This is a genomic window from Microbacterium sp. SLBN-146, assembly GCF_006715145.1.
Lineage (GTDB): Bacteria > Actinomycetota > Actinomycetes > Actinomycetales > Microbacteriaceae > Microbacterium.
On record NZ_VFMR01000001.1, the window covers coordinates 402,705 to 459,913 of the forward strand.

Annotated in this window: 54 protein-coding genes (2 of these 54 cut by a window edge); 14 read left to right on the forward strand and 40 right to left on the reverse strand. The window is 68.9% G+C overall.

From position 1 onward, the window contains the following. From FBY39_RS01605 to FBY39_RS01615, 3 genes are all read right to left on the reverse strand, one after another. Positions 1-819 carry the 5' portion of a zinc-dependent alcohol dehydrogenase gene (locus FBY39_RS01605; RefSeq protein ID WP_141929929.1) on the reverse strand. The gene continues 357 nt to the left of window position 1, outside the view, so 819 of the gene's 1,176 nt are visible here — the first part of the coding sequence; its start codon is at positions 817-819; its stop codon lies off the left edge, out of view. After that, on the reverse strand, positions 816-1,037 hold the full coding sequence (locus tag FBY39_RS01610; protein WP_141929930.1) for a hypothetical protein: 222 nt from the start codon (positions 1,035-1,037) through the stop codon (positions 816-818). The genes FBY39_RS01605 and FBY39_RS01610 overlap by 4 nt, the downstream gene beginning before the upstream one ends. A gap of 192 nt (positions 1,038-1,229) precedes the next feature. Further along, complete coding sequence (locus tag FBY39_RS01615) at positions 1,230-1,883, reverse strand: hypothetical protein (RefSeq protein ID WP_141929931.1); 654 nt, start codon at positions 1,881-1,883, stop codon at positions 1,230-1,232. Positions 1,884-2,112: 229 nt separating this feature from the next. Between FBY39_RS01615 and FBY39_RS01620 the strand changes: the two genes are divergently transcribed. Beyond that, complete coding sequence (locus tag FBY39_RS01620; RefSeq protein WP_141929932.1) at positions 2,113-2,799, forward strand: hypothetical protein; 687 nt, start codon at positions 2,113-2,115, stop codon at positions 2,797-2,799. Between the two features lie 15 nt (positions 2,800-2,814). Here the strand turns inward: FBY39_RS01620 and FBY39_RS01625 are convergent, their stop codons facing one another. Then, a complete protein-coding gene (locus FBY39_RS01625) occupies positions 2,815-3,174 on the reverse strand; it encodes an SdpI family protein (RefSeq protein WP_141929933.1) in 360 nt (119 codons plus the stop codon). 50 nt (positions 3,175-3,224) lie between these two features. After that, positions 3,225-5,366 (reverse strand): MMPL family transporter, encoded by a 2,142-nt coding sequence (locus FBY39_RS01630; protein WP_141929934.1) that lies wholly within the window; start codon positions 5,364-5,366, stop codon positions 3,225-3,227. 82 nt (positions 5,367-5,448) lie between these two features. Between FBY39_RS01630 and FBY39_RS01635 the strand changes: the two genes are divergently transcribed. After that, a complete protein-coding gene (locus FBY39_RS01635) occupies positions 5,449-5,967 on the forward strand; it encodes a MarR family winged helix-turn-helix transcriptional regulator (protein WP_260837393.1) in 519 nt (172 codons plus the stop codon). Positions 5,968-5,997: 30 nt separating this feature from the next. On the opposite strand, the gene FBY39_RS01640 is transcribed toward FBY39_RS01635, so the two are convergent. The 27 genes from FBY39_RS01640 to FBY39_RS01770 form a co-directional block, all read right to left on the reverse strand. Then, positions 5,998-6,666: an HAD family phosphatase gene (locus tag FBY39_RS01640; protein WP_141929935.1), complete on the reverse strand. Its 669-nt coding sequence runs from the start codon at positions 6,664-6,666 to the stop codon at positions 5,998-6,000. Next, positions 6,663-7,244, reverse strand: a complete 582-nt coding sequence (locus FBY39_RS01645) for a TetR/AcrR family transcriptional regulator (RefSeq protein WP_141929936.1) — start codon at positions 7,242-7,244, stop codon at positions 6,663-6,665. Before FBY39_RS01645 ends, FBY39_RS01640 begins: the two co-directional genes overlap by 4 nt. Before the next feature lie 38 nt (positions 7,245-7,282). Beyond that, positions 7,283-8,590, reverse strand: coding sequence for a multidrug effflux MFS transporter (locus tag FBY39_RS01650; RefSeq protein WP_141929937.1), 1,308 nt, complete (start codon positions 8,588-8,590; stop codon positions 7,283-7,285). 37 nt (positions 8,591-8,627) lie between these two features. Then, the gene (locus FBY39_RS01655; protein ID WP_141929938.1) at positions 8,628-10,106 is read right to left on the reverse strand and encodes a M81 family metallopeptidase; all 1,479 of its coding nucleotides are present in this window, start codon (positions 10,104-10,106) and stop codon (positions 8,628-8,630) included. A 14-nt stretch (positions 10,107-10,120) separates the two neighbouring features. Beyond that, positions 10,121-11,614, reverse strand: a complete 1,494-nt coding sequence (locus FBY39_RS01660; RefSeq protein ID WP_141929939.1) for a M81 family metallopeptidase — start codon at positions 11,612-11,614, stop codon at positions 10,121-10,123. A 17-nt stretch (positions 11,615-11,631) separates the two neighbouring features. After that, the gene (locus tag FBY39_RS01665) at positions 11,632-12,612 is read right to left on the reverse strand and encodes a Gfo/Idh/MocA family protein (RefSeq protein ID WP_141929940.1); all 981 of its coding nucleotides are present in this window, start codon (positions 12,610-12,612) and stop codon (positions 11,632-11,634) included. Further along, the gene (locus tag FBY39_RS01670) at positions 12,609-13,595 is read right to left on the reverse strand and encodes an NAD-dependent epimerase/dehydratase family protein (RefSeq protein ID WP_141929941.1); all 987 of its coding nucleotides are present in this window, start codon (positions 13,593-13,595) and stop codon (positions 12,609-12,611) included. The genes FBY39_RS01665 and FBY39_RS01670 overlap by 4 nt, the downstream gene beginning before the upstream one ends. Before the next feature lie 18 nt (positions 13,596-13,613). Then, positions 13,614-14,792 carry a nitrate/nitrite transporter gene (locus FBY39_RS01675; protein ID WP_141929942.1) on the reverse strand — a complete coding sequence of 393 codons (1,179 nt, stop codon included), beginning with the start codon at positions 14,790-14,792 and terminating at the stop codon, positions 13,614-13,616. A gap of 3 nt (positions 14,793-14,795) precedes the next feature. Next, entirely contained in the window at positions 14,796-16,298 is a 1,503-nt protein-coding gene (locus FBY39_RS01680; protein ID WP_141929943.1) for a M81 family metallopeptidase, read from the reverse strand. Continuing rightward, positions 16,291-17,673, reverse strand: coding sequence for an aminopeptidase P family N-terminal domain-containing protein (locus tag FBY39_RS01685; RefSeq protein ID WP_141929944.1), 1,383 nt, complete (start codon positions 17,671-17,673; stop codon positions 16,291-16,293). The genes FBY39_RS01680 and FBY39_RS01685 overlap by 8 nt, the downstream gene beginning before the upstream one ends. A 118-nt stretch (positions 17,674-17,791) precedes the next feature. Next, positions 17,792-18,838 (reverse strand): LacI family DNA-binding transcriptional regulator, encoded by a 1,047-nt coding sequence (locus tag FBY39_RS01690; protein ID WP_141929945.1) that lies wholly within the window; start codon positions 18,836-18,838, stop codon positions 17,792-17,794. 109 nt (positions 18,839-18,947) lie between these two features. After that, positions 18,948-20,471 (reverse strand): M81 family metallopeptidase, encoded by a 1,524-nt coding sequence (locus FBY39_RS01695; RefSeq protein WP_141929946.1) that lies wholly within the window; start codon positions 20,469-20,471, stop codon positions 18,948-18,950. Continuing rightward, the gene (locus FBY39_RS01700) at positions 20,468-21,316 is read right to left on the reverse strand and encodes a sugar phosphate isomerase/epimerase (protein WP_141929947.1); all 849 of its coding nucleotides are present in this window, start codon (positions 21,314-21,316) and stop codon (positions 20,468-20,470) included. The genes FBY39_RS01695 and FBY39_RS01700 overlap by 4 nt, the downstream gene beginning before the upstream one ends. 82 nt (positions 21,317-21,398) lie before the next feature. Next, positions 21,399-23,000 carry an ABC transporter substrate-binding protein gene (locus FBY39_RS01705; protein WP_160132863.1) on the reverse strand — a complete coding sequence of 534 codons (1,602 nt, stop codon included), beginning with the start codon at positions 22,998-23,000 and terminating at the stop codon, positions 21,399-21,401. Between the two features lie 117 nt (positions 23,001-23,117). Beyond that, on the reverse strand, positions 23,118-23,951 hold the full coding sequence (locus tag FBY39_RS01710; protein WP_141929949.1) for an ABC transporter ATP-binding protein: 834 nt from the start codon (positions 23,949-23,951) through the stop codon (positions 23,118-23,120). Next, positions 23,948-25,777, reverse strand: coding sequence for a dipeptide/oligopeptide/nickel ABC transporter permease/ATP-binding protein (locus FBY39_RS01715; protein ID WP_141929950.1), 1,830 nt, complete (start codon positions 25,775-25,777; stop codon positions 23,948-23,950). The genes FBY39_RS01710 and FBY39_RS01715 overlap by 4 nt, the downstream gene beginning before the upstream one ends. Further along, complete coding sequence (locus FBY39_RS01720; protein WP_222115643.1) at positions 25,774-26,718, reverse strand: ABC transporter permease; 945 nt, start codon at positions 26,716-26,718, stop codon at positions 25,774-25,776. Before FBY39_RS01720 ends, FBY39_RS01715 begins: the two co-directional genes overlap by 4 nt. Before the next feature lie 241 nt (positions 26,719-26,959). Beyond that, a complete protein-coding gene (locus tag FBY39_RS01725) occupies positions 26,960-27,781 on the reverse strand; it encodes a hypothetical protein (protein WP_141929952.1) in 822 nt (273 codons plus the stop codon). Continuing rightward, entirely contained in the window at positions 27,778-28,842 is a 1,065-nt protein-coding gene (locus tag FBY39_RS01730) for a Gfo/Idh/MocA family protein (RefSeq protein WP_160132866.1), read from the reverse strand. Before FBY39_RS01730 ends, FBY39_RS01725 begins: the two co-directional genes overlap by 4 nt. A 68-nt stretch (positions 28,843-28,910) precedes the next feature. Next, on the reverse strand, positions 28,911-29,750 hold the full coding sequence (locus FBY39_RS01735; RefSeq protein ID WP_141929954.1) for a CoA ester lyase: 840 nt from the start codon (positions 29,748-29,750) through the stop codon (positions 28,911-28,913). 2 nt (positions 29,751-29,752) lie between these two features. After that, complete coding sequence (locus FBY39_RS01740) at positions 29,753-30,913, reverse strand: acyl-CoA dehydrogenase family protein (protein ID WP_141929955.1); 1,161 nt, start codon at positions 30,911-30,913, stop codon at positions 29,753-29,755. 3 nt (positions 30,914-30,916) lie between these two features. Further along, a complete protein-coding gene (locus FBY39_RS01745; RefSeq protein WP_141933797.1) occupies positions 30,917-32,131 on the reverse strand; it encodes a CaiB/BaiF CoA-transferase family protein in 1,215 nt (404 codons plus the stop codon). Next, positions 32,131-32,652, reverse strand: coding sequence for a MaoC family dehydratase (locus FBY39_RS01750; RefSeq protein WP_141929956.1), 522 nt, complete (start codon positions 32,650-32,652; stop codon positions 32,131-32,133). Before FBY39_RS01750 ends, FBY39_RS01745 begins: the two co-directional genes overlap by 1 nt. Positions 32,653-32,703: 51 nt before the next feature. After that, positions 32,704-34,194, reverse strand: coding sequence for a M81 family metallopeptidase (locus FBY39_RS01755; RefSeq protein ID WP_160132868.1), 1,491 nt, complete (start codon positions 34,192-34,194; stop codon positions 32,704-32,706). 22 nt (positions 34,195-34,216) lie between these two features. Beyond that, positions 34,217-34,960, reverse strand: a complete 744-nt coding sequence (locus FBY39_RS01760) for a FadR/GntR family transcriptional regulator (protein ID WP_141929958.1) — start codon at positions 34,958-34,960, stop codon at positions 34,217-34,219. Continuing rightward, entirely contained in the window at positions 34,957-36,345 is a 1,389-nt protein-coding gene (locus FBY39_RS01765) for an MmgE/PrpD family protein (RefSeq protein WP_141929959.1), read from the reverse strand. Before FBY39_RS01765 ends, FBY39_RS01760 begins: the two co-directional genes overlap by 4 nt. Before the next feature lie 69 nt (positions 36,346-36,414). Then, on the reverse strand, positions 36,415-37,281 hold the full coding sequence (locus FBY39_RS01770) for an oxaloacetate decarboxylase (RefSeq protein WP_141929960.1): 867 nt from the start codon (positions 37,279-37,281) through the stop codon (positions 36,415-36,417). A gap of 167 nt (positions 37,282-37,448) precedes the next feature. Between FBY39_RS01770 and FBY39_RS01775 the strand changes: the two genes are divergently transcribed. The 5 genes from FBY39_RS01775 (at position 37,449) to FBY39_RS01795 (ending at position 43,655) form a co-directional block, all read left to right on the forward strand. Continuing rightward, positions 37,449-38,117, forward strand: a complete 669-nt coding sequence (locus FBY39_RS01775; protein WP_141929961.1) for a GntR family transcriptional regulator — start codon at positions 37,449-37,451, stop codon at positions 38,115-38,117. A 117-nt stretch (positions 38,118-38,234) separates the two neighbouring features. Beyond that, positions 38,235-39,689 (forward strand): 3-isopropylmalate dehydratase large subunit, encoded by a 1,455-nt coding sequence (gene leuC, locus FBY39_RS01780; protein ID WP_141929962.1) that lies wholly within the window; start codon positions 38,235-38,237, stop codon positions 39,687-39,689. Beyond that, positions 39,689-40,276 carry a 3-isopropylmalate dehydratase small subunit gene (gene leuD / locus FBY39_RS01785; protein WP_141929963.1) on the forward strand — a complete coding sequence of 196 codons (588 nt, stop codon included), beginning with the start codon at positions 39,689-39,691 and terminating at the stop codon, positions 40,274-40,276. Before leuC ends, leuD begins: the two co-directional genes overlap by 1 nt. A gap of 15 nt (positions 40,277-40,291) precedes the next feature. Continuing rightward, positions 40,292-41,872, forward strand: coding sequence for an AMP-binding protein (locus FBY39_RS01790; RefSeq protein ID WP_141929964.1), 1,581 nt, complete (start codon positions 40,292-40,294; stop codon positions 41,870-41,872). Positions 41,873-41,930: 58 nt separating this feature from the next. Next, positions 41,931-43,655, forward strand: a complete 1,725-nt coding sequence (locus FBY39_RS01795; protein ID WP_141929965.1) for an acyl-CoA dehydrogenase — start codon at positions 41,931-41,933, stop codon at positions 43,653-43,655. Here FBY39_RS01795 and FBY39_RS01800 read toward each other — a convergent pair. The 4 genes from FBY39_RS01800 to FBY39_RS01815 form a co-directional block, all read right to left on the reverse strand. After that, the gene (locus FBY39_RS01800; protein WP_160132870.1) at positions 43,652-44,344 is read right to left on the reverse strand and encodes a Sua5/YciO/YrdC/YwlC family protein; all 693 of its coding nucleotides are present in this window, start codon (positions 44,342-44,344) and stop codon (positions 43,652-43,654) included. The genes FBY39_RS01795 and FBY39_RS01800 overlap by 4 nt on opposite strands. A gap of 250 nt (positions 44,345-44,594) precedes the next feature. Continuing rightward, positions 44,595-44,876 carry a LysR family transcriptional regulator gene (locus FBY39_RS01805; RefSeq protein WP_141929967.1) on the reverse strand — a complete coding sequence of 94 codons (282 nt, stop codon included), beginning with the start codon at positions 44,874-44,876 and terminating at the stop codon, positions 44,595-44,597. A 20-nt stretch (positions 44,877-44,896) separates the two neighbouring features. Further along, on the reverse strand, positions 44,897-45,715 hold the full coding sequence (locus FBY39_RS01810; protein WP_141929968.1) for an MBL fold metallo-hydrolase: 819 nt from the start codon (positions 45,713-45,715) through the stop codon (positions 44,897-44,899). Positions 45,716-45,748: 33 nt separating this feature from the next. Continuing rightward, the gene (locus FBY39_RS01815; protein ID WP_141929969.1) at positions 45,749-46,525 is read right to left on the reverse strand and encodes an enoyl-CoA hydratase-related protein; all 777 of its coding nucleotides are present in this window, start codon (positions 46,523-46,525) and stop codon (positions 45,749-45,751) included. A gap of 72 nt (positions 46,526-46,597) precedes the next feature. On the opposite strand from FBY39_RS01815, the gene FBY39_RS01820 reads away from it, so the two are divergent. After that, a complete protein-coding gene (locus FBY39_RS01820; RefSeq protein WP_222115645.1) occupies positions 46,598-48,274 on the forward strand; it encodes an NAD(P)/FAD-dependent oxidoreductase in 1,677 nt (558 codons plus the stop codon). A gap of 357 nt (positions 48,275-48,631) precedes the next feature. Here the strand turns inward: FBY39_RS01820 and FBY39_RS01825 are convergent, their stop codons facing one another. Continuing rightward, complete coding sequence (locus FBY39_RS01825; RefSeq protein WP_160132872.1) at positions 48,632-49,891, reverse strand: acetyl-CoA hydrolase/transferase family protein; 1,260 nt, start codon at positions 49,889-49,891, stop codon at positions 48,632-48,634. Between the two features lie 88 nt (positions 49,892-49,979). On the opposite strand from FBY39_RS01825, the gene FBY39_RS01830 reads away from it, so the two are divergent. Genes FBY39_RS01830 through FBY39_RS01855 form a run of 6 tightly spaced genes read left to right on the forward strand, consistent with a single transcriptional unit; the run spans position 49,980 to position 54,751 of the window. Further along, positions 49,980-51,146 (forward strand): acyl-CoA dehydrogenase family protein, encoded by a 1,167-nt coding sequence (locus FBY39_RS01830; protein WP_141929971.1) that lies wholly within the window; start codon positions 49,980-49,982, stop codon positions 51,144-51,146. Position 51,147: 1 nt separating this feature from the next. Further along, on the forward strand, positions 51,148-51,912 hold the full coding sequence (locus FBY39_RS01835; RefSeq protein ID WP_141929972.1) for a FadR/GntR family transcriptional regulator: 765 nt from the start codon (positions 51,148-51,150) through the stop codon (positions 51,910-51,912). A gap of 18 nt (positions 51,913-51,930) precedes the next feature. Beyond that, complete coding sequence (locus FBY39_RS01840) at positions 51,931-52,845, forward strand: hydroxymethylglutaryl-CoA lyase (protein ID WP_141929973.1); 915 nt, start codon at positions 51,931-51,933, stop codon at positions 52,843-52,845. 43 nt (positions 52,846-52,888) lie between these two features. Then, a complete protein-coding gene (locus FBY39_RS01845; RefSeq protein ID WP_141929974.1) occupies positions 52,889-53,374 on the forward strand; it encodes a MaoC family dehydratase in 486 nt (161 codons plus the stop codon). Between the two features lie 7 nt (positions 53,375-53,381). Beyond that, entirely contained in the window at positions 53,382-53,873 is a 492-nt protein-coding gene (locus FBY39_RS01850; RefSeq protein WP_141929975.1) for a nuclear transport factor 2 family protein, read from the forward strand. Further along, the gene (locus FBY39_RS01855) at positions 53,870-54,751 is read left to right on the forward strand and encodes a TIGR03620 family F420-dependent LLM class oxidoreductase (protein ID WP_141929976.1); all 882 of its coding nucleotides are present in this window, start codon (positions 53,870-53,872) and stop codon (positions 54,749-54,751) included. The genes FBY39_RS01850 and FBY39_RS01855 overlap by 4 nt, the downstream gene beginning before the upstream one ends. Before the next feature lie 734 nt (positions 54,752-55,485). On the opposite strand, the gene FBY39_RS01860 is transcribed toward FBY39_RS01855, so the two are convergent. The 3 genes in view from FBY39_RS01860 to FBY39_RS01870 are tightly spaced (each overlapping or abutting the next) and all read right to left on the reverse strand, a layout consistent with a single transcriptional unit that may run on beyond the window. Next, on the reverse strand, positions 55,486-56,634 hold the full coding sequence (locus FBY39_RS01860) for a thiolase C-terminal domain-containing protein (protein ID WP_141929977.1): 1,149 nt from the start codon (positions 56,632-56,634) through the stop codon (positions 55,486-55,488). Further along, a complete protein-coding gene (locus tag FBY39_RS01865; protein WP_141929978.1) occupies positions 56,631-57,023 on the reverse strand; it encodes a Zn-ribbon domain-containing OB-fold protein in 393 nt (130 codons plus the stop codon). The genes FBY39_RS01860 and FBY39_RS01865 overlap by 4 nt, the downstream gene beginning before the upstream one ends. Further along, positions 57,020-57,209: the end of an AMP-binding protein gene (locus FBY39_RS01870; RefSeq protein ID WP_160132874.1), read on the reverse strand. Its footprint extends 1,364 nt past the window's final position; 190 of the gene's 1,554 nt are visible here — the last part of the coding sequence; the start codon falls outside the window, past its right edge; its stop codon occupies positions 57,020-57,022. The genes FBY39_RS01865 and FBY39_RS01870 overlap by 4 nt, the downstream gene beginning before the upstream one ends.

The window sequence follows — 57,209 nt, forward strand, 5'->3', positions numbered from 1 at the left end:
GGGGAGGAGCCCGATGGCGTTCTGCGCGAGCGCGACACCCGGGTTGCCGTGCGCCTCCAGCCCCACCGCGTCGACGACGGAGTCCACGCCGCGCCCATCCGTCAGATCGCGCAGCTCGGCGACGACGGAGTCGGTGAGGTCGTAGGTGTCGACGCCATGCCGGTCGGCCATCGCGCGGCGTTCGGGGACGGGATCGACAGCCAGCACACGGTAGCCGCGCTGCACGCCGATGCGGGCGGCGAACTGACCGACAGGGCCGAGACCCATGACGGCGAGCGTTCCCCCCTCGGGAACGTTGGCGTACTCGACGCCCTGCCACGCCGTCGGCAGGATGTCGCTCAAGAAGAGGTACCGCTCGTCGGGGAGGTCCTTTCCGACGATGACGGTGTTGTACTCGGCGAGCGGGACGCGGAGATACTCAGCCTGCCCGCCGGGCACTTGACCGTACAGCTTCGTGAAACCGAACAGCGAGGCGCCACTGCCGTACTCGGTGACCTGCGTCGTCTCGCACTGGGACTGCAAGCCGTTCCGGCACATGAAGCAGTGACCGCACGAGATGTTGAAGGGAACGACGACGCGGTCGCCGACCTTGAGCGTCGTCACGGCGGAACCGACCTCGACGACGACGCCCATCGGCTCGTGGCCGAGGATGTCACCGGCATCCAAGAACGGGCCGAACACCTCGTAGAGATGGAGGTCCGAGCCGCAGATCGCGGACGACGTGATCTTCACGATCGCATCCGTCGGCTCTTGGATGACCGGATCCGGAACCGTCTCGACGCTCACGGAACGCCGGCCCTGCCATGTCAGTGCCCTCATGAGCGATCCCCTTCGGTCGGAGCGTCATAGGGATTGCCGGGACGCACAGGGGCGTCGGCGGCGATGTCGATGCGCGTGACGCCGTCGTGCTCGCTCACCTCGATGCGCGGGTCGGCGTCGCTCTCGACGGCGCCGGGGGCTGCGAGCAGTTGGTCGCGCCGCTTCTCGTCGGCCGTCATGTCGTCGACGTTCGATTCATCCGATCCAGTGGTGTCCATGTCACGGACGATACGGACCGCCGCACGTTTCCATGACCCCATGGCGCGATCGCCCGCCCCGTGCTACCCACCCACCCCGCCCCGCCCCCTGTCGAGACCCCGGGTTGTCGCCGAGTCACCCCGTCGTTTGCGTCAAGCAGCGGGGTCGCTCGGCGACAACCCGGTGTGTCGACGGGGGCGGTGGACGCAAGGTCAGGGGTCGAGCTCGCCGTCGAAGAGGCCGCCGTCGAGCAGCCAGTTGTAGCGGAGGCGCAGGGCTCGCTCGGTGCTCGCGACGAGAGTCGCCACCAGCAGGCTGACGTTCGCCCACGCCGGCAGGTGGATGGGCCTCACGAAGGTGCCGATGTTCTCGGCCACGATCGGGATGGCCGTGACCTGCTCGACGATCTGGGGCACGCCGAGCACGAGGCCCGCGACGAGGATGAGAACGGATGCCACGCCAATCCCCCGACTGATACCGGGGTGGTCGTGATCCAGGCGCGCTCGTCGCCCTTCCGCGGATCGCGGGTCGGGCGTGAGCTGACGGACCGTGCCATCGTCGGCGACGTAGTCGCAGCGCTTCAGTCCGAAGCCGCTCGCGGCGACCTCGATCGACCCGCCGGGAACCGCGAACGATGCGGGGAGCTTCGACTTCGCGCGGTTGATCCCGTCCTGATAGAGCTGCGCGACGACGTCACCGTTGGAATCACCCCACAGCCGCACATCGACCGACCAGGTCTCCCCCGTGCCACTCGGACCCCGCAGCCTCGCATGGAAGAGCGCCCGCGAGAAGGCCTGCCACCAGCGGAATCGGGAAAGCGGATGCCCGTCACCGGGCTTCACTCGTCGTCTCTTGCCGAATGCCATCCGCTCGAGCCTATGCCGCCCCGTCGCGAGACTGCACCTCGCTGCCGAGGCTGCGGGCGCAACGTGCAGTCTCGGCCGGAGGCTGCAGTCTCGGCGGGCGTCGGTCGCGCGCGAGGGAGGCCCTCGCCCCCGGGCGGGAGTCGGTCGCGCGCAAAGGGGGCGCGCCGAGCGAACGTAGGCTGGATGCTCCGGGTCGCGCGCGCGACCCTTCTCGCTGTCTGGAGGTCTTGTGTCCCGTCGTCCACTCACGATCGTCGTCGCGCTGTCATCCCTGGCCGTGCTCGCGGGCTGCTCGAGCACGAGCGCCGAGCCCGCAGCATCCGAAGACGCCGCGACGCCGCCGGCCGCGCCCGTCTACGTCGAGGAGGTCTATCCCGGTGGCATCCCTCTGGCCCCGGGGGATCAGGTCGAGGCGGGACAGTGGGCCATCACCGATGTCGCGGCACGGAAGGCCTCCGACATCGACGACACCCTGCCCGCGTCGATCCAGATCGCGTCAGGCGACCTCGTCGCCGTGACCGACGAGCAGCGCGCCGCTCTCGTCGAGATCGAGCCCTCGCTCGCGGACGGCGAGGTGGGCCTCGTGACCTACACGGTGCAGCTGCTGACCGGGTTCCCCGATGGGTACGTCGCGGGTGGCGGGAACGAGCTCTTCGATCCCGTGCTCGCCGACGGAAGCTCCACGGGGATCACCGCCTACAGCCCGGTGGGAGCACTCGACTTCTGCCGCGCCGGTGCCGCGTTCAGCGCCAACAACGGGCGCAACGTCGAGGGTGCGGTGTCGAACGGATGCTTCATCGTGACGTGGGACGACACTCCCCCCGCTGCGCTGGCCTTCATCGGGTCATCCAACCCCACCGAGATCTCGCCGTTCGCCGAGGCACCTGCGCTCTTCCAACTGCCGGCGATCGGCTGAGCGCATGGCGCCCGCTCAGCGGGGGGCGGCGTCCTCCCCCGTGGCGTTCGCTGCCTGGGCCGCCGCTGCGGAGCTGACCATGAGCCACGCCACGAGCCACGCGCACCCGATCAGCGCCGCGACGATCGCCGACTCGTCTCCCGCGAGCACCGCTCCCCCCGCGGCGACGAGGAGGCCCACGCTCCCCACCGCGAGAGGGAGGGCCGCGGCCGCGTGACCCCGCCGCCAGGCGGCATCGGATCGCAGCGTGGAGGTCGTGCGGATGCCGACCCACGCGTTCATCGGCAGCGTCCGTCGGCGCGCTCGCGACGCGATCCACAGGAAGACCACGCCGGCGACGAGAAGGGGCACGGCGGTACTGACGGCGATGAGCATGGGGATCGATCCTACGGAGGACCGCCACTCGACGCGAACGGGCGCGGCTCTCAGCGTCCCACCGGCACCTCCTCGACCGCCTCATCGACGACGACCGATTTCGCGGGGTCGGCGAGCGCGTCGGCACCGAGCCGACGTGCGCGGACGTCGCTCATTGCGGGCTTCCGCGGCCACCAGAAACGATCCTTCGCGATGAACGCCATCGCCGGAACGATCACGGTGCGAACGAGGAGCGTATCGATGAGCACGCCGATGCAGACGATGATGCCGATCTGCGTCAGCGTGATGAGGGGCAGGACGCCGAGGACGGCGAAGACGGCGGCGAGAAGGATTCCGGCGCTCGTGATGACGGCACCCGTTGCGGCGAGCGCGCGGATCATGCCCTGCGTGATGCCGAGCCGCTCCGCTTCCTCCTTCGCTCTCGTCACGAGGAAGATGCTGTAGTCCACACCGAGCGCGACGAGGAACAGGAAGCTGAACAGGAGCACGTTCACGTCGATCGCGGGGAACCCGAAGAGCGGCGTCTGGAAGAGCCACCAGCTCGCCCCGACGGCGGAGAAGAAGCTCGCCACGACCGCCACGAGAAGGAGGACCGGCGCGAGGATCGCCCGCAGCAAGATGATCAGCACGATGAGCACGAGCACGAGGATCAACGGGATGATGAGCGCCTGATCCCTCGCCTGCGCGTCGGAGACGTCGAGAGCCCGGGCATCGAGACCGCCGACGAGCGCCTCTCCGGATCCCACCGCGTCCAGTTCGTCGCGCATGAGCTCGACGGCGGCGAAGGCCTCCGACGTCTCAGGACTCGCGGAGAGCGTCACATCGATGCGCGCGACGTCGTCGGATTCCTCGCTGATCGTCGCCGAGTCGATGCCCTCGAGGTCGGTCAGTGCGGCCACGACAGCGTCGGCATCCTCGATCGGCGCCACGACGATCGCGGGCGACGTCGTGCCGGCGGAGAATGCGTCGGCCAGGATCTCCTGACCCTGAACGGCTTCGGGCTTCTGCAGGAACCGGTCGTTCTGCGAGAGTCCCGTCTGCACGAAGAAGAGGCCGCTCGCGAGAGCGCCGAGCACGGCGAAGCCCGCGATCGCGACGACGACAGGACGACGCGACACCGCGAGGCCGAGCTTCCCCCAGGGGCTCCGGGAGATGGCATCCGGCGAACCGAACCGCGGAACGTAGGGCCAGAAGAGACCGCGTCCGAAGAGAACGAGGGCGGCGGGGAGGACGAGGAGAGCGAAGGCCATCGCCACGATGATGCCGACGGCGCAGGCGAGGCCGAGCGCGCGGTTGCCGGCGAGTTCGCCGAGCAGGAGCGTCGCGAGGGCGAGCGCGACGGTCGATCCGCTCGCGATGATCGCCGGTCCGGCGCCGCGCACGGCCCGGCGCATCGCCTCGCGCCGGTCTTCGTGGAGCCTCAGTTCGTCGCGGTAGCGCGCGATGAGCAACAGCGCGTAGTTGGTGCCGGCACCGAAGACGAGGACCGAGAGGATGCCGGTGGTCGACGCGTCGAGCTGAACGCCGGCGGCCGCGGCCACCTGCCGCGCGACGGCGCCGGCCGAGGCATCCGCGACGCCGATGACGACGAGCGGCACGAGCCACAGCCACGGGCTGCGGTAGGTGACGAGAAGGAGGATGGCGACGACGATGACCGTCACGAGGAGGAGCGTGACGTCGGCACCCGCGAAGACGGCGGCGACGTCGACCTCGAACCCCTCCGCGCCCGTGAGGTAGACCCGCACGCCGTCGAGGTCGGCGGAGGCGGCATCCCGGATCTCCTGCGCCCGCTCCGCCTGACGCTCGACGTCGGAGACGGGGTCGAGGGGAACGACGACGAGCGCGACGGTGCCGTCGTCGGAGACCTGTGCGGGCGGGACGAACCCGTCCGGGGTGAACTCCGTCAGGTCGCCGAACACCTTGGCGTCGATCGCCGCGGTGTCGTCGGCGGTCAATTCGCCGTCCTCCGCCGCGAAGACGAGCAGGGCGGACGTCGTGTCAGCGCTCGGGAAGTCTTCCAGCAGCTGCTCGACCTGGACCGACTCCGCGGAATCGGGGAGTCCGACGGGCGGGGCCGTCTCGGTTCCGTCGCCGCCGGCGAACGCGAACAGCGAGCCCACGCCGATCGCGGCGAGCACGAGAACGATCCACGATGTCTTCGCGGAGGTGATGAATCTCAGAAGACCGGCCACGACTGCCTCATTCCTAGAAAGACTTATGTCTAGCTAATCTAGATACGAGCCTTTCTAGCACAAATCTTGTATGCTATGGAAGGTGGATGACGCAGCGGATGCCACGAGAACGGTCGAACCCCCTGACGGGGGCCCGTCCGTGCCCATGATGCGCCGCTCGACCGTCCTGCTCCGAGAGCTGCTCGAGCTCAGCGACGACTTCGAACGGCGGCTCGGTCAGGAGCTCTCCGTCAACCCCACCGATCTCGAGGCGATGGAGCATCTGCTGATGTCCGGACCGCTCGGCCCGAGTGAGCTGTCCCGCCGATTGAGCATCTCCACGGCATCCACGACGAAGGTCGTGGACCGGCTCGTCGAGCTCGGTCACGTGACGCGCGAAGACCACCCCACCGATCGCCGGAGCGTGCTGGTCGTTCCGACGGCGACGTCACGCGCGCGTGCACTCTCCGTCCTCATGCCCATGATCTTCGAGATCGATGCCGAGCTCGACAACTTCACGGCCGAGCAGCAGCACACGATCACGACCTACCTCGAGGGCGTCGTCAGCGTCTACCGCACGCACGCGGGGCCCGCCAGCGCGACGCGAGGCGCGCCGAGATAACCCCGAGGCCCGTTTCCTCGGGCGGGGCGCCTAGACCAGCGCCGCGAGGTCGGCGGGGCTGATCCCGACGAGTGACGGGCGGATGGTCCGGCCCGCGACAGGGCCGAGGCCGAGGGAGCGGTCGTGCGGGCTGGGCACGAGAAGCGTCCGGATGCCGGCGGACTCGGCGCTCGTCGCACCCGTCACGGTGTCCTCGACGGCGACGCAGCCGGCCGGATCGACACCCCGCTCGGCGAGCCGTCGGAGCGCCGTCAGATACGGCTCGGGATGCGGTTTCGAGTGGACGACGTCGTCGCCCGCGACGATCTCCTGGAAAACCGGGAGGCCCGTCGCTCGTGCGACCGCCTCCGCCACGGGACGATAGGCCATCGTCACGAGCGCGGTCGGGATCTCCGCCTCGGCGAGCGCGCGCAGCAGCTGCCGTGCGCCCGGCATCCAGACGACGTCGTCTGCGACGGCCGCCGCGACGTGCGCCGTGATCTCGTCGGCGAGCTCGGCGACCGACCCACGCGCGCCCCGCCGGACGAACTCACCGGCGTAGACGGGGGTGGGCTTGCCCATCGCCCAGTGCGCGTCCTCCTCCGTCCACGGGATGCCGTGCGCGTGCGCGACGGCTGCCTTCGCAGAGACCCACAGCGCTTCCGTGTCGGCGACCGTGCCGTCCATGTCGAACAGCACCGCCTGGAGAGCGCCCGTCACGAGTCGTCGTCCGTGGCGTCGAGGCCGAGCGCCGCGAGGAGGTAGTCGAAGTGGTCGGCCATCCCGATGGAAGGATCGAGCATCCACTGCAGCTGGATTCCGTCGGCGACGGCGATCAGGATCGCGGCGACCTTCGTCGCGTCGAGGTCGAGTCCGCGCGCGGCGATCCGCTCTCGAAGATCCGCTTCCAGTCGCTCGCGGATGCCGCCGTATCGCTCCACGAAGTACTCGTGGGCGGGATGCTCGGGGTCGGCCGCCTGCGCCGCGAGCACAGCCTGGAGCCGGACGAGCCCCGGCACGTCGGCGTTCATCCGGAGCGATCGCCCCATGCGCGGCAGGACGGACGCACCGTTGGCCGTCGCGCGTGCGAGCTCCTCCTTGCGCCGGACGACTTCCGTGAGCATCGCTTCCCGGGTGCCGAAGTAGTGGAGGAGGCCCGCCGGTGTCATGCCCGTCACTTCGGCCACTTCGCGCAGCGACGTGCCCTGATAGCCGGAGCGGGCGAAGACCGTCAGGGCCGCCTCGAGGATCTCCTCCCGCCGCTGGACGCCCTTCGCGTACTCGCCCCGCGCACTCATGCCACCACCGTACCCTCGGGGAGCCGGCTCACCGTGGCTCACAGCGGCCGCTCCGCAGCGCGCGCCGCGGCGGCGATCGCCCGCTCACTCCGCCGGGAGAGCAGCAGGGCGAGGATGGATGCCGCGGCGAGACCCATCATCGTGAGGCACATCGGCAGGAGGGACGTGGTCCCCCAGATCCCGACGAACGGGGCGACAGCCGATCCGGCGCAGAACTGGACGAAGCCGATCGTCGCAGCCGCGGAGCCCGTCGCCGTCGTCACGCGGTTCAGGGCGAGGCCGATGAGGTTCGGCCCGTTGAGCGCGAGCGGGGCCATCGCGCACGTGATCGCGACGGCGATCGCCGGGACCGGCGCGTCCACGGTCCAGAGCACCGCGACGGCGCCCGTCCCGGCGAAGGACAGGCCGAGCCCGAGCAGGACGAGCCGCTTCGCGCCCAATCGGCGCAGCCACTTGTTGGCGACGAAGTTGACGGTCACCGCGGCGGCGGCGTTCACCGAGAAGAGGAGCCCGAACTGTGCTCCGTCGAAGCCGAGGAGGTCCTGGTAGACGAAGGGCGAGGCCGATACGTAGGCCATGAGGGTCGCGTAGGACCCCGCCTGGACGACGACATAGACGAGGAACACGCGATTGCGCAGGTGCCGGACGATCCCGGGGAGCCCCAGCCATCGATTGCTCGTCTCGCGGTGATGCCGGTGATGCGTCTCGGGCACGACGGCCACGACGACGAGGAGGAGGGCGACGGCCACCGCCGCGAGGAACCAGAGAGGACCTCGCCACCCGAACCAGTGGACGAGCAGTCCCCCGATCATCGGGGAGAAGACGTTGAGGGCGCCGACGCCGACGGCGAGAGACGCCAGCGTCCGCGCGGTCGCGTCGCCGACGGTGCGATCTCGAATGATGGCGCGGCTGATGACGGTGCCGGACGACCCCGCGAAGCCCTGGACGAAGCGGGCGATGATGAGGGTCGTCACATCGGGGGCGAGCGCGGCCACGATCGCGGCTGCCGCGCACACCGCCGCACCCGCGATGAGCGGCCCGCGGCGCCCGAGCCGGTCGCTCAGCGGCCCGAAGACCAGCTGCCCCGCAGCGATGCCGATGAGGAACGCGCTCAGGGTGAGCTGGAGGGCGCTGGGCTGCACTCCGAAGGCGTCGGCGGCGACCGGGAACGCGGGGAGGAAGGAGTCCACGCTGTACGCCGTCATCGACATGATCGCCGTGAGGGATGCCATGAGCCCGAAGCTCACGCTGACGGTCGTCTGCGGATCGAAGCGACCGCGAGCCGTCCGCTCGATCCGACTCGACACCGTGACGCCCTCCCGCGAATACTGAACGTCATTCAGCATATCCTGAATGACGTTCAGTATTCGAATCGGGAACGCGTCAGAGCACGATCGGCGTGAGATCCGCCTCGAAGTCCTTGTCGAGCGGGAAGATCGGTCGCCACACACGCTCGAACGTCAGCCGGTCGAAGTCGAGGTCCGTGCCGCCCGGCGTGAAGGCCATGAACTCGCTCCCCGAGGTCTCGCGCTGGTTGGGGAAGAGGTAGCCGTTCTTGACGACCACGACGTCGTAGGGCGAGACGTCCGTGTAGGCCAGCCCGATCATCGCGAATGCGGGAGTGGCCGGATCGGCCGCACCCACGAACCGCTGGCGATAGCGCTGCAGGCTGACCGAGATCGTGCCCGACGAGATGACGGCACCGACGATGCCCTCGCCGTAGATCCCGTCGATGAGCTTCTCCACCGTCCACACGCCCGGCACGGGCGGCGCGAACCGCTCATCGACGACGGCACCGATGGCGCGCGACACGGTCGCGCCGACGCCCGCCTCGATCATGACGTCGAGGCTCGGCTCGTCGACGAGTCCGGCGAAGAGGAAGGTCGCACCGGAGGAGATCACGTCGCTGCGCTCGAGCGTCCGCGTGAGCGCCGCCGTGATGTCGCCCGACCCCCCGGCGGTCACGTTGTCACCCGCGTCGCTGAGGTACACGGGGCGTGCCGCGCCCGAGAGGACGAAGTCGAGCGCCTCGTCCCACGTGCCGTAGTGGGGGCTCGTGATGCCGAAGTCCGCCCGCGCGTCCCAGTATCCCCGCGCGATGTGCTCGGCCGCGCGGACGATCGCGTCCGCGTCGTCGCCCGTCGCGAAGACGGCGGCGGCGTTGCGATCCTCGTCCGCCCAGGGGAAACCGCACCACAGGTTCACATCGAGGATGCCGAACTGCTCGATCGCCGGGATGAGCGCGCCGAACACCGACGTCGCCGGTTCGAACACCGTCGACGTGCGCTCGCCGGGAAGAAGCACGGGGACGCGGACCCAGGCCTTCTTCGGCTTGACGCCGCGGCGGATGGTCTCGACCAGCTGGGTCACCGCGCGATCGCGGGTCTGCAGCCGGTCGATGTGGGGGGCGTGCCGGTAGCACGCCGCGAGATCGACGTAGCCCGCGAGCTCCTGCGAGAAGTTCCCGTGCGGGTCCATCGACACCGAGATGACGGTGTCGGGCCCCACGAGCTCGCGCACCCGGCCCACGAACCGCTCCTCGAGCCGCTCGCGCCCCAAGACGTTGAGCGCGCCATGGATGTCCAGATAGACGCCGTCGTACGGGAGCCCCGCCGCAAGACCCTCGAGGATCTCCGACTCCGCACGGTCGTAGAACTCCGGATCGACGGGGCCGCCGGCGCCGGTCGCGGCGCGCATGATCGGCACCCACTCGACGTCGGCGACGAGGTCGCCGAGGCGCTCATCCCAGTGGTAGTGCTCGAGCAGCTCGGGGCCGCGGAGGACCTCGAAGATCGGCTCGCGCATGATGTCGTGCGAGAACGTGCTGCATTCTCCGGATACGCCGGCGATCGCGATACGCATGAGGGTCCTTTCGGTCAGCGGGCAGGAAGGAGGAGGGGTGCGAGGTCGGGCTCGAACCCGTCGTCGAGCGGAAAGATCGGACGCCACACGCGGTCGAACGAGAGGCGGTCTGTGTCGAGGTCGGTGCCGCCGGGGGTCAGCGCCATGAACCAGCTCGCCGCCTCGTCGGTCTGACCGGGGAAGAGATAGCCCACCTTGACGACGACGACGTCGTAGCCGTCGGACGGGATGTAGGCGTGGTTCGTCAGCGAGCTGCGCGATGTCACGGCCGCGAACACCTTCGGATCCATGAAGTAGGACCGACCGCGCTGGACCATCGCATGGATGTCGCCCGCCGCGAGGACGGCCCCGACGACTCCCTCGCCCTCGACAACCCCCGGGACGAGGCGCTCCACCACCCACTCGCGCTCGACGGGGCCCGCGAAACGGTCGTCGAGAAGCGCGCCGATGCCGCGCGCGAGCGTCGCGCCGACGCCCGCCGTCACGGCGGCGTCGACCGATGCGGGATCGACGATCCCCGCGAAGAGGAACCGTCGACCCGATGCCACGACGTCCGGGCGATCGAGCGTCTGCGTCAGGGCGTACGTGATGTCCCCCGCGGAGCCCGCCGTGACGTTGTCTCCCGAGTCGCTGATGAACAGCGGAGCGGGAGCACCGGCGAGCGCGAAGTCGAGCGCCTCGCTCCAGGAGCCGTGGTTCTCCGCGACGATCGTGAAGCCGTGGCGGGCATCCCAGTACGACTGCGCGATCTCGCGAGCGCAGGCGAGAGCGGCATCCGCCTCGTACGCCGTGACCATGACGGCGGCGGCGTTGCGGTCCTCGTCCGCCCACGCGAACCCGACCCACAGGCTCGCATCGACCACGCCGTGCCGCTCGATCGCGGGGATGAGTCCGCCGAACACCGAGCGACCGGGCTCGACGACGGTGGACGTCCGCTCGCCGGGGAGGAGGACGGGCACGCGCACCCACGCCCGATGAGGGCGACGGCCGTCGCGCAGCACGTCGACGAGCTTCCGGACGGCGCGCTCGCGGATCTCGCCCGAATCGATGTGCGGGGCATGCCGGAAGCACACCGCGAGATCGACCGACTCGGCGAGCTCGCGCGAGAAGTTGCCGTGGGTGTCCATCGACATCGAGATGACCGTGTCGTCGCCCACGACGGCGCGGATCCGGCGCAGCAGCTCCTCTTCGGCTCCGTCGCGACCGTCGATGTGCGCGGCGCCGTGCAGGTCGATGTAGAGGCCTTCGAGCGGCACGATCGCCGTGAGGCGCTCGACGATCTCGTCGGCGAAGGCGTCGAAGGCGTCCGGATCGACGGGGCCTCCGGCGCCACCGTGTGCCCGCACGGTCGGGAGCCACTCGATGTCATCGGCATCCGGGAACCACCCGGCCAGATCGTAGAGGTCGAGCTGTCGCCGACCGCGATGCACCGAGAAGTCGTCGGCCCGCATGATGGAGGTCGAGAACGTGCTCGACTCCGCCCCGAATCCCGTGATGCCGATGCGCATGCGCGTGTCCCTGCCCCTCACCGACCGGCGAGGACGATGCCGTTCTGGCGGCGGATGCCGTCCAGGATCTCCATGAGCGCGACGGACTCCTCGAGCGGCAGGAGAGGACTCCGTCGCTCGCCCGCCGTCACGAGCCGTTCGAGCTCGGTCGCCTGATACTGCATGCCGCGGGGTCGCACGTCGTTGGTCCAGCGTTCGATGACGGCACCGTCGTTGCGGATGACACGGAACGACGTCGGCGCATAGAACGTCTCCTCGAGCTCGATCCTCGCCTCGGTGCCGAGGACGGCCGCACGATTGGGACCCTTGACGTCGATCGCCGTATGGCAGATCGCGTGGGCTCCGGAGGTGAAGGACAGGATCGCGCTCGTCTGCGTGTCCACCCCGGTCGGACCGAGCGTCGACGTCGAGGTGACCGCGGTCGGCGTCCCGAGCAGATCGATCGCGAAGGAGATCGGGTAGAGGCCGATGTCGAGGAGCGATCCTCCCGCGAGGTCGGCGCGATTGAGCCGGAAGTCGGGATCCGTCGGCAGTCGCTGACCGCTCTCGGCGATCACCGTGCGGATGTCACCGAGGATGCCGTCTCGCACGATCTCTCGCACGCGCGCCATGTGCGGGAGGAAGCGCGTCCACAGCGCTTCCAGCAGGACGATGTCCGCCGCGTCGGCCGCCGCGACGAGCTCGCGCGCCTGCGCCGCGTCGACGGTGAAGGGCTTCTCCATCAGCACGTGCTTGCCCGCGGCGATCGCGAGCAGACCGTTCTCGTGATGCACGTGCGCGGGGGTGGCGACGTAGACGATGTCGACCTCGGGGTCCGCGACGAGGTCGTCGTAGCTGTCGTGCGCCCGTGCGATCCCGTGCTGCTCGGCGAACGCCTGCGCCGAGTCGCGCGAGCGTGATCCGACCGCCGTGACGGTGAACCCGTTGCCGATCAGGTCGGCCGTCTGCTTGTGGGCGATGCCCCCCGTGCCGAGGATGCCCCACCGCAGCCCGCTCATCGGGCCCGCTCCGCGAGACGGTCGTAGACGGCGTCGAGTTCGGGCTCGACGATCCGACGCGCCGGATCCGCGTCGTGCCAGTCGATGATCTCGCGCGCGCCGGCATCGAATCCGGTCGACGCGACGAAGCCGGGGACGAGGAAGCGGATGAAGGAGTTGTCGAAGACGTGGCTGTGCGTCCGATCCCCGAGGTGGAGCCCCTCCTGCGCGGGGATCGCGCGTACGAGCTCATCCGACGACACGTGGACGATGCGCGGCGCGGGGACGCCTGCTGCTTTCGCCATGATCGTCGTGATCTGGTCCCACGTGAGCACTTCGTCGGCCGTGATGTGCACCGCCGCCCCGATCGCGCGGGTGTCACCGAGGATCGAGACGAAGGCCTTGGCGAAGTCGCGCGCGTGGGTCAGCGTCCAGAGCGACGAGCCGTCGCCGTGGACGATGACGGGCGCACCGCGACGCATGCGGTCGATCGTCGTCCATCCGCCGGCCACGGGAATCCGCGTCTGATCGTACGTATGCGAGGGACGCACGATCGTGACGGGGAAACCGGTGTCGCGGTACGCCTCCTGGAGCACGAGCTCACTGGCGATCTTGTCGCGCGAGTACTGCCAGAACGGGTTGCGGAGCGGAGCCGCCTCCGTGATCGGCAAGAAGGTCGGCGGTTTCGCGTACACGGATGCCGAGCTGATGTAGACGTAATGTCCCGTGCGGCCCGCGAAGACCTCCACATCCCGACGGGCGTGCTCGGGCGAGTAGGAGATGAAGTCGACGACGACATCGAAGGACTCGTCGCCGACCGCCGCGCGGAGGGATGCCACGTCGGACACGTCCGCCGTCAGCCTGCGGACGCCGTCCGGTGCGGGGCGCAGGGTGCTCTCACCCCGCGTGAGGATCGTGAGATCGAGACCGCGTGCGACCGCCTCGGTGGTCGCGGCGGCCGAGATCGTTCCCGTGCCTCCGATGAACAGGACCTTCGACGTCATCGCATGAGCTCCTTCGCTTCAGACGGCGGCCGGCGCTCCGCGTCGCCACACGACGATCGCGAGCGTCGTGGCGACGAGGAATCCGACGCCGGACAGATACCAGATGGGGGTGGATCCCCAGACGGCGAAGAGCGCGCCGCCGACGATGGGGAGGATCGCGCAGCCGAGGTAGGACCCGGTCTGCACGAGGCCCGTCGCGGCAGGGGTGGCCCGCCCCGCCGTGCTCGACACGACATAGTGCGTGAGGCCCGTCCATCCCCACCCGACGCCGAGCACGAGGACGAGGCCGATCCCGAACGCCCACTCGCGCGTGAAGGCCATGAGAACGGAACCCACGAGGCCCGCCGCGAGCATGACCGTGATCGTGCGCATCGTGTTGCCGCCGCCACGCTCGAGGGCTCCCACCGCGATCCGCATGAACGCGCCCGTGAGACTCGCTGCGGCGAAGAGCACGCCGGCGACGGCGGGATGCATGCCGTGTTCGATGGCCGAGACGACGCCGAACGTGGACGCGCACGCAGCCGAACCCGCGCCGAGCGTCGTGACGGACGCGAGCGTGAGGAAGTACACGCGCTGCTCGCGCGTGAGGGGTGCGCTGGAGTTCTTGCGCACGGTGCCCTTGGGAAGGCGACGCGGACCGACGAGGAAGAACACCACGAGGACGACCGCTGCGATCCCTGCGGCGAGGGCGTACGCCCATCGCCAGCCGAGCGTCAGCGCGATGGCGGGGATCGCGAGCCCCGCGAGGAACGACGCGAGCGGGATGGCGGACTGCTTGACGCCGTAGGCGAGCGCGCGCCGTTCGCCCGACACACGGAGGTTGATGAGATGGTTCGTCGACGGGTGACAGAGGCCCGTCGCGACGCCGCCGACGGCCGCCCACACGAGGAACCACTGCCAACTCGGGGTGACGAGCGCCGCACCGACGAGACTCAGCATCGCCACGACGATCGTCAGGATGATGACCTTGCGGCTCCCGATGTTCGCCGTGAGCCTCCCCGACGGGGTGGAGCTCAACGCCGCGAACACCCAGTAGGTGGCGACGATGACGCCGAGCGACCACGACGGGATGCCGATGTCGCCGTTGATCTGGGTGAAGAGCGCCCCGATGAGGAAGGCGGGGATCCCGGAGACGACAGTGGCCCCGATCGAGATGAGGAGGGTGGACTTGCCACCGTCGCGCGCGATCAGTGACATCGGCTAGCGAGTCGCCCCCTCGATGACGACCGGCTCGAGGTCGGCGACGGTGTCGCGGTCGAGAGGATAGATGGGGCGCCACACGCGCTCGAAGGTCAGTCGGTCCATGTCGAGGTCCGTGCCGCCCGGCGTGATCGCCATGAACGAACTCCCCGCAGCGGCGAGCTGACTGGGGAACTGGTACCCGTTCTTCACGACGACCAGGTCGTACTCCGACGTGTCGAGGTGAATGCACCCCTCCCACCGCAGCGCGGGACTCGACGGGTCGTCCGGGGCGATGAAGGGTGCCGCATTCCGCTGCACGACGACGGACACGAGGCCGTCGCGGACGAGGACGCCCGCCGTCCCCTCGCCGTAGGCACCCTCGATGAAGCGCTCGACGGTCCACGACCCCGCGACGGGTCCCGCGTACCGCGCGTCGACGCGCGCACCGAGCGGGCGGTCGATCACACCGCCGACGCCCGCCGCCGTCGCGGCCTCGAACGCGTCGACGTCGACGAGGCCCGCGAACAGGGCGCGGATGCCCTTCTCACGGATGCGCTCCGAGCGGCGTGTGGCGTCGAGGGCGAAGGTGACGTCGCCCGATCCGCCCGCTCGCACGTTGTCGCCGGAGTCGCTCACGAACACGGGCCTGGCGGCGCCTCCGCAGACGAAGTCCAGCGCGTCGTCCCAGTCGCCGACATCGTCGACGACGATCACGAAGTCCTCGCGCGCGTTCCAGTAGCCCTCGGCGAGCGCTCGCGCGCAGGCGGCGGCGGACGCGGCATCCCATCCCGTGACGAGGACGGCGGCGGCGTTGCGGTCCTCGTCAGCCCACGCGAAGCCCACCCAGAGCGCCGCGTCGAGGACTCCGTGCTCGGCGATGAGGGGCTCGAGCGCGGCGAAGACCGTGCGTCCGGGCTCCACGACGGTGCTCGTCCGCTCGCCCGGCAGCAGGACGGGCACCCGCACCCACGCCTTGACGGGCTTCTCCCCCCGATCGAGCACGGCGACGAGGTTCGTCACGGCACGGTCGCGGGTCAGCAGATTGTCGACGTGGGGAGCGTGGCGGTGGCACGCGGCGAGGTCGACGAGGCGCATGAGCTCTTCGGAGAAGTTGCCGTGCGTGTCCATCGACAGCGAGATGACGGCATCCGGACCGACGACCTCGCGGACCATCGCGACGTACGTCTCCTCGGCGTGCTGCCTGCCGAGGACGTTGGCGGCGCCGTGCATCTCGAGGTACACGCCGTCATACGGCAGGCCGGCGACGAGGGCCTCGCGCGTCTCGGCGAGGATCGCGTCGAACGACTCCGGCAGCAGCGGGCCGCTCGCGGCCCCCATCGCGCGGACGGTGGGAACCCACGTGATGCCCGTCACCGTGTCGCCGAGTCGCGCATCGAAGTCGTACTGCGGGAGCATCTCGTCTCCGCGCGTGATCGCGTAGAAGCTCTCGTCGACGGTCCTCAGCGAGAACGTGCTCTGCTCGCTGTGGAGACCGGCGATCGCGATCCGATGCTCACGCACGGGTGATCGCGAGGTTCGGGGCGAGCCAGTACGGCGGCAGGTAGCCGGCGGCGTTGGAGAGCGGCAGAACCTCGTCGTGGAGGTCGATCCCGAACGTCGTCTTCAGCATGTCGCGACGCGCCTGGATGCGCTGCCACGCGCCGGGGTACTTCTCGGCGAGCTCGGCCCGGAGCTCCTCGTCCGCGAGCACGACGCCGTCTTCGATCTGCGACGTGTGGTGCGCGGAGCTCGAGACCATCGGGATGATGTCGAGCTGGATGGCGTTGCCGGACCGGAAGACGACCTCCGACCCCTTCGCGACCGGGGATCCGGGCCATTCGTCGAGGTGGATGAAGTGACCGGGATTGAGGAAGATGCCGAAGAACGGGTCGCCGATGCGGTCGAACGTCACGTCGTACATCTCGCCCGCCGTCATGCCGATGCGGACGTTCTCGTACCACGCCGCGGCTGTCGCGAAGTAGGGGATCACGAGGTCGTCGACGTACCCTGCGGCGTCTGCGGGGAGCTGCGCCGCGTGCTCGACGAGGTAGCCCGCGCGCGCCGTGTTGCTTCCCCAGTAGCCGAGTCCGGATGCCACGCGGTCACCGACCTGCAGTTCGCGGCTGCCCGCGCTCGCGACACCGAAGCGCGTGTTGGGACCGCCGAGCATCGTCGGGTGGTAGTTGAAGGGCAGCATGAGCGGACGCAGCAGCTGCGAGGCCTCGAGCTCGGTCATCCCCGGCTGGATGCCGTCGATGAGGTTGATGATCGACTGCGATCCGTGCGCCCCGACGAACTCGAAGTAGGCGATCTGGTCGACCTCGTTCTGGTAGCGCAGTCCGCCGTCGAAGCCGGTGAAGATGTCCGCTGCGTTGACGACGCGCTGTGCGGTGCGCGCGAGTTCCACGACGATGTAGTGGGGGACGTCGATCCAGCCCTCCGTGCCGGCGCCGGCGTACCACTTCCATCCCACGACGCCGATCGTGTCGAGGTCCGAGAGGCCCGCCTCCCGCAGGACGTCGGCCAGCGCGAGGTCATCGGGGTCCGGCTGACCCGTGAGGCTCAACTTCGAGAAGCGGACGACGTCGATGTCGTAGTCGATGATGTCGGCGTAGGCCACGTCCTCGTTGCCGACGAGGAGGCGCGGGGTGCGCCCCGGAACGAGGATGAGGAGGGCCTCTTCGTACCGGGGGTCGAACCCCGTCAGGTACGCGAGGTTCGCGAAGTGCTCACGGTCGGCGTAGACGACGAGGGCTGCGAGACCCCGATCGGCCATCGCACGCTCGGTCGCTGCGATCCGCGCCTCGTATGTCGAGCCGGGCACGCGAGGAAGGTCGCGCGGCAGGCCGATGGGCGGCAGCGAGATCTCCCGGAGCTCGAATCCCTGCGTCGTCATCCTTGGCCTCCTGTACCCACCCGGGGGCCGCGAGGCCCCGTACGACGATGCGTCGCACTGGTACAAGTTTTGCGCAATGTTGCTCTGTTGTCAAAATTTACGCAACGGCTGTGTGGAATCAGTGCGCGGAGGCGGGCGGCGCCGCGGAATCCCTCTCGATGAGGGCGACACCGATGATCGAATTCGTCACGGGACGGCTCGGGTCGTCGATGCGATTGGTCAGGAGTTCGACCGCCGCGCCCGCCATCCGATCGACCGGTGTGCGCAATGTCGTCAACGCGGGCGTCAGGACCGCGGCATCCGGGATGTCATCGAATCCGACGACGGAGAGGTCTTCCGGGACCCGCACTCCGAGGGAGCGCGCGGCGGTGAGGATGCCGAGGGCGATCGTGTCGCTCGCTGCGAAAACCGCGGTCGGCGAAGCTTCGGCCGCGAGGAGATGCGACATGACGGACACGCCGAACTCCTCGTTGAAGCTGCCCCGCAGGACCAGCTGATCGTCGCCGTCGAGCCCGGCCTTGCGCAACGCGTCGGTGTACCCGCGCGTGCGCTCCTGGACCGAGTGGAGGCCGGCCGGGCCCGTGACAAGGGCGATCCGGCGATGACCGAGGTTCGTCAGGTACGTCGTCGCCTGATAGGCGCCCGCGTAGTCGTCGACGAGGACCGAGTCGACGGGCGGCGCGGTCGTCAGGGCCTCATCGATCACGACGACGGGGCGACCGTTCGCGATGACATTGGCGAGCGACCTGTTGCTGGAGTACTGACCCGCGTAGATGATTCCCGACACGTCCTGCGACACGAGGAGATCGACGTAGTCCAGCTGCTTGCGCGCGTGACTCAGCGTCGAGCAGATCAGCACGGACAAACCCTGGCGCTCGGCGACCTTCACGACGGCGTCCGCGATGCGACCGAAGTACGTGTTTCCCACCTGCGGCACGATGAGACCGATGACGCCGTTGCGGGTCCGTCGCTCCTTCGTCGACTTGGGCGCCCGCGAGTAGCCGAGGCGGCTGATCGCCTCCTGCACGCGGGCCTCCGTCGCGGGCTTGAGCGCGAGCTGACCGGCGAGGTAGCGCGAGACGGTCGAGACGGACACCCCCGCCGCCGCAGCGATGTCATGAAGGCTCGGTTGACGTTCCGCAACTCCGTTGCGCGGTGTTGTCATGGATGCATCCGTTCGAATCGGGGCGAGCGCACTCTTGGCGGTCTGCAGAGGACCAGCGGATCCGTGTCAGTGTAGCGCCGTGTTGCGCGAGGCCCGCGGTTCGGGGCGGTCACGCGGGACCGTCCCGGAAGCTGTGGACGTTCGCCTTCTCGTCCCACGCGGCGTCGGGATCCATCGGGATGGCGGGCCGGGAGATGCGCTCCCACGACAGTGCGTCGAAGTCCATCGCCGACGGACCGGGACTGCGGAGGAGGATGAAGCGCGCCGCGACGTCCTCGAGCTGAGGAAGGAGGTAGCCGAACTTCATGACGTAGACGGCGTGGCCCACGGGGTCGATCCCCATGGCTTCGAGCATCCCGGGCTGACCGATGTAGAGCCGCACGGCGTGCAACGTGACGAGAGCGGACCCGATCCGCAGACGCACCCATGCTCCCTCCGATCGCGTCGGGGTCGAGCTCTCCGCGACGGGGTTCGGGATGACGATCTCGTCGCCTCCCGCTTCCACGACGGCCTCGACGACGCGACGGGGCCCCGAGCCGTCGAGATGCTCCGCACCCAGCTCGATGCGCACCGTCGATCCGACGCCGGCCGCGCGGCACAGTGCGACCGTCCGGGGAGCGAGGATGCCGGTGACGACGACGTCGTCGAGCTCGGGGTGGTCCAGGACATGCTGAAGCACGATCGTGAGGTCTCCCCCGGCCCCCGCCGAGACGTTGTCACCGGAGTCCGTCACATAGGTCGGACGCTCGGTCGCGGCGGCGGCGACGGCGAGCCCTTCGTCGAGCGCGAGGTTCTCCATGCGCAGCGCGAACTCGTGGCGGCGACTCCACACGTCGCGCGCGATCTCAGCGGCGACCTCTCGAGCGAGCTCTTCGTCGCCGTCCGTCACGACGACGGCCTGCGTTCCCACCCACGGTCTGTCGTTCCAGCCGAAGCCGAGCAGGATATTCGCCTCGATGACGCCCGGGCGCTCGTCATAGGAGGGGAGTGCGCCCCACAGTTCGCGGGCGGGCGAGTAGTCCGTCATGCACTTCTCGCCGGGAATGAACATCGGGAGGTGAGCGTAAGCCCGGACAGGACGTGTGCGGCCGAGAGCCGCATCCACGACATGACCCGCCACGCGGTAGCCCGCGTCGTACTGGTCGCGGTGCGGAGCGGTCCGCAGAACGGTGACCGCTTGCAGTTCGGCGAGCATGTCGCCGGTCAGCTGCCCGTGCATGTCGAACGGCACACCGATGGGGACGCCAGGACCGATGGCCTCGCGCACGGCGAGGGTGAAGTCGGTGTCGCCGTGGACGTCGAAGCCGTCGACCTCGAGGGCTCCGTGATTGAGGAGCACGAGTCCGTCGAACGGGCCCGCCGCACGCAACAGCGCGACGGTCTCGTCCTTGATGGCGCGATAGACGTCCGCATCGACGCTCCCGCCCGACAGCGCGCGCGCGAAGATCAGCGGCACCGTCTCGACATCGGGGTCTTCCTTCAGCCGATCGAGCGCTCCGATCGTGCCCCGGTAGTTCGTCGTCGCGAAGAGTTCGTCGCCGCGGCGGATCTGGATCATCGACGCGTCGGTGAGGAACGGCGACCGCGCGAGGGTCTCCTGCACGAACCCCGCGACGGCGATGCGCACCGTCACGACGGGACTCCCACGCGAGTGAGCGCTGCGCGGGCGTCGACGACGCGCTCCTCTTCGGGCTGCGTGCGCAGGTGGGTGCTGAAGGGCTCGCTCTGCACGGGGCCCGTGTATCCGATGCGGGTCAGCACCTCGACGAAGCCGTCAGCGTCGATGACGCCCGTCGCCCCCGGCTGGGCGCGCTCCATGTCGAGCTGCGCGTCGCGATCGACGCCCTGCGGCGCATCGTTGAGATCGACCGCGAGGATCTCGGTGGGGTCGAGGGCGGCGATCTGATCGAGCGTCTCTCCCGCGGTGTACCAGTGGAAGGTGTCGAGGAGCAGACCGAACGATCCCGGATCGTCGAGGGAGGCGATGAGGGAACGCATTCCGTCCAGGTCGCTGATGAACGGATACCGGTAGGGAGCGCGCCAGGTCGCGGGACCCACGTACTCCAGGGCGAGTCGCAGTCCGTTCGCGCGGAGGAGCGGAGCCAGCGCGTCGAGTCTTCGCCGATGCAGATCGAGCGTCTCCTCGAACGGAAGCTCATCGTTGGCCGGGGCGAGCCACGCCGAGACCGTCGTCGCTCCCGCGTCGGCGAGCGCGGGCGCGAGGTCTTCGACGATCCCGATGAGGTCTTCGAACTCGTCGTCGCTCGTCTTCGTGCCGAGCGGTACGGGAAGACCCGCGAGCCCGAATCGCAGGCCGGCGTCCGAGACGAGGCGCACGAACCTCTCCCGCGTTCCGGGATCCCGGAAGAAGGGGACGAACGCGTCGACGGCGTCGAATCCGTAGGTCTCACCCAGGGAGACGAGTCGTTCGGGCGATGCGTCGAAGAGCAGCCGACGAGTACTGAGGACGGTGTACATGGATCCCCCGGGAGGAGTGCGGTCACGACGATGGTGACCCGGGCCCGGCGCGATGTCGCGCCGGGCCCGGGTGCTGAGAGGGCTACTCGACCGGTACGACGTACCAGGCGATGTCTGCCGTGCCGCTCAGGGGAGCGTGCGCGGTGCCCGTGATCTTGGCTCCGTCCGAGATGTACGGGTAGGCGCTGTGGAGCACGCCGCCCTGCCACGCGAGGTCTTCGTACGCGTAGCGGTACACCGCCTCGACGGCGTCCTGAGCGTCATCGGGCGACGCCGCGAAGGCCTCGTCGATGAGCGTCGTCAGCTCGGGATCGGTCGACTCCCAGGGGTTGAACTGGTTGGCCGGGCCGAAGAAGCTGTTGATGACCGTGTAGGCGGTCAGCTGACCGTAGGCGTACAGCGCGACGGGGAACTTCTTCGCGACGATGTCGGTCACGGCCTGGCCACGGTCGCTGTAAGCGACGAGGTTCGCCGTCACGCCGACATCGGCCCAGTTCGCGGCGATCGCCTCGAGGGTGATCTGCGATGTGGGGCTCGAGGTGTCCACGGCCACGTCGAACGTCAGGTTGGTGACGCCTTCTTCTTCCAGGATCTCCCGCGCGCGGTCGGGGTCGTACTCGTACAGGCTGTCGACCTCCTCGTTGTATCCGAGGGTTCCGGGCAGTGCGAGCATGCCGCCCGGCGTCGCGGTCTCACCGAACGTCGCCGTCGTGACCGCGTCGCGGTTGATGGCGTAGTTCAGTGCCTTGCGCACCTCGGGGTTGGCCAGTTCGGGGACGAGCTCGCCCTCGCGGTCGAGGTAGTTGATGCCGAACAGACCGAGGTCGACGAGCTCGACCGTGAGGTCGGTCCCGATGGCGGCCTCGTACGACGCCGCGTCACCGCGCGTGAGCTGTGCCTCACCGTTCTGAACGGCCTGGAGAGCTGCGGCCGCGTTGGGGACGACCTTGATGACGACCTCGTCCCACGCGATCTTCTCGGGGGCCCAGTAGTCGGGGTTCGGGGTGTAGTAGTACGAGTCGTTGACGACCGTGCGCTCGGAATCGAGGATGTACGGCCCGGCGCCGTAGGTGTTGCTCTTGAGCACCTCGGGGTCTTCGAGCGCCGCGGGGCTGATGATCGAGCCGAGCAGCACGCGGTTGCTGAGCATCGTCGGAAGCGACGGGTTGGGCGATGCGCTCGTGAACTTCACGGTGTTCTCGCCGGTCGCTTCGATCGTCTCGAGCGAACCCCAGTAGCTCCCGGCGTTGACGCCGTTCTCCTTCGCGTACTCGAGGGATGCCACGACGCCTTCGGCCGTGAGCTCCTCGCCGTCCGAGAACGTGACGTCGTCGCGGATCGTGAGCTCGAGCTCGCGGTTCTCGTCGTCGAGGAACTCCCACTCGGTGGCGAGATCCGGCTCGAGGTTCCCTTCCGGGTCGATGCGGATGAGCGCGTCGTACGCGAGGTTGATGTACCAGTTGTTCTGCGGGTCGACGTTCTGCAGGTAGGGGTCGAGGCTGACGGGCGGCGCCGTCGACGCGACCGTCAGAACCTGGGGCTCGCCGCTGTCGCCGTCGGTCTCCTCAGCGGGCTCCCCTCCGGAGCACGCCGTGAGGGCGAGGGCGGACGCGGCGATGAGGCCGGCAGCGGCGAGGACTGCGCGCCTGCGCCGTCCTGCGCCTATTGTGTGAGATGCGAACATCCTTTTTTCCTCCATGTGATGTGACAGTGTCGGCGTGCCGGTTCCAGCGGCTCGTCGACGCGTGAGAGAAGTACGAGGGCTCCTTCCGGCTTCGGCTTCGGCTTCGGGTGATCGGGGTCAGGCGGCGGGAACGGGAGGCTCGAGCTTCTCCCATGCGAGGCGGCGCTCTCTCTGGACCTTCGGGTCCGGATAGGGCTCTGCTGCGAGCAGGCGCTTCGTGTAGAGCGCCGTGGGGCGCAGGTAGACGTCCTCCGTGAGGCCCTGTTCGACGATGCTGCCCTTGCTCATGACGGCGACGCGCTGCGAGAGCAGGCGCACGACGGACAGGTCGTGCGCGATGAACAGGTACGAGACGCCGGTCTCGGCCTGGAGCTTGCGGAACAGGTTCGTGATCTGCGCCTGTACGGACAGATCGAGAGCCGACACGGGCTCGTCGCAGACGACGAGCTTGGGGCTGGCCATGAGGGCGCGCGCGATCGCGATGCGCTGTCGCTGGCCGCCCGAGAAGCTCCCCGGCATCCGCTTCACCGCCGCGGCTCCGAGGCCCACCTTCTCGAGGAGTTCCTCTGCCCGCGCCTCCGCAGCCTTGCGGCTCATCAGCCGGTTCGCCACGAGCGGCTCCGTGAGGATCTGTCCGACCCGCTTGGCCTCGTTGAGGGAGCTTCGCGGGTCTTGGAAGACGACCTGCAGGTCGCGGCTGATGTGGCGACGCTCGCGACGGCCGATGTGGGTGATGTCCTTGCCGTCGAAGAGGATGCGTCCCGCGGTGGGACGGGCAAGGCCCAGGATCGCGCGCCCGACGGTGGACTTGCCCGATCCGGACTCGCCGACGACGCCGAGCGTCTCACCGACGCCCACCTCGAGGCTGATGTCCCGGACGGCCGTGAAGGCGCGGCGTCCCGTTCCGTAGGTGACCTCGAGGTTCTCGACGGTCAGCAGGTTCTCGGTCATCGGGCACTCACCTCTACGTCAAGTACGGCATCCTCGGCGAGCTCGCGCGCCATCGTGGGGGTCATGAAGGTGCCCGTGATGACGGGCAGATCCTTGCCAGGCTCCGCGCCGTGCGGGTTGGATTTGAGGAGCGCTTCGGTATACGGGTGACGCGGAGCCGAGAACATCTGCTCGACGTCGCCCTGTTCCACGATCTCGCCCTTGTACATCACGACGACGCGGTCGCAGAGATCCGCGATGACGCCCCAGTCGTGCGTGATGAGGAGAATCGACATCCCGGTCTCGTCGCGGAGCTTGCGCAGCAGTCCGAGGATTCCCGCCTGCACCGTGACGTCGAGCGCCGTCGTGGGCTCGTCGGCAACGAGCAGCTCGGGGCGCCCGGCGAGCGCGAACGCGATCGAGACACGCTGGGCCATGCCTCCCGACAGCTCGTGCAAGTACTTGCGAGCGACAGCCTGGGGATTCGGCAGGTCTGTCTGGGCGAGGAGTTCGTGGACCCGCGCCCACGCGGCGGCGCCCGTGATGCCGTCGTTGAGCCGGACGGCTTCATAGAGCTGCTTGCCGACACGGTGGCTGGGACCGAGGGCGACCATGGGCTCCTGCGCGACGTAGGCGATGCGCTTGCCGCGGAACTTCGTCAGCGTGCTCTCGGTCTGGCCCCGGAGCTCGGTGCCGTCGAAGCGGACGCTGCCGCCTGTCACGACAGCACCCTCCCCGACGACACCGAGGATCCCGAAGGCGACGGTCGTCTTGCCCGAGCCGGACTCGCCCGCCACTCCGACCGTCTGGCCGCGGCCGATGTCGAAGGAGACCTCCTTGACGATCGGCACGATGTCGTCGCCGGAGCGGTAGCCGACGTCGAGGCCTCGCACGCTGAGGAGCGCGTCGGATGCCACGTCGTCGGTCGTGGACGACGCCATGGCGTGCTTCGGAGCCTTCGTGAGCTTGGACTGCCCCCAGCCGAACGCGCTGACGTCGCGGACCGAATCGCCGATGACGCCGAAGGCGAGAGCTGTCAGGGCGATGGCGATTCCCGGAGGCCACAGGAGCCAGGGGTCCGACGCGATGACGGCGGCAGCCGCGGCGATCATGTTGCCCCAGCTCGGGTAGGGCGGCTGGACGCCGAAGCCGAGGAAGCTCAGCGAGCTCTCCACGATGAGCGCCATCGCGGCGAAGACGGCGCCCTGCACGATGATGACGCCGCGCGCACGGGGAAGGACGTGCGAGAAGACGATGTAGGCCGGGTTGAGCCCCGAGACCCGCGCCGCATCCACGAACAGCTCATGTCTGACCGCGATCGTCGAGGCTCTCACGAGGATGACCAGCACGGGGGCCGCGAGGGCACCGAACAGGGCCATCGCGAGCATCGTGTTCCCGCGGAAGACCGACAGGACGACGAAGAGCACGATGATGTTGGGGAGCGCGATGACGATCGCGACGACTGCCATCGAGATGCGATCGGTCCATCCGCCCGCGTACCCGGCGATGAGGCCGAAGATGAGCCCGAGCGTGACGTACATGAGAACGGATGCCGCGACGGCCGCCAGCGTGGGACCTGCCCCGTACATGAGTCGCGACAGCACGTCGCGCCCGAGCTGATCCGTACCGAGGAGGTGCGCCCAGGAAGGACCCTGAGACGTCGCCATGAGGTCGTTCTGCAGGGGCGGGTAGGGCGCGAGCACCGGCGCGAGCAGCGCACTGCCGATGACGACGACGATCCACGTGATCGACAGGGCGACGGTCAGCGAGGGCTTGCGGAGCCGGAACCGGCTCTCGGGGGCGCGTGACGCTGCGGGCACGACGACGTTGACGGTGGTGTTGCTCATGCGAGGGCCGTCACCTTCGGGTTGAGGAGCGAGTAGAGGATGTCGGTGATGACGTTGGCCAGGAGGATGATGATCGTGAACGCCAGCACAGCCCCCTGGAGGACAGCGAGGTCGTGGTTGAGCGTGGCCCGCGCGACGAGCGAGCCCATCCCGGGGATCGCGAAGACCGACTCGAGGACGACGGTTCCCGCCGTCTGAGTGATGAACGTGGCGGAGATCGCCGAGAGGATCGGGATCGCCGAGTAGCGCAGTCCGTACTTGTAGATCAGGGTGCGCCGGGGAATCCCGTTGGCCTGCAGGAACCGCATGAAGTCGCGGCTGAGAGCTTCGGCCACGGTCTCTCTCGTCTGCTTGGCGATGAGGGCGAGCCCCGCGAAGGACAGCGCGATGACGGGCATCACGAGGTGGAGGAGCCATTCACTGACCGACACCTGCGGCGCGACGTAGCCGACCGAGGGGAGGAGTCGGAGCGTCCCGGCGAAGAAGGAGATGAGGAGCAGACCGACCCAGAAGTTCGGGAGCGAGACACCGAGCATCGAGATCGAGTCGACGACGCGCGCCGCCCATCCCTTGCGGACCGCCGCGAAGATACCGAGCGTGACGCCGATGATCGAGGCGAAGAGCGTCGAGAGGAAGGCGAGCGAGAGGGTCGGGCCGATGCGCTGCGAGAGGGTCGTCGTGACCGGTTCGCCCGTGTAGAGCGACACCCCGAGGTCTCCCCGGAAGAGGCCGCCGAGCCAGTCCAGGTACTGCACGAAGACCGGGCGGTTGAGTCCGAGCTCTTCGTTCAGCGCCGCGATCCGCTCCGGAGTCGCGTTCTCACCGAGAATCGTCGTCGCCGCGTCCCCCGGGACGAGCGATGCCAGGAAGAATGTCAGCATCGTCATCACGAAGAAGATGGGCACGGCGAGGCCGATGCGTCCAAGGATTATCCGTACCACTGAGGGATCCGCTTCTGTTGGCTGTCGTGTGTTGCCGCGTAGCGCCTTGAACTTCGTTGCGCTACGTTGCGCTATTCAACACTGTGCAGGTTACATCATTGTTTCGCAGATGTCCCGATCTTGTTCTGATCTTCAGGCATCTAGCGGGATTCGGGTGAAATCCAGGCTAGCGATGACGACGCAATGCTTGACAAATTGCGCGGGCATCGTTGCTCGACTGTGATCGACGTGCGTCGCCGATCTACAGCAGCCCCGCCCAGTCGGCCGTGACCGTCAGCGCGTCCGCGTAAGACAGGAGGTCGTCGGTCGCCGAGCCGGCCCCGGCGAGATCGCGGGCGAGCTGCCTCAGCGCTGCGCGGTAGGCCGTCTCGTTGATCGGCGGAAGCGTGAGGTCGCCCTGCGCCGTGCCCACACGCGCGACGGACGCTCGCGCGATCGTCCCGTCCCCGACCGCGACGGAGCGGCGACCCCGGAACGTGAGTTCGCGTGCCACGGCGCGCGGTCCGCCGATGTCCGACCAGCAGCCCGAGAGGAGAAGGGGCGCGTCGTCCGCGCCGATCCTGCGGCGACCAGACGCGAGATACCCGTCGCCTGCGCGCACGAGAGACTCGATTCTCACGTCACCGCCGAACGCCGAGCGCACGAGGTCGATCTGGGCGACCAGCAGCTGTGCGCTCCCGACACCCGGCGAAGCGACGGCGGTGCTGTCGACGAGAGTCGTGGGGTCGTCTTCGCGGGACGCCCGACGGAGAGCACTGACGGCCGGGTCTCCGGCCCACTGCCGCGCGAGTCGCACCGACGTGCCGGCCACGCGCGCCGTGACTTCCAGCTCGAGAACGCGGCGCGGAGCGACCGGATGAGGCTCGACGACGAGCAGCCCCGACACCCCCGCAGCGATCGCCTCGAGTGCCGCGTCGATCCAGCCCTCCGCGCCCTCGACGAGGACGATGCGCCCGCGCTCGCCGTCGCCGGCTGCGACGAACGTGCGCGGCAGGCTCGCCAGCAGCGCACGCGCGATGGTCATGAAGCGATCGGATCCCGTCGCCGACACGGTGAGACTCATCGGGACGATCCTTCCGTCGCGCCCGCGTGGCGCAGGTGCTCGCCCGCCCGCTCGGCGACGTCGATCGCGAATGCGAGGTCGTCCACGAGATCCGCCAGCGACCTCGTCGGCATCCGAGGTTCCCGGACGAGGTCGGCGACGTGGCGCCACTCTTCCTCGTACCCGTTGCGCGCGCTGCCGGCGAAGATCTCGGCGGTGGCGCCGCGGCGGACCGTCGCGGTCCCCGACCCCGCCTGCACGTACGACGGAGCGAAGGCGATGTGCACGGAGGCGTCGGATGCCACGGCCTCGAACTCCCACTCGGGCTCGCCGTGGTCTCGGAACGATCCGATGAGCTGCACGACGCGGCGTCCGGACCGGAGCGTCACGGCGTACCCGAGCGGCGCGAGGATCGTCGCGGATGCGACCTCGAGCTCGCGCCAGTCTGGGAGCACACTGCGCACGAGCGGGATGTCGTGGATGCCGAGCCCGAGGATGCGCGCGGTGATCTGGGCGGCTCTCGCCTCGGGTGTCGACACGTCGCGCTCCGGCACGGGAGAGGCCTGCGCGACTTCTGTCGACCAGCTCTCGTAGCGATCGTTGAACGGCAGGACGATCGACGAGCGGATGACCGTCGCCCGGTCGAGCACGTCTCCGGCGCGGTCGCGCGAGAACGCCCACGCGGGATCGAACGCGTGCATCGCTCCGACGACGATGCGCGTGCCGCTCCGCTCCGCCTCCTGCGCCATCTCCCGCGCCTGTGCCACGGTCGTCGCGAAGGGCTTCTCGCAGAGGACGACGGAGACTCCTGCGCGGCACGCCGCGATCACGTGGTCGCTGTGGAACGCGTGCGGGCTGCAGACCGCGACGACATCCACGTCGGGCTCTGACAGGAGCTCATCGACGCTGCCGCTCGCGCGCGCGCCGACGCGACCCGCCACCGACCGCGCGGCATCGAGGTCGACATCCATGATGTGCCGGACGGCGAACTCCTCGCCGCAGCGCGCGAGGGTGGGGAGGTGAATGCCCTGGACGACGGATCCCGAGCCGATGATTCCGACCCCGATGGTCTGGTTGTTCACGATGTTCCTCGATTCCCACGTCAGCTTCGCGAGACAACGTAGCGCAATGAAGCGCAATGTTTGCGGAACTACTCGGCGGACTCCCCCGCGGACGCGAGCGCGAGCACGGCCCGGCTGCCGCGGATCGTGGCCTCATCGACGAGGCGGCCGTCGGCATCCTTCACGACACCAGTCCCCTCCGCGACGGCTGCATCGAACAGCGCGATCGCCTCCCGTGCACGCCGGACGGACTCCTCGTCGGGCGTGAAGACGCGATTGACGACGTCGACCTGCGCGGGATGGATACACGCGCGACCGACGAACCCGAGTCTGGCCAGGCGACGGGTCGTCGACTCGAAGCGAACGAGATCGGCGATCTCGACGGACACGGGGCCGACAGGCGCCGCGATTCCCCTGGCCGCGCTCGCGAAGACGACCTGTGATCGGGCCCACAGGAGCTCCGACTCGTCGTCGGACGCCTCGACGCCCACCTCGGCGGCGAGGTCGTACTCGCCGATCTGGATGAACGCCACGTCGGGGGAGGCCGCGATCGCCGCGACGTCGAGCACGGCGGCCGGTGTCTCGAGGAGAGGGCTCAGGGCGACGCCGTCTGTCCGCGATGCGCGCACGCGCGACAACCCCGCGGCATCCGCCTTCGCCAGCACGAGCCCCGCGACGGGAACGGAGGCGAGAGCGGCGAGATCGAGGGTCCGCTCGGCGTCGCCCGCGTTGACCCTCACCCAGATCGGCTTGCCGCCGGATCCCCTCACGCCGAGCCACTCCGCGACCGAGGCACGCGCTTCGGCCTTCTCGGAGAGCGGCACGGCGTCTTCCAGGTCGAGGATGACGGCATCTGCTCGCCCGGCATCCGCCTTCTCGTAGAGCGCGGGGCGATTGGCGGGCACGTACAGGTACGAGCGAGCGATCATCGTCAGCCGATCCTCGTCCGTCCGGCCACGAGCGATTTCGCCACGACGGTCCGAAGAACGTCGTTCGTGCCCTCACCGATGCTCATCAGGGGGGCATCGCGGTAGAGCCGCTCGATCTCGTACTCGGTCGAGTATCCGTAGCCGCCGTGCACCTTCATGGCATCGAGCGTCGCCGTCAGCGCCACTTCCGAGCAGAAGATCTTCGCCATTCCCGTCTCGCCGTCCGCACGCCCGGCGGCGACGGCACTGGCTGCCCAGTACGCCATGAGGCGCGCGGCCTGGAGGTTCGTCGCCATGGATGCGAGCGTGAGCTGGATCGCCTGGAACTCGTTGATCGGCTTGTCGAACGCGACGCGCTGCGTCGAATAGGAGAGTGCTTCATCGAACGCGCGTTGCGCGAGGCCCACCGATCGGGCGGCGATGTTGACGCGCCCCCATTCGAGGGCGGACAGCACCTGCTGCATGCCCCGCCCTTCGACGCCCCCGAGCAGGTTCTCCGCCGGCACGCGCACATCGCGCAACAGGATCTCGCACGACTCCGTGCCCTTGTAGCCGAGCTTCCCGATGTCCTTCTGCACCTCGAATCCCGCGGTCCCCTGTTCGACGAGGAGCACGCTCATCCCCCGGTGCGCGGGGTCGGCGTGCGGATCGGTCTTGACGAGCACGGGGAGCGGATCGGCGTGGCGAGCGTTCGTGATCCACGTCTTCATGCCGTTGATGACGTACTCGTCGCCGTCGCGGACGGCACGCGTGCGGATGCCCTGGAGATCCGTACCCGCATCGGGCTCCGTGAGCCCGAGTCCTGTGCGGCGCGCACCCGTCGCGAGATCGGGGAGGTACTTCTGCTTCTGCTCGGCGGTGCCGTGCATCTCCAGCATCCGGCACGAGAGCGAGTGGCTGCCGAGGACGCCGGCGATGCCCATCCAGCCGCGCGACAGCTCCTCGAAGACGATCGCGAACGAGACGGGGTCGAGGGCCAGTCCTCCGTACTCCTCGGACACGGTCATCCCGAACAGGCCCAGCTCCTTCAGCTGGTCCACGATCTCCGTCGGGTAGCGCCCCTCGCGCTCCCACTCCCGTGCGACGGGGATGATCTCCTTGTCCACGAAGCTCCGCATCACGGCGCGGAACTCCTGCTGCTCCTCGGTGAAGGAAAAGTCCATCTCTCAGCTCCTCGTCGTCTCGAGCGCCCCGAACGCGCCCGCGGCTCGTGCCGCGTCGACGCGTTCGGGGGCGTAACCGGCGATCTCCTCCAGAACGTGGGAGAAGTCCTCGTTGCGCAGGGGCGCCCGCCGGTACTGCGGCTTCTGGGTTCCGACGCGCACGGGGGAGGCCACCTGGCGCAGAGTCCCCCACCTCGGATGATCCGTGTCGACGACGAGATCTCGCGCCAGCGTGTGCGGGTCGGTGAGCGCGTCGGCAACGGTGTTGATCGGCCCCGACGGGATCCCGGCGGTGCGAAGGTCGTCGAGCCATTCGGCGGATCGGCGCGTGCGGATGATGTCCTCGATGAGCGGGATGAGCTCGTCCCTGTGCTCGCGCCGCTCGGCGAAGGTCGCGAATCGGGGGTCGTCGACCCACTCCGAATGCCCGAGGCAGTGGGCGAGGCGCACCCAGAACTTCTCTTTGGCGCACCCGATGATGATCCAGCTGTCGGCTGTCTCGAACGCCTGGAACGGGACGAGGGAGGGATGCGCGGAGTGCCGCGTGCGATGCGGCTCGTATCCCTCGTTGAGATGCCATGCCGCGGGGTAGTTGAGAAGCGAGATCGCCGTGTCGTAGAGGCTCACGTCGCAGTCCGTGCCGATGCCGTCGCGGCGAGCCGCGTGGAGCGCCGCGAGGAGCGAGATCGCCGCCACGAAGCCACCCGTGAAATCGACGAGCGACAGTCCCGACTTGACCGGTGGACCGCCCGGCTCGCCCGTGATGTCCATCCATCCCGCGAGACCCTGGAGGACGTAGTCGTACCCCGGCTCGGTGCTGCGCGGTCCCGTCATCCCGAAGCCCGTCAGGGAACAGCACACGATGGCGGGATTCAGGTGCTTGAGGTCGTCGTAGAGGATCTTCATCTTGGCCGGAACATCGCCGCGCAGATTCGAGTACACGACATCGCTCTCGCGCACGAGATCCTCGAAGACCTGGCGTCCAGCCGGAGTCATCAGGTCGAGCGAGATGCTGCGCTTGTTGCGGTTGAACGCCTCGAAGAAGAGCGAGTCCTCTCCCCCGTTGTACGGCGGCACGTAGCGGCCGACGTCGCCTCCCACGCGCGGGTCCTCGATCTTGATGATCTCGGCTCCCAGGTCGGCCAGGTGCACGCTTCCCCAGGGGCCGGCGCCGTACTGCTCGATCGCGAGGATGCGGACGTCCTGCAGCGGCCGCATCACGACGGGTCCGCGAGGGGTGTGCGCCCGACAGGGAAGATCTCGGCGAGCTGCTCAGCGCCCTTCTTGTAGACGTAGAAGGTGCGGCGGAACGAGCACACCTCGACGCCGTCCTGATTGAGCGTGCGCGTCTTGACCGTCACGATGCCCGCCTTCGGGCGGCTCGCCGACTCCCGCTTCTCGAGGACGATCGACTCGCTGTAGATCGTGTCCCCCGCGAACACGGGATGCGTCATGCGGATGTCGTCCCAGCCCAGGTTGGCGAAAGCGTTCTGGGTGAGGTCGGTGACGCTCTGCCCGACCGCGATCGCGACCGTGAGGGGCGAGACGACGATGGGCTTGCCGAACTCGGACTTCGAGGCGTACTCCGCATTGAAGTGCATCTGGTTCGTGTTCATCGTGAGCAGCGAGAACCAGATGTTGTCCGCCTCGGTGATCGTCCGCCCGAGAGGGTGCTGGTAGATCGCCCCGATCTCGAAATCCTCGTAGAACCGTCCGGTCCAGCCCTGCTCCATCGCCATGAGTCACTCCAACTCCATCGTGGTCGTGACTCAAGTGTAAATGTCTGATGTTTACACGTCAATGCTTCCGCGCCCGTGGAAGACCGTCGGGCGGAGGTCTGTCGTGGCATCCGCGTCGAACGGATACAGCGGTCGGGTGAGGTGGCGGTAGGTGAGCCGCTCGTCGTAGAGGAGATCCGTCGCTCCCGGAGTCAGCGCCATGAACCAGCTCGCCGCCGCCTGCGCCTGCGTCGGGAAGAGGTACCCGTTCTTCACCACCACGACATCGAATTCGCTCGTGTCGAAGTACGCCGCTCCGCGAGTGCCGTACAGCGGGGTCGCCGTGTCGGACGAGGCCACGACGAATCGATAGCGGTACTTCTGCGCCGCGACGGTGACGTCACCGCAGCGAAGGAGGGCGGCGACGATCTCGCCCTCGCCGCTGCGGCCCGGGACGAGCTCGTCCACGAGCCAGTCGCGCACGATCGGCTGCTCCCCGCTGAGGACTCCCCCGACCGCAGCGCGGATCACCGATCCCTCGCCGGCCCGCACGGCGCGCTCCAGTGCTCGTGGCTCGAAGAAGCCCGCGAACAAGATGCGCGTACCAGTGAGCTCGGGGCGGTCGATCGTGCGGGACAGCGCATACGGACTGTCGCTGCCCGCACCCGCCGTCTGGTTGTCACCGGAGTCGGAGACGTAGACGGGCCTCGCGGCGCCGCCGACGATGAAGCCGATCGCCTCGTCCCAGTCACCCGAGTGCGGCGCGACGACCCCGAAGTCCGCGCGGGCCTCCCAGTAGCCGCGCGCGACGTCGCGCGCGCAGGCGGCCACAGCTTCGGCGTCGTACCCGGTCGCGAGCACCGCCGCGCGGTTGCGCGGCTCATCCGCCCAGGCGAAGCCGACCCAGATGCCCGCGTCGATGACGCCGTAGCGATCCATCACTTCCGTGACACGACCGAAGACCTCCGCGCCGGGCGAGACGGTCGTGCTCGTCATCTCTCCCCCGAAGAGCACGGGGATCGGGATCCAGGCACGGTGAGGGCGCCGCCCGGTGCGGACGAGGTCGACGAGACCCGCGAGGGCGCGCTCGCGCGTCAGCGCGTTGTCGATGTGCGGGGCATGGCGGTGGCAGGCGGCCAGATCGATCGCCTCCACGAGGTCGCGCGAGAGATTCCCGTGCGGATCCATCGAGAGCGAGATCGGTACGTCATCCCCCACGGCATCGCGGAGGAGACGGACGTACTCCGCGTCCGCGTCGACGCGCCCCTCGACGAGCAGCGCTCCGTGCATGTCGAGGTAGACGCCGTCGACCTTCCCGATCTCGTCGAGACGGTTGCGTGTGGCATCCAGGAACCGATCGAAGAACTCGGCGGTGACGGGCCCTCCGGCCCCACCCATCGCGACGATGAGGGGCACCCACTCGATGTCCGCGCCCAGTGCCGGGATGCTCGGATAGGCCTGCAGCACGCGCTCGCCTTCCCGCCAGTCGAAGAAGTCGTCTCCCGATCGGTGAGCGGAGAAGCCCGCTCCCTCCTGGTGGATTCCTCCGACGGCGATGCGCATGGTCTTCCTCTCGGTCTGTCGTTCAGGTCGTCTTGGCGTCGCCCGTGACGACGTACAGGTCGCGGAGTCGGTGCAGATGGTCACGCGTCGCCGCGACAGCCGCGTCGGCATCCCCCGCGGAGACGTGTTCCGCGATGAGGCGGTGATCCTCGTCGACCGCGGCCCAGAAATCGGGGGTGCGCTCGAGACGCACGACGTGCGACTGCTGGAGGACCTGGAAGTTGGGGGTGTTGATGATCGAGAGCAGACCGTTGTGGGATGCCTCGACGAGGAGCTCGTGGAACTCCTTGTGCTGCGCGAACGAGTGGGGGTCCTGCCGCGCACGCGCCTCGCCCGCAGCCGATTCGCGCAGCGCGGCCGCCTGTTCAGGAGTCGCGCGTTCGGCCGCGAGGCGCGCGGCGGGCACTTCGACGATCTCGCGCGCTTCGAGCATCTCGGCGACGCTGATCGCCTCGGCGTGGGAGAGGAGACTGAGGCGGACCCGCAGATACGCCAAGACCGTGTCGGAGTCCACGACGGAGACGAACGTGCCGCCCTGAACGCCGCGGGTCGTGTGAACGAGATCCTGTGCCGACAACAGCCGCACCGCTTCGCGCACCGTGCTCCGGCTCACGCCGAAGATCTCGCACATGCGGCCTTCGACGGGGAGTTGCTCTCCCGGCTTGAGCTCACCGCTGAGGATGAGCTGGCGAAGCTGGTCGGCGACCTGTTCGTATGCGGGGCGCAGTCTGCTGACCGCGAGGTCACGAGGGGGATCAGGAGTCATGTGAGGGACAGTAGCGCGGTGAACTCACCGACGTCGTCGAAGGACTCCAGAGCGTGCACGGCGGTCAGAATCGCCTCGGCCTGTTCCTGACGCACGGCCATCGCCGCGTTCGAGCGGAACTTCTCCTCGATATCGGCGGCGGGCAGCGGCCGGTCGCCCGCGCCGCGGTTGATCGATTCGCGATGGCGCACGGTGCTGCCGTCGGTCCGTCGAACGATGATCTCTCCCGAGAACGCCCGCGGGAAGGCACTGTCGGGGTCGGCCTCGTGCGTGACGCGTGCCGCGAGCGCGAGCGTCGCGGCATCCGTCAGGGCATCGTCCTCCAGCTGGCTCAGTCCGAACTCGCCGTGCACGAGACTCGCCGCCACGACATACGGGAGCGAGAACTGCGCGTCGTACGACGACCGCGGAGCCAGCTTGTGCGCGCGGGGCTCGCAAACGGTCTCGATCTGTCCCTCGCCGATGAGGCACGTGATGGACTCCACGTCCTCCGCGCGGAGCCCGTCGGCACGCAGGGCGAGCGCGGCATCCGCGAAGGCATGCGTGAAGTGGCAGGCGGGGAAGGGCTTGACGGCCACGCTGAGGGTTTCCCACGTGCGACCGAGCTCGCGCGTGGTGGCAGCGAGATCGACCGGTCGGTCACCGAGGTGCGATGCATAGAGCCCGAACCGCCCCTCGTAGACGAGCTCGGGTGCCACGAGGCCGTGCCGCGCGAGGCTTTCCGCCGTGATCCCGGCGACGCCTGCCCACCCGGGATGCACGCGTTTGGTCCAGGCGCCCGAGTCGAGGAACTCGAGCGATCCCGACGCGAAGCTGCCGACGACTCCCTGCGCTGCGGTCGTGACGTCGACATCGTCGCGGCGCAGCTTCGCCGCGATCAGGGCGCTTCCGAAGGCCCCGAGAAGGCCGGTGGGATGAAACCCGACCGCGTGGAATCCCCCCTGAGCCGCGATGCCGAGGCGTGCCGTCGCTTCAAGCCCGACGATGTAGGCCGTGAGCAGGTCGCGTCCGGAGACGCCGAGCGCCTCGCCGACTCCGAGGACCGTCGGCACGGCACTCGCCGAGGCGTGGACGACCCCTTCCGGGTGCGTGTCGTCGTAGTCCAGACCGTGAACGAGGACGCCATTGAGGAGCACGGCGTCGCGGAGGGGAAGCGACTCCTCGCCACCGATGACGGTGCTCGAGCCACGCCCCTCGCCGAGTTCCGCGGCCGACGCTCCCGCAACCCGTGCGAAGTCGTGCGTCGTGGAGGCGAGCGCGATCCCGATCGCATCGAGGAGGAAGAGCTTCGCCCGCGCGACGACGTCGGCCGGGATCGCGTCGATCTCCGTCGCGACACTGAAGCGCGCCAGGGTTCGGGCAAGGGACTCTCCGGCATCGACCACGACGTCGCTCCTTAATGTCTGATGTTTACACGAGGCTAGACGGAGCAGGCGACGAGAAGCAATCCCCGATCATGCGAAACGCGCATTGAGCGTGAGGATCTCGTCGAGACCGATGGCATCGGTGAACTCGGCGAACTGCATCCCGGACGAGACGGGCGGGACACTCGCGTACGCCTCCTGAAGCGCCTTCGTCGCCGACAGCAGGCCGCTGATCGGGTAGATGGAGAGGGCGAAGCCGATGTCACGCAAGGTCGCGACGGACGGCGTCGGCGACTTCCCGCCTTCGACCCAGTTGAAGAGCAGATCGACGCCGTCGAGGTCGGCGCGTGCCTGCCTCATCTGCTCTTCGGAGCGGAGCGCCTCGACGAAGATGACGTCGGCTCCCGCGTCACGGTACTGGCGGGAACGCCGGATCGCCTCGTCATAACCCACGGGCGCCAGGGCGTCGGTGCGCGCGATGATGACGGTATCCGGATTCTCCCGCGCGGCGACGGCGGCTTCGATCTTGCGGGCCATCTCGTCACTCGGAATGACGGACTTGTCAGCCATGTGCCCGCACTTCTTCGGCCACGTCTGGTCTTCGAGCTGGATGCCCGCGACACCGGCCTGCTCATAGGTCTGAACGGTGCGGATGACATTGATGGGGTTGCCGTACCCCGTATCGGCGTCAGCGATGAGCGGGACATCGACAGCGCTCGCGATCGCCGCCGCCTGCGCCGCCATCTCCGTCATCGTGAGGAGGCCGACATCGGGCCGGCCCAGACGCGCCGCGGCCACTCCGAAGCCCGTCATGTAGACGACCTCCGCGCCACCCGCTTCGGCGAGTCGGGCGCTCAGCGCGTCATACACCCCGGGGGCGCACGCAAGCTCAGGACCGGCGATGAGTTCGCGAAGACGCGCCGCGCCTGTGCTGCGACGGCGGAGTAGATCGGCCATGAAGTTCCCCTCGATTGCGTTTTGCATGCAGTTTTCCGACAGTATGCCCTACACGGCCCATCCACGACGATGTTGTTCAGGTTTCGCATGCACGTTCCCTCTGCTCGGCAGCAAGCGCACGGTCCCCGTACTATCGCTGTGACGAGGCGAAGGGACGATGTCATCACATGGCAGAGCATCGGGAGGAAGGCGCGGAGGGCGGCACGACGACGCTTCGTGTGCGAGACCAGCTGCGCACGGCGATCCTCGACGGCCGTATCGGCCCTGGAACTCGACTTCGGGCGGCGGCCGTCGCCGAGATGTTCGACGTCTCCCGCACCCCCGCTCGTGAGGCGATCGTCCTCCTGGGAAAGGAAGGGATCGTCGACGTCATCCCCCGCCGCGGGGCTGTCGTCCGACCGTTCGCGTTCGACGACGTCCACGATCTCTATGAGGTCCGCTCGCTGCTCGAACCGCACGCCGCCGCGCGCGCCGCGACGCGCGTCGACGAAGACACCATCGCCCGACTGTTCGCCATCTGCGACGAGCAGGACTCCATCACGGGATCGGACGACGCCGACATCGCCCGGCATGTCGCTCTCAACGCCGAGTTCCACGGGCTCATCGCGCGCGCGGCCGGTTCGGACAGCATCGGCGCGTCCCTCGCAGCGGTAGAAGGCGTGCCACTCGCTTTCCGCCGGCGCTTCTGGAACGACGCCGACTTCCGCCGCCAGTCGCTGTTCTGCCATCGCGAGCTCGCCGCGGCGCTCCGCGGCGGCGAAGTCGAGATGGCCCGAGCGGTCATGGACATGCACATTCAAGGCGCGCTCGTCTTTCTTCGCACTCTTCGCGACTGATTTTGGATGCAAACTCGACCTTGATTGCCTGATTGCCTCGCCTAAGTCGCTCTTCTGCATGTAGAGTGACCGTCACGTGCACAGCTGCACGAGATCGACGAGCCTCCAGGAGCACCCGTGCCCGACACCGCGAATGCCCACCGTGATCGCCCGCGCACTCTTGCGGAGAAGGTGTGGGACGACCATCTCGTTGTGAAGGGCGAGGAGGGTCAGCCGGATCTGATCTACATCGATCTGCATTTGTTGCATGAGGTGACGAGTCCGCAGGCGTTCGATGGGTTGCGGGCGGAGGGTCGCCCGGTGCGGCGGCTGGATCTGACGATCGCGACGGAGGATCACAACACTCCGACGCTCGACATCGATAAGCCGATCGCGGATCTGACGAGCCGGACGCAGATCGAGACCCTCCGTCGGAACGCGGCGGAGTTCGGCGTGCGCCTGCATTCGTTGGGCGACAAGGAGCAGGGAATCGTTCATGTTGTCGGCCCGCAGCTCGGGCTGACGATGCCGGGTGTCACGGTCGTGTGCGGCGATTCGCACACGTCGACGCATGGGGCCTTCGGAGCGATGGCGTTCGGGATCGGAACGAGCGAGGTCGAGCATGTCCTCGCGACCCAGACGCTGCCGCTCAAGCCGTTCAAGACGATGGCGATCACCGTCGAGGGGGACCTGAAGCCCGGCGTGACGGCGAAGGATGTGGTTCTGGCGATCATCGCGAAGATCGGTGCGAACGGCGGTCAGGGGTATGTGCTGGAGTTCCGGGGCAGCGCGATCCGGTCCCTGTCGATGGAGGGGCGCATGACGATGTGCAACATGTCGATCGAGGCCGGTGCGCGGGCGGGGATGATCGCCCCGGACGAGACGACGTTCGCGTACGTGAAGGACAAGCCCCACGCCCCGCAGGGTGCCGATTGGGATGCGGCCGTCGCGTACTGGCGGACCCTCCCGTCGGATGAGGGTGCCGTGTATGACGCGGAGGTGTTCCTCGACGCGAACGAGCTCGAGCCCTTCGTGACGTGGGGCACCAACCCCGGTCAGGGTGTGTCGCTGTCGGGTGTCATCCCGCAGCCGGGATCGTTCGCCGACCCGAACGAGCGCGCCGCAGCCGAGCGGGCGTTGGAGTACATGGACCTGACCCCCGGCACTCGACTCAAGGACGTCCCGGTGGATGCGGTGTTCATGGGGTCGTGCACGAACAGTCGCATCGAGGACCTCCGTGCGTTCGCGTCGATCATCGACGGGCACAAGAAGGCCGACGGGGTGCGCGTCATGGTCGTCCCGGGGTCCGCGAGGGTGCGGCTGGAGGCCGAAGCCGAGGGCCTGGACAAGATCATCACCGCGTTCGGCGCGGAGTGGCGGTTCGCGGGCTGCTCGATGTGTCTCGGGATGAACCCCGACCAACTCGCTCCCGGCGAACGCTGCGCCTCCACCAGTAACCGCAACTTCGAAGGCCGTCAGGGCAAAGGCGGCCGCACCCACCTCGTCTCCCCCCTCGTCGCCGCCGCCACCGCCATCCTCGGACGGCTCGCCAGCCCCGCCGACGTCCTCACTTCCCCGGAAAGAGTCCGCTGATGGAACCCGTCTCCGCAATCACCGGTGTCGCTGTCCCCTTCGCGTACGCGAATGTCGACACCGACCAGATCATCCCGGCCGAGTTCCTCAAGCGTGTGACGAAGACGGGCTTCGACGACGCCCTCTTCTTCCGCTGGCGACAGGATCCCGACTTCATCCTCAACCGACCCGCCTACCAGGGCGCCAAGATCCTCGTCGCAGGACCGAACTTCGGCACGGGCTCCAGCCGCGAGCACGCCGTCTGGGCCCTCCGCGACTTCGGGATCCGCGCGGTGCTGTCGCCACGCTTCGGCGACATCTTCCGCGGGAACTCGGGCAAGCAGGGTCTCTTGACGTGCGTGCTCGAGGAGCACGTCATCCACGAGATCCAGGCGGTGCTCGCCGCCGCGCCGGGTACGCAGCTGACAGTGGATCTCGTCGAGCGCACCGTCACGATGGGCGACTCCGTGCACCCCTTCGAGATCGACGACTACACACGCTGGCGGCTCCTGGAAGGACTCGATGACATCGGCCTGACGCTGAGGGATACCGAGGCCATCGCCGACTTCGAGGCGCGCCGACCGGCGTGGCTTCCCACAACGGTCTGATGCGGAGCCGACGACATGCCTGGCCTGGACACGCCGCTCACTCCGCTGAGGTTCCTCGAGCGTGCGATCGAGGTGCACCCTGAACGCACGGCCGTGATCGACGGCGACGTCCGCGTGACCTATGCGCAGCTCGGCGCCTACGTGCGACGGTTCGCCGACGCGCTCGCGCAGTCCGGGGTGGGTCCCGGCGACCGCGTCATGTACCTCGGCGTCAATTCCCTGCCCATGCTCGCCGCGCACTATGCCGTGCCGGTCATCGGCGGCGTGCTCGTCGCCGTCAACACACGGCTCGCCCCGGCGGAGATCGGCTACATCGTCGAGCACAGCGGCGCACGCCTCGTCATCGGCGACGCGGATCTCCTGTCGGCACTCGGCGAGGACGTTCTCGCGACGCTGCCTCGCACGATCTCGCGCGGTGGCGCTTCCTCAGTCGAGGGCGACGACCTCGACGACTTCGTTGCGACCGGTCGCGAGCTCCCCCTGACGTGGGAGGTCGATGACGAGACGCGCCCGATCTCGGTCAACTACACGTCGGGCACGACCGGTCGACCGAAGGGCGTCGTGTACACGCACCGCGGCGCGTACCTCAACGCCATGGGCGAAGTCCTCCACCAGGGGCTCACGCACGAACCCGACGGGGCGTGCTACCTGTGGACTCTGCCGATGTTCCACTGCAACGGATGGTGCACGACGTGGGCGCTGACCGCCGCCGCCGGCACCCACGTCTGCCTCCCCGCCGTCCGCGGGCCAGAGATGTGGCGGCTCATCGACGACGAGCGGGTCACACATCTCGCGGGCGCGCCGACGGTGCTGTCGGTTCTGGCGGCGGCCGAGGAGGCGCATGTCCTCGATCGACCCGTCACGGTGACGACAGCCGGCGCCCCACCGAGCCCCACGATCATCGCCCGCATGCACGCGCTCGGGATCCGCGTCATCCACGTCTACGGTCTCACCGAGACCTACGGCCCATACTCGGTGTGCGAGCTCAAGCCCGCGTGGACCGACGAGGGTCCCGAACGGGTCGCCGCCCTCATCGCCCGCCAAGGGGTCGGGATGCTGACGTCCGATCGGCTGCGCGTCGTGCGCACGGATGGCGACGCGGACGACCTCGTCGACGTCGAACCGGACGGCGTCGAGATGGGCGAGCTCGTCATGCGGGGCAACTCCGTCATGGCCGGGTACTACCGCAACGACGAAGCGACGGCGGCAGCGTTTCGCGGGGGCTGGTTCCATTCGGGAGACCTCGGCGTCGTGCACCCGGACGGCTACGTGCAACTCCTCGATCGGTCGAAGGACATCATCATCTCGGGCGGCGAGAACATCTCGACGATCGAGGTCGAGCAGGCGCTTCTGAGCCACCCGCACGTCGTCGACGCGGCCGTCGTCGGAATGGCCGACGAGACCTGGGGCGAGCGCCCGCGGGCATTCGTCGTGACCGCCGACGGCGCCGACGTGACGGGCGACGACCTCCACCAGCATGTGCGCGATCGCCTCGCGGCGTTCAAGGCGCCGCGCGTGTTCGACTTCGTCGATGCGCTGCCGAAGACCTCGACGGGCAAGACCCGCAAAGATCAGCTCCGCGCGTCTCCGCGCTGAGGACCACCATCCCCGGCACGCTCGTGTCGTTCCCTCGATGAAGAAGGATGCTCCGCGCATGGACACCCCCTACGCCGCCCCCGCAGACGACTACGCCTTCCTCTTCGCCGAGGCGTTCGGCGCCGACATCGTCGCGCGAGCCACCGAGGGGGAGCTGACGGCCGACGACGCCGTCGAGATCGTGCAGGCGGCGGGCGAATTCGCGGCATCCGTCCTCTCTCCTCTCGAGCGCCCGGGCGATCGCGAGGGGGCGCAGCTCGTCGACGGGACGGTCCGACTGCCCGACGGATTCTCGGCGGCCTACCGAGCCTTCGCCGAAGCGGGATGGATCACAGCCGAAGCGCCCGTGAGCGCGGGCGGAGACGGACTCCCCGGCGCCGTGCGTGCGGCGCTGGGAGAGATCTGGAACGGCTCCAACGCGGCGTTCGCGTTGTGCTGGCTGTTGTCGGCGAGCCAGATCCACGCGCTCGACGCCGCGGCATCCGAAGAGATCCGTGAGATCTACCTGTCGCGTCTCGTCTCGGGACGATGGACGGGCACGATGAACCTCACCGAGCCGGGAGCCGGCAGCGACCTCGGCGCGATCACGACGATCGCACGGCCGCGGGACGACGGTTCGTGGGGCATCACGGGTCAGAAGATCTTCATCACGTGGGGCGATCACGATGTCGCCGAGAACATCGTGCACCTCGTGCTGGCACGGACGCCGGGAGCGCCCGAGGGAGCCCGCGGGCTCTCGCTCTTCGTCGCGCCGCGGATCCTCGTCGACGCCCAGGGACGACTCGGTGAGCGCAACGCCGTCACGACGATCGCCGTCGAGCACAAGCTGGGTATCCACGGGAGCCCGACCTGCACGCTGGCCTACGACGATGCGACGGGGTACCTCGTCGGCGAGCTCAACGCGGGTCTCGCGGGAATGTTCGTCATGATGAACTCCGCTCGTGCCGGGATGGGCTTCCAGGCGACGGGGATCGCCGAGCGCGCACGCCAGCGGGCTGTCGCCTATTCGGCCGAACGCGTGCAGGGGCCGGTGCTGGATCGCCCCGCGGGCACGACCATCCAGGATCACCCCGACGTCCGCCGACTCCTCCTCTCGATGGACAGCGACGTCTTCGCGATGCGTGCCCTGGGTGTCTTCGTCGCCGACCTCCTCGAGCGGAGCGGCCGAAGCGGCGGGCAGGAGACCGCCCTCGCGGAGCTGTTCGTTCCGATCCTCAAGGGATGGGCGACGGAGGACGCCGTCCAGATCACGAGCGATGCCATCCAGGTCCACGGCGGCATGGGCTTCATCGAGGACACGGGCGCCGCGCAGCACTACCGGGATGCGCGGATCATGCCGATCTACGAGGGGACGACCGCCATCCAGGCGAACGACCTCGTCGGACGCAAAGTCATCCGCGACGGCGGCGCGACGGTGGAGGAACTGCTGCGCCGCATGACGGAGACCGTCGAGGCTCTGTCGGCGGCGGATGACCCCGCCGCGAAGCGCACGGCGGAGCGGCTCAGCCGGGCCGTCGATGCCGCTCGACGGGCCACGGCCGACCTCATCGGGTTCGGCGCAGGGTCGCGCGACGCCTACGCGACGAGCGTCCCCTTCCTCCTGCTGCTGGGTGCGCTGTCCGGCGGCTGGATGCACGCACTGGCCGTGCAGGCCGTGCTCATGCGAGGGGAGCCCCGGGCGGACGACGCGCGCCGACTCTCGCTCGCCGACTTCTACGGCGCGCACCACCTGCCGCGCGTCCACGCTCTCGCGGAGACGGTCGCGGCAGGTGAGATCCGCTAACGGCCGATGTCCTCGCCGAAGTGGCGTTCGAGGATGTAGGCGATATCGGGGAAGCAGGACCCGCGCCGGACGACCTCCAGTGTCTCGACATTGAGGAGCGTCGACGACGAGCCGTACGGATGGTACTTCTGCAGGCCGTGGTCCACGACGATGTCCGCGACGTCGATGATCTCCCGCTCGATGTCCTCGACACGGAACTTGGTGCCTCCGAGCGTCAGATTCGCCGACGATCCGAACAGGGCGACGTCGTTCTCGCGCGCGAGTCTCGTCAACTCGGCGTGGAAACGTCCGGCGTTGAGGAGCATGACGAGCGTGTTCTCCCGCGTGCTCGCCGCGACGACCTCGGCCGGAAGGCTCGTCATGAGCGGGTGGTCGGTGCGGAAGGGCGCGATGCACCCGAGCGGCAGACCGTAGTCGAGCACGATGGTCTCGACGATCCGGCGCCCGCGTTCGCTGCACTCATGGAGGTCGCGGTGCGTCTCGAGGTCGGCGACCATCGCGTTGAGCTTCTGCGGCGCGCGCCCCTTCGTTCGGAAGATCAGCTCGAGCGCTTCGGGCGAACCACCCAGGGCGGAGTATCCGATGTCGTTCGGGACGACCGCGATGCCGCCGGCGGCGAGGACGTCGAAGGCGCGCCGCGCATCGCCGACCACGTCGAATACGGGCGTCGTGCTCCGTGCGGGCATCATGCCGCCACCCCCGCTGGAGCGACGAGCTCGAGGGGCACGATCCCGACGCCTCCCCTGTCGAGTACATCGAGCATCCTCGCGGCGTCGTGCGCGGCATCCGGAATCGCCATTGTTCCTCCTCATCGAGACAGAACAACACTAGCGCAACATTGCCTCCTTTTGCGCAAAGCTGCCATACGCCGCGACCTCCACCCCGCCCCTCCGGGCAGCCGCCCCGCGATGGACCGTTCTCCGGGCGCCGGGGGTCTCCTCAGGCGCGGTCTCGGGCTGCGCTGAAGCGTCGGGAGTAGCGCTCGAAGCGGTCGACTTCGTCGACGAGCTCGCGGGCGCGGAGGGCGAACTCGAGGGCATCCGTCGTCGGACGGATGGATCGTCCGGCCGGTTCGAAGAAGCGCACGTCCAGGCGGCGCTGGAGCCACGCCATCTGCCGCGACACCGCCGCGGGAGAGTACCCGCGCTCGCGTGCCGCCGCGACGACCGATCCCGTATCGATGACGGCGATGAAGGTCTTCAGGACGCCGAGGTCGACCATGCCTCTCCCACCTTCCGCACTCAGGCCTCGCGCTCTTCGAGGTAGGCGAGCTGCACCGTGACGCTCGCCTCGGCGGCGCCCCGCACGCTGGCGGGCACATCGCCATAGACGAGGTCGGTGACCGCATCGACCGTGACGGGATGCCGCGGCTCGGCGCCGGCCAGACGCGCCACCGCACTCTCGACCTCGGCGAGCCGCTTCTCGCGATGCGTCAGATACGCGCGGGCGACGACCGAGAGGTCATCGCCCCGGTCGCCGTGTCCGGGGAGCAGGATCGCCGGACCCACCGCGATGAGCACCCGAAGGGTGCGGAGGTAGTCGCCGAGCGTTCCGCCGCCGGCGCCGTCCAGAACTGTCGTGCCGCGGCCGAGAATCGTGTCGCCTGTCAGCATGGAACCGACACCGTCTGCGGCGGGAACGTCGATCGACGTGTCATCCGGCAGGAGGAAGCACACGGAATCCGCCGTATGCCCCGGGGCGGCGACGACGCGGATGCGCACGCCCGCGGCCTCGAACTCCTCGTCGTGCCGCAGCGGCTGAGCGTCGACGCACAAGGTCGGATCCGCGGCCCGGACGGGAGCGTCGAACGACGCCGCCGACTCCGTGTGATCCCGATGGTGGTGCGTCACGAGGACGAGGTCCACACGGCCGAGCGCGAGGATGCGCTCGCGATGTGCCGGATCGCTCGGCCCTGGGTCGACGACGACGACACCCTCCGACCCCGGCGCCCGCAGAACGTAGGTGTTGGTCCCGTCGAGCGTCATGGGTCCGGGGTTCGGCGCCAAGACACGCGTCGCGAGGGTCGTCCACGACGATGTGCGCTCGATGGGGGTCTGCATGACGCTGTCCTCTCCTGCCGTCAGGGCCGACGGTCATCGGTTTTCGAAGCTCGGCGCGCGCTTCTCGCGGAACGCGGCCATGCCCTCTTTCTGATCCATCGTGTCGAAGAGTGCGGCGAAGGCGTGCCTTTCGAACCGAAGACCCGCGGCGAGCGGCGTCTCGAGCGCGACCCGCAGCGCCGCTTTCGCGGCGAGGACCGACGGAAGCGACCTCGCCGCGATCCCGTCCGCGATCGCCGAGGCGACGTCGAGGAGCTCGGCGGCGGGCACGACACGCGAGACCAGCCCTGCCCGCTCGGCTTCGGCGGCGTCCATCATGCGTCCCGTGAGGACGAGGTCGGCGGCACGGTACGCGCCCACGGCTCTCGCGAGGCGCTGCGTCCCGCCCATGCCAGGAATGAGCGCCAGGGTGATCTCGGGTTGACCGAAACGCGCCGTGTCCGCCGCGACGATGATGTCGCACATCATCGCGAGCTCGCACCCGCCGCCGAGGGCGTATCCCGCTACGGCGGCGATGACAGGCTTCCGCAGGGCCGCGAACGCCTCCCACCCGTCGAAGACCCCCGACACGATCGCCTCCGCACCGGAGACGTCGGCAAGATCGCCGATGTCGGCGCCTGCGGCGAATGCGCGATCGGACCCGGTCACGACGATCGCGCCGATCCCCGGGTCCGCGTCGTATCTCGCCGCCGCCTCGAGCACCTCTGCCCGCACGGCGTCGTTGAGCGCGTTGAGCACGTCAGGCCGATCGAGGATGATCCAGCCCACGCGTCCGCGGACCTCGGCGCGTATCGTGCGCGGATCTGTCATCGCGGGTCCTCTCCTCTGCGAGAAGGCGTCTGCGTGATAGTCTAGAGCAAGCGCTTGATTTATGGAGGAATCGTGAGCTCGATCTCAGAAGCCGCACAGGCCCAGCCGCTCCCCGAGTTCGTGGAGTATCTCGTCGTCGGTGCCGGCGTCTGCGGCCTCTGCCAGCTGCAGCGGCTGCTCGATCTCGACGCCGACGTCCTCCTCGTCGACGCCAACAGCGGCCTCGGCGGCACGTGGTACAAGAACAGATACCCGGGATGCCGGTTCGACTCGGAGTCGTACACGTACCAGTACTCCTTCTCGCCCGAGATGCTGCAGGAGTGGGACTGGTCCGAGCGCTTCGCGGCGCAGCCCGAGACCCTCTCGTACCTCAACTACTTCGCCGACAAGTACTCGCTCCGCCCCCACATCCGCTACAACCTCGCGGTCGTGTCGATGGTGTGGAACGAGCAGGCCGACGAGTGGACCGTCACGTTCCAGAACGGACGGTCCGTCCGCACCCGCTTCGTCCTCTCCGCCATCGGCATCCTCTCCGCGCCGACGTACCCGCGTATCTCGGGGATGGACACGTTCGCGGGCGATGCCGTGCACACCTTCGACTGGCCCGAGGATCTCGATGTCACCGGCAAGCGCGTCGCCGTGATCGGCACCGGCGCGAGCGGCGTTCAGGTGATCACCGACATCGCGGCATCCGTCGAACAGCTCTACGTCCTGCAGCGCGGGGCGAACTGGTGCGCGCCGCTCGGCAACTCGCCGATCCTCGCCGACGAGATGGCCGATCTGCGCTCCCGCTACGACGAGATCTTCAAGTGGTGCAGCGAGACACCAGCCGGATTCATCCACCGGCCCGACCGCACGCTCAGCACCGACGTCACGCGTGAAGAGCGGGTGGCGCACTGGCATGAGCTGTATCGCGGCTCGGGCGCCGGGATGTACATGGGCAACTACCGCGACACGATGATGGAGCCGGGCCCCAACGCCGAGCTCACGGAGTTCATCGCGGAGCGCATCCGCGAGCGTGTCAAGGACCCGCGCGTCGCCGACCTCCTGACCCCGAAGGACCACGGCTTCGGCACGAAGCGGGTCGCGGGAGAGTCAGGCTTCTACGAGGTCTTCAACCGCGACAACGTGGAGCTCATCGACCTGAAGACGACTCCCGTCTCGAAGATCACTCCCGACGGCATCCGCTTCGATGGAGCGGGCGACGCCGCCCGACCGGCGATCGATGTCGACGTCATCGTCTACGCGACGGGCTTCGACGCGGTCACGGGACCCTTCGACCGCATCGACATCGTCGGGGTCGACGGCCAGCGCCTGCGCGACAAGTGGACGCGTGGTCCCGTCACCGCTCTCGGAGTCCAGGTGCACGGCTTCCCGAACCTCTTCATCCTCGCGGGCCCCCAGTCGGGGTCGGCGTCGGCCAACTTCCCGCGCGGCATCGAAGACGTCGTCAACTGGATGACGGGATTCGTGACCGAGATCCAGGCGAGCGGGATCGTCCGCGTCGAGGCGCGCGCCGACGCGGAGCAGGAGTGGACGGCGCACGTCCACGAGGTCAACGCGAAGCTCCTCATGTCGAAGACGAAGTCGTGGTTCAACGGACACAACAAGAACCTCGACCGCGACGAGGAACCTCGCGCGATGGTGTACCTGGGCGGCGGACCTCGCTACCGTCGACGCCTCGCGCAAGAGACCGCAGAGGGATACCCGAGCTTCGACCTCGAGCGCGCGGCGGTCACGGCTGGCTAGATCCGCGGGGGCCTCAGATGTACGCGGCTCTGACATTCCGGGGCACGGGGACGAAACCATGGGTGAAAAGCACGCGAGTGGTGCGCAATACACTCCACGACTCCGACGCCGTGCTTCCAAGGGTCCACCATCATCTCTTCCATGAAGTCGCGCCCGGGCGTCGCTGTATCTCTCGTTCTCGCTCTCGGTTTCGGGATGCTCGCGCTCTGGATCTTCGCTACGGCGGGATCACTCGTGTGGGCGATCGGATGCACTGTCCTGGCAGTTGCCTGGGCGGGCCTCGCGCTCATCACATCTCGACGTCGTCGGAGCTCGCCATAGCGGCTGTCGGGGAGACGCAAACCTCCCGTGCACGCCTCAGATCCGCAGCGACGCCGCAGCGGCGGCGATCGCGTCGCGGTGCTCGGGAGCTGCGACCGCGATGAGGTTGGCCCGCCGCTCGGCGACCGTGCGACCGCGGAGCCACGCCACGCCGTGCTCCGTGACGACGGCGTCGACGCTGTGATGCGCAGCCGTGACGAGGTCTCCGGCACCGTGCGTGGCGACGATCGTCGAGTGGCCCTTCGCGGTCGTCGAGGCCAGCGCGATCATCCGCATACCGCCCGGCGACAGGTGGGCGCCTTCGGAGAAGTCCGCACTCCCACCGACGCCGGAGATGACCCCGCCCCGCACGGTCTCGGCGACGACCTGCCCACGAAGATCGACGGCAACGGCCGAATTCACCGAGACGAACGACGGGATTCCCGCGATCGCGGCGGGATGGTGGACGCTCTGGGAGTCCCGCATCTCGATCGCGGCGTTCCCGTCGGCCCAGGCCATCAGCTCTGCCGACCCCAGCAGCTCGACGGCCTGAACGGGTGCGTCGCCGCGGGCGGCGATCGCCTCCACGAGCGGCACCATCGGGTCGGAGATCATGCCGTGAACGCGTAGCGATCTCTCCGCGGCTGTCCGCGAGAGTTCCGCCGCGAGTGCGTCTCCGATCGCGCCGATGCCCAGCTGGACGGTCGCACCCTCGGGGATGACGCCGCCCACGAGCCGTGCCACCGTGATGGCGGATGCCGTGGGCTCGCTCGGCTCGTAGCGCGGCATCTCGACGGTCGACGCGACGAAGCGGTCGATCTCGGAGACGTGCACGCGGCTGTCCCCCGCCGTGCGGGGGACGTCGTCGGCGATCTCCGCGATGACGAGGTCGGCGAGCCGGATGGCGTCTCGCGTGAAGCTCGCCGACGGACCGAGGCTGCAATACCCGTCGGCGTCGGGTGGTCCGAGCCGCACGAGGGCGACGTCGGCATGAGCCAGCACGACGCGCGGCACGTCGACGAGCCGCAGCGGCAGGTAGTCGACGAGTCCGTCGCGATGCATCGCACGGATATCGCCGTGCACGTGCCAGCTCCGGATGCCGAGAGTCCCAGCCGCGACGGCAGGTCGAAGTCCGGGGTCGCCGAGCGTCAGCCCCACCGTGAGCGCGACGCGGGGAGCACCGGGGCCGCGCTCGCCGAGCGCGCGCAGGAGGCTGAGGGGCGTGCCGCACGCATTTCCCGCGACGATCCGCGAACCCGCAACGAGGTCGGCAAGGGCGTCTGCGGCGGGGACGAAGTCCGGCGTCGGAGCGGTCATGTCTTCGGATGCTACCCACTTGACAGGATAAAGCAAGCGCTTGATATGCTGGCATCTCGAAACATCCGCATATTCAGAGTGGAAGACGATGGATTTCGAAGAGCCGGAGCACATCCGAGACATCCGCCAGGCCGTCCGTGACATCTGCGACGGATTCGGCGCAGAGTACTGGCGCCGTTGCGACGAGCAGCACGAGTTCCCGTGGGACTTCTACGACGCCATGGCCAGCGCAGGCTGGGTCGGAATCTCGATCCCCGAGGAGTTCGGCGGCGGCGGCGCGGGCATCACCGAAGCCTCCGTCGTCCTGGAGGAGGTCGCGGCATCCGGGGCAGCCATGAACGGGGCGAGCGCCCTGCACATCTCGATCTTCGGCATGAACCCCGTCGTCAAGCACGGCTCGGATGCCATGAAGGAGGCCTACCTCGCCCGCGTGGCCTCAGGAGAGCTGCACGTCTCGTTCGGTGTCACGGAACCGGATGCCGGCACCGACACCCCCTCGATCACGACGCGCGCCGTGCGCGACGGCGACGAGTACGTCGTGTCGGGCCAGAAGGTGTGGATCACGAAGGCGCACATCTCCGAGAAGGTGCTGCTCCTCGCCCGCACGACTCCCCTCGATCAGGTGGACAAGCGGACGAAGGGCATGTCGCTCTTCCTCGCCGACCTGAAAGCGCCGGGAGTCGACATCGAGCTCATCGACAAGATCGGCCGCAACGCCGTCGGGTCGTGCGAGATCCGCTTCGACGGGCTCCGCGTCTCGGCCGACGACCTCGTCGGCGAGGAGGGCCGCGGGTTCTCGTACCTTCTGGACGGCCTCAACCCCGAACGCATCCTCATCGCGGGCGAAGCGATCGGCATCGGTCGCGCGGCACTCCGGACCGCAACCGCGTACGCACGCGAGCGGGTCGTTTTCGGCCGGCCCATCGGCAAGAACCAGGGCATCTCGTTCCCGCTCGCCGAGGCCCACATGCGGCTGCGCGCAGCGGAACTCGCCGTCCGCGAGGCCTCGTGGCGCTACGACAACGGGCTTCCCTGCGGCGAGCACGCCAACGCGGCGAAGTTCCTCGCCTCGGACGCCGCGTTCTTCGCGGCCGACTGCGCGATGCAGACGCTCGGCGGTTTCGCCTACGCGAAGGAGTACAACGTCGGCCGCTACTGGGTCGAGTCGCGCCTCATGAAGAGCGCTCCCGTATCCCAGCAGATGGTGCTCAACTACATCGCCGAGCACGTCCTGTCCCTCCCGCGCTCGTACTGACATGACCGGCCTCCCCTCGGCGTCCCCCGCCCGCGATCGGCGCCGACCGCGCAAGCCCGTCGCCCTCGCCGAGGCGATCGCAGAAGGGATCGTGGACGCGGGGATGCGACCCGGCGACCGGCTGCCGGTCGAGGCGGCGATGGTCCTGCAGTACGGCGCGGGACGCGCGTCGATCCGCGAAGCCCTCCGCATCCTCGAGGCGGAGGGCATCGTCGAGACGCGCGTCGGCGCGGGCGGCGGGGCCTTCGTGGCATCCCCTCGTCGCGAGTCGATCGCCCGCCCGCTCTCGGTCCTCATGCGGATGAGCGACATCGGGCTGCGCGAGATCCTCGATGCGCGACTCCTCATCGAGCCGGCTCTCGCGGCATCCGCGGCGGTTCACCGCACGCCCGAGCAGGCGACGCAGCTTCAGGATGCCGCGGCGGCGCTAGAACTGCTCGACGAGGGCGGCGAGGACTGGCGGCGGATGAATCGCGAGTTCCACACCGCGATCGCCGAAGCTGCCGCCAACCGCCCCCTCGCCGTCATGTGGGACGTCCTGAGCATGATCGCCGACGGACACGACGCCGGCGTCCGCTACCCGGCGCACTCGCTCCACGATGCCGAAGCAGCGCACCGCAAGATCCTGAAGGCGATCGTCGCGGGCGATGCGGACACGGCAGAAGCCGCGATGCGCACGCACCTCGAGGCGATGGCCGCACACGTCGCGGCCGAGTACCCCGAACTCCTCGGCGAGCCCGTCGCCCTCGTGCGGTCACGCACCTGATACGAACAAGGAACGAGCATGACGACCCAGATGCCCGAGAGCGTGACCGTCTACGAGGTCGGCGCACGCGACGGCCTCCAGAACGAGGCGACCGCGATCTCGACCTCCGACAAGGTCGAGTTCATCCGCCGGCTCGTGGCATCCGGACTCACGACGATCGAGGCGACGAGCTTCGTCCATCCGACGTGGGTGCCGCAGCTCGCCGACGCGGAGGATGTCCTGCGGGAGCTCGATCTCGACGGCGCGGTTTCCTATCCCGTGCTCGTCCCGAATCCGCGTGGCCTCGACCGGGCGATTGCCGCGGGCGTCCGCCACATCGCGATCTTCGGCAGCGCGACGGAGTCCTTCGCGCAGAAGAACCTCAACCGCTCGGTCGACGAGCAGTTCGAGATGTTCGCGCCGACGGTGAGCCGCGCACGCGAAGAGGGGATGGATGTTCGCGCGTACGTGTCGATGTGCTTCGGCGACCCGTGGGAGGGCCACGTGCCCGTGTCGCAGGTCGTCGAAGTCGGACGCCGACTCTACGACCTCGGATCATCGCAGCTGTCGATCGGAGACACGCTGGGCCTTGCGACCCCCGGCCGCGTCCACGATCTGATCGACGCCTTCGACTCGGCGGGGCTCGGTGCCGACGTCCTCGCGGTGCACTTCCACGACACGTACGGGCAGGCGCTCGCCAACTCGTACGCGGCGCTCGAAGCCGGCATCCGTACGTTCGACGCGTCGGCCGGGGGACTCGGCGGGTGCCCGTACGCCCCGGGCGCGGCGGGCAATCTCGCGACGGAAGATCTCGTGTGGATGCTCGACGGTCTCGGCATCCGAAGCGGTGTCGACGTCGCCGCCCTCGCGCGGGCGAGCACCTGGATGGCCGAGCTGCTCGGTCGCCCCTCGACATCGAGCGTCGTCCGCGCGCTCGCGTCGCAGGACGCCTGACCTCCGAACCTCGACCCCACCCCCGACTCTGAAGGAGACAGCGATGACAGTGCACACGCGGCGCGGCCGGTACTACGAGGAGATGATCACGGGTGACGTCTTCCGGCACGAACCGGGACGGACGATCACGGAAGCAGACAACGTCTTCTTCTGCAGCATCACGCTCAACACCCAGACGCTGCACCTCGATGCCGAGAAGTCGGCGGAGTCGGAGTTCGGCCAGCGGCTCGTCAACAGTCTCCTGACGCTGTCGATCGTCTGCAGCATCGGTGTTCCCGACCTCACGCAGAAAACGACGATCGCGAACCTCGGTTTCGGGACGATCCAGTTCCCCGCCCCCGTCTTCATCGGCGACACCCTCTACTGCGAGACCGAGATCGGCGAGAAGCGCCTGTCGGCATCGCGCCCCGGTCAGGGCATCGTGACACTCGAGCACCGCGGGCACAATCAGGACGGCACCCTCGTCTGCCGGGCCGTGCGGACGGCGCTCGTCCGCTGCCTCCCCGACGACGCCACCCCGCTGAGCTGAACGGCGCATGATGTCCGACGCGGCGGCGCGCATCGACGCGCTCGAGAGGCGTGTGCGGGAACTCGAGGACGTTCGCGCGATCGAGGGACTGGTCGCGCGGTACCACGCGCTGTGCGACGGCGGATGGTCGGGCCCGAGCCATCCGAATCCCGAGGCGCTCGCAGACCTCTGGACCGACGACGGCGTGTACAGCATCAACGCCGCGCGTCCGCCCTGCCGCGGGCGCGATGAGATCCGAGAGCAGTTCGTGCGTCTGCAGACCTCGATGCCCTGGATCCTGCACACCTTCACCAACAGCACCGTCGAGGTCGACGGGGATGCCGCGGACGGGCGGTTCACGGGCATCGCCTACTACCGCCGGGGAGGCGCCAGCCACATCGTCGTCGGCACCTACACCGGGCGCTTTGTCCGCACAGCGGCGGGCTGGCGATTCGCGTCGTGGGTCGCCGACCTCGCTCACGGATCGGTGCTGTCGCCCGACGCCGACGATCCGCGATGATTCCCGCGGGCCCCTGGGGCGTGTGGTCGGGCGGACTCCGCGTGCGGGACGCGGCTTCCGCGACCGCGGCCGCGCAGCGCCTCGAGGCGGCGGGCTACTCGGCGCTGTGGATGACGGGCGGCGTGTCGAACCCGTTCGCTCGCGTCAGGGAGCTGCTCGCGGCGACCTCACGAGTGGCGGTGGCCACCGGCATCCTGAGCATCTGGACGATGCGCCCGGCGGAGGTCGTCGCCGAGTTGCACGCGCTGACACCGGCCGACCGAGGACGCTTCCTGCTGGGCCTCGGGGTGAGTCACGCGTCCCTCGTGGATCGCGACGATCCCGGTCGCTACCGCCGCCCGCTCACGGCGATGCGCGAGTACCTCGATGAACTCGACGCATGCGATCCCGACGGGCTCGCGATGCAGCGCGTCCTGGCGGCGCTCGGACCACGGATGCTCGATCTCTCGGCCACGCGCGCAAGCGGCGCGCACCCCTACCTCACGACTCCGGCACACACGCAGCGCGCTCGCGAGGTGCTCGGAACGGAACCGTTCCTCGCTCCGACCCAGATGGTCGTGCTCGAGCCGGATGCCGCGACCGCTCGCGCTGCCGCGCGGCGTCATCTGTCCCTCTACCTCGGCCAGCCCAACTACGTCGCGAACTGGGTGCGCCTCGGGTTCACCTCGGACGACGCCGCAGAAGGCGGATCCGACCGGCTCATCGACGCGATGATCGCGTGGGGCGATGAGGATGCCGTCGCGGCCCGCCTCCGCGAACACCTCGACGCCGGTGCGGACCACGTCTGCATCAGCATCCTCGACCGGCAGTCCGGCTGGCGGGACTATCCCCTCCCGGTGGCGGACTGGGAACGCCTCGCCCCCACCCTCCCCCGCTGACCGCCCAGACACGTCGCGCGGAAGCAGGCGGGCGGCTCGTTCCGGGGCGGGTTCCGTCGCACCGGGGCGCAACCCGTCCCCACGGGGCGCAGATCTCCCGCCCCGGCCAGCAGGAACGCGCCCCAGCGCCACGGCCACGCCGTCACGGCGCGTTCCTGCACACCGGGGCGCGCATTCGCACACCGGGGCGCAGGAGGCGCGCCCCGAACGACAGAACGCGCCCCAGATTGCGGTGGACGCGAAGAGGCGCCCCAGAGTGACGCAGTACGCCCCAACCGCACACCCCCCGCCAGCGGGGCGCAGATCGTCACCCCGGGGCGCGGAATGCCCGCCCCGAGACGCCGCAGCACGCCCCAAGCCACGGCATACGCAAAGAGGCGCCCCAGAGTGACGGAGTGCGCCCCAACCGCACATCCCCGCCAGCGGGGCGCAGATCGCCATCCCGGGGCGCGGAACGCGCGCCCCGGGATGGCGCAGCACGCCCCAAGCGACGGCAGACGCAAAGAGGCGCCCCAGAGTGACGCAGTGCGCCCCAACCGCACATCCCCGCCAGCGGGGCGCAGATCGTCACCTCGGGGCGCGGAATGCGCGCCCCGGGACGCGGCAATGCGCCCCAAACGACGGAGCCCGGCCCAAACGACGGCATCCGCCCCAAACGACGGCATCCGCCCCAAACGACGGCATCCGCCCCAAACGACGGAGCCCGCCCCGCACGGGGCGAGGCGGCAGCGCGGTCAGACCGTCGCGGCGCTTCCGAGGACGAGGGTGCCGGAGCTCATGAACATCCCGCCGACTCCCGTCGCGACGCTCACGTCCACTCCGTGCACCTGGGCGGGCGCGATGCCGCGCACCTGACGCACGGACTCCTGGATCGCGAACATCCCGTACATTCCCGTGTGCGTATACGACAGGCCGCCGCCGTTGGTGTTGAGGGGAAGCCGCCCGCCGGGAGCCGTGTTGCGGTCCTCGATGAAGGCCGGCGCCTCGCCGCGTCCGACGAAGCCCAGGTCCTCCAGTCCGTAGATCGGCACGTGCGCGAAGGCGTCGTAGATCATCAGGTGATCGACGTCGTCATGACGGATGCCGGACTGGGCGAACGCCCGCTCCCCGCCCATGCGGATCGCGCGAGACGACGTGAGGCTCTCGAGCCCCGAGACGACCGACGACTCGCTCGACTCACCCGCGCCCAGGACATACACGGGCGACGGATGCAGGTCCTTCGCCCGCTCGGCGGAGGTCAGCACGAGCGCACCGCCGCCGTCGGTCACGAGGCAGCAGTGCAGCAGATGCACCGGGTCGGCGATGACCGGGGACGCGAAGACGTCCTCGACGGTGATGGGGTCACGGAGCTTCGCCCGCGGGTTCAGCGCCGCCCACTCGCGCTGGATCACGGGCACGAGGGCGAGCTGTTCGCGCGTCATCCCGTATCGCGCCATGTACTGGCGCACGCCGATGGGGAAGAGCGACGGCGCACCGACGGGACCGTACGGCACTTCGAGCTGGCCCATGAGTGACTGCGGAGCCGGCATCCACGGGACCATTCCGACGCGCGAGCGCCCGGACTCGCCGTGCGTCACGAGGACCGTTTCGCAGAGGCCCGAGGCGATGGCTGCCATCGCATGCCGCACGTGCAGCATAAACGACGAGCCGCCGACGTTCGTTCCGTCGAGGTACTCCGGGACGATGCCGAGATAGTCGGCGACGTCGACGGGCATCTCCCCCGCGGATGCCACGCCGTCGACGTCGGCGGGGGTCAAGCCGCAGTCCGCGAGCGCGTTGAGCGCGGCATCCGCGTGCAGTTCGAGTGCCGACTTGTCGGGGATGCGCCCGAGGTCCGTGCTCTCTGCCGCGCCGACGATCGCGACCGCTCCGCGAAGACTCACGCTGCCTCCTCCACGTCGAAGCACACGACGCGCCGTTCGCCGCGCTGCTCGAACGCGACGCGGACCGGCGTGTTCACCGCGACCGCCTCGAGGTCGGGTGCGCGCAGCGCACCCATCAGGTGCGGCCCCTCGGCGAGCTCGACGATCGCGAGGGCGTAGGGCGGCTCGAAGCCCTCGGGGCCGCGGTGGTTGATGACGAACGACAGGAGGGTGCCCGTGCCCGCGGCATCCACCAGCTCTACATCCCGATGCCCGCACCGCGGACAGAAGCTCCGGGGATAGAGAAAGAACGCGCGGCATTCGAGGCAGCGCGGCACGGTGAGGCGCCCCTCGTCGATGAGCGCGAACCACTCGCGCGTATCGGGTGTGGGCTGGGCGACGGGCTTCATGACGAGACCTTCTCGACGAGGGCGGGCAGGAGGTGCTTGCGAAGCTTGCCGTTCTCGCCGCGAGGAAGCGCGTCGACGACCTCGACGCGGCGCGGCACCTTGTACCGGGCCAAGCGCTCCTGCAGGAAGGGCACGAGCAGGGCGGTCGCTTCCGAACGCGACTCGGCGAGCACCGAGCCGGGGACG

Coding starts and splice junctions, on each gene's coding strand:
- FBY39_RS01660 (WP_141929939.1), bottom strand. CDS start 11,614: ATGCGCATCGGCATCACGGGATTCGGGGCGGAGTCGAGCACGTTCTCG.
- FBY39_RS01725 (WP_141929952.1), bottom strand. CDS start 27,781: ATGAGTCTCACCGTGTCGGCGACGGGATCCGATCGCTTCATGACCATC.
- FBY39_RS01740 (WP_141929955.1), bottom strand. CDS start 30,913: ATGGACTTTTCCTTCACCGAGGAGCAGCAGGAGTTCCGCGCCGTGATG.
- FBY39_RS01610 (WP_141929930.1), bottom strand. CDS start 1,037: ATGGACACCACTGGATCGGATGAATCGAACGTCGACGACATGACGGCC.
- FBY39_RS01835 (WP_141929972.1), top strand. CDS start 51,148: ATGACCGGCCTCCCCTCGGCGTCCCCCGCCCGCGATCGGCGCCGACCG.
- FBY39_RS01840 (WP_141929973.1), top strand. CDS start 51,931: ATGACGACCCAGATGCCCGAGAGCGTGACCGTCTACGAGGTCGGCGCA.
- FBY39_RS01715 (WP_141929950.1), bottom strand. CDS start 25,777: ATGAGCAACACCACCGTCAACGTCGTCGTGCCCGCAGCGTCACGCGCC.
- FBY39_RS01850 (WP_141929975.1), top strand. CDS start 53,382: ATGATGTCCGACGCGGCGGCGCGCATCGACGCGCTCGAGAGGCGTGTG.
- FBY39_RS01750 (WP_141929956.1), bottom strand. CDS start 32,652: ATGGCGATGGAGCAGGGCTGGACCGGACGGTTCTACGAGGATTTCGAG.
- FBY39_RS01665 (WP_141929940.1), bottom strand. CDS start 12,612: ATGAGCGGGCTGCGGTGGGGCATCCTCGGCACGGGGGGCATCGCCCAC.
- FBY39_RS01710 (WP_141929949.1), bottom strand. CDS start 23,951: ATGACCGAGAACCTGCTGACCGTCGAGAACCTCGAGGTCACCTACGGA.
- FBY39_RS01645 (WP_141929936.1), bottom strand. CDS start 7,244: ATGAGTGCGCGGGGCGAGTACGCGAAGGGCGTCCAGCGGCGGGAGGAG.
- FBY39_RS01675 (WP_141929942.1), bottom strand. CDS start 14,792: ATGTCACTGATCGCGCGCGACGGTGGCAAGTCCACCCTCCTCATCTCG.
- FBY39_RS01625 (WP_141929933.1), bottom strand. CDS start 3,174: ATGCTCATCGCCGTCAGTACCGCCGTGCCCCTTCTCGTCGCCGGCGTG.
- FBY39_RS01655 (WP_141929938.1), bottom strand. CDS start 10,106: ATGCGTATCGCGATCGCCGGCGTATCCGGAGAATGCAGCACGTTCTCG.
- FBY39_RS01845 (WP_141929974.1), top strand. CDS start 52,889: ATGACAGTGCACACGCGGCGCGGCCGGTACTACGAGGAGATGATCACG.
- FBY39_RS01825 (WP_160132872.1), bottom strand. CDS start 49,891: ATGACCGCTCCGACGCCGGACTTCGTCCCCGCCGCAGACGCCCTTGCC.
- FBY39_RS01760 (WP_141929958.1), bottom strand. CDS start 34,960: ATGACTCCTGATCCCCCTCGTGACCTCGCGGTCAGCAGACTGCGCCCC.
- FBY39_RS01775 (WP_141929961.1), top strand. CDS start 37,449: ATGGCAGAGCATCGGGAGGAAGGCGCGGAGGGCGGCACGACGACGCTT.
- FBY39_RS01855 (WP_141929976.1), top strand. CDS start 53,870: ATGATTCCCGCGGGCCCCTGGGGCGTGTGGTCGGGCGGACTCCGCGTG.
- FBY39_RS01705 (WP_160132863.1), bottom strand. CDS start 23,000: ATGTTCGCATCTCACACAATAGGCGCAGGACGGCGCAGGCGCGCAGTC.
- FBY39_RS01670 (WP_141929941.1), bottom strand. CDS start 13,595: ATGACGTCGAAGGTCCTGTTCATCGGAGGCACGGGAACGATCTCGGCC.
- FBY39_RS01865 (WP_141929978.1), bottom strand. CDS start 57,023: ATGAAGCCCGTCGCCCAGCCCACACCCGATACGCGCGAGTGGTTCGCG.
- FBY39_RS01735 (WP_141929954.1), bottom strand. CDS start 29,750: ATGATCGCTCGCTCGTACCTGTACGTGCCCGCCAATCGCCCCGCGCTC.
- FBY39_RS01745 (WP_141933797.1), bottom strand. CDS start 32,131: ATGCGGCCGCTGCAGGACGTCCGCATCCTCGCGATCGAGCAGTACGGC.
- FBY39_RS01755 (WP_160132868.1), bottom strand. CDS start 34,194: ATGCGCATCGCCGTCGGAGGAATCCACCAGGAGGGAGCGGGCTTCTCC.
- FBY39_RS01815 (WP_141929969.1), bottom strand. CDS start 46,525: ATGACAGATCCGCGCACGATACGCGCCGAGGTCCGCGGACGCGTGGGC.
- FBY39_RS01795 (WP_141929965.1), top strand. CDS start 41,931: ATGGACACCCCCTACGCCGCCCCCGCAGACGACTACGCCTTCCTCTTC.
- FBY39_RS01800 (WP_160132870.1), bottom strand. CDS start 44,344: ATGATGCCCGCACGGAGCACGACGCCCGTATTCGACGTGGTCGGCGAT.
- FBY39_RS01615 (WP_141929931.1), bottom strand. CDS start 1,883: ATGGCATTCGGCAAGAGACGACGAGTGAAGCCCGGTGACGGGCATCCG.
- FBY39_RS01700 (WP_141929947.1), bottom strand. CDS start 21,316: ATGTACACCGTCCTCAGTACTCGTCGGCTGCTCTTCGACGCATCGCCC.
- FBY39_RS01650 (WP_141929937.1), bottom strand. CDS start 8,590: ATGCTGAATGACGTTCAGTATTCGCGGGAGGGCGTCACGGTGTCGAGT.
- FBY39_RS01690 (WP_141929945.1), bottom strand. CDS start 18,838: ATGACAACACCGCGCAACGGAGTTGCGGAACGTCAACCGAGCCTTCAT.
- leuD (WP_141929963.1), top strand. CDS start 39,689: ATGGAACCCGTCTCCGCAATCACCGGTGTCGCTGTCCCCTTCGCGTAC.
- FBY39_RS01830 (WP_141929971.1), top strand. CDS start 49,980: ATGGATTTCGAAGAGCCGGAGCACATCCGAGACATCCGCCAGGCCGTC.
- FBY39_RS01685 (WP_141929944.1), bottom strand. CDS start 17,673: ATGACGACGCAGGGATTCGAGCTCCGGGAGATCTCGCTGCCGCCCATC.
- FBY39_RS01770 (WP_141929960.1), bottom strand. CDS start 37,281: ATGGCCGATCTACTCCGCCGTCGCAGCACAGGCGCGGCGCGTCTTCGC.
- FBY39_RS01810 (WP_141929968.1), bottom strand. CDS start 45,715: ATGCAGACCCCCATCGAGCGCACATCGTCGTGGACGACCCTCGCGACG.
- FBY39_RS01790 (WP_141929964.1), top strand. CDS start 40,292: ATGCCTGGCCTGGACACGCCGCTCACTCCGCTGAGGTTCCTCGAGCGT.
- FBY39_RS01805 (WP_141929967.1), bottom strand. CDS start 44,876: ATGGTCGACCTCGGCGTCCTGAAGACCTTCATCGCCGTCATCGATACG.